The organism is Paenibacillus jepli, from assembly GCF_047238105.1.
Classification (GTDB): Bacteria; Bacillota; Bacilli; order Paenibacillales; family Paenibacillaceae; genus Paenibacillus_D.
Genome location: NZ_JBDFMD010000001.1, coordinates 6,745,230 through 6,802,373, shown reverse-complemented (window position 1 = coordinate 6,802,373; position 57,144 = coordinate 6,745,230). Strand labels below are relative to the sequence as shown.

The window sequence follows — 57,144 nt, the reverse complement described above, 5'->3', positions numbered from 1 at the left end:
CACTGCATCCGGATAACACTGGACATTGCTGTGATCGGTCACAGCGATCGCCGGATGACCCCAGCGTGCTGCCGTCTTGACATACGCATCGATCGGCGCGACGGCGTCCATCGTACTCATGGTCGTATGCAGATGGAACTCGACACGTTTATGCTCCGACTTTTCCATCCGCTCCGGCGGCGCCTTGACCTCATGGAGATCGTTGGGCATCATGACGAGCTCCGGCTCCTGCATGAACCGGTCATATTCTACCCGGCCCCTCGCCTTGATCCACTTGCCGTTGGCCAGCTGACTCAACACTTTGACGTCTTCCTTCGTCTTGGCGAACATCTTCATTGCGATCGAATCGGAGAAATCCGTCAGGTTGAAGGTGAACAAGGTGCTGCCATTGCGGAGCTCTTTGCGGTCCAAGCCGAATATCGTTCCTTGCACGGTCACCTTCTTCTCTTCTTCAATGATCTGCATGATCGGTACCGGCTGCTCTTTGATATCATAGCCGACAACCAGCCGGACATCGCCCTCTTCTTCCGGCGGCGCTTCGCTCGCCGAGGTGGCCATCATCTGCTCGATGATGTCTCGCTCCTCCTGCTCCAGCCGCTGCCGGAACAGCTCCTGTTCCTCCGCCCGACGCTCGCCTGCAAGCAGCTTCAGCCGCCCCGTCCGGCTAAAATGCCGTTCGTAGAAGCGTACGGCTTCCTCATCCAGCCTCTTCTTGCGAGCCATCTCCAGCTCCGTGTCGTTCTGAAGCGTCACCGTCAGCAGATCGCCCTCGGCATGAGCGGCCGCTTTGCCCAGCCAGCCGTTTACCGACGGCAGCTCCTGCTGCGCCCAACGGACGAAGAACGGCCAATATTCCAGCATCATCTCACCGGTTCCTACTGCATCGTCATAGGCCATGACGAAACGGATCTCGGCAATGTGGCTGAAGGCGTCCTTGATCTTCTGGGTAAATCCGGCCCAGGCCTCCGAAGGCACCAAGGACGTTTTGCTCAGGCAAAACGTCCACTGGCGGTTATTGGGACTGACCAGTACTTGCTCAATCTGGCCGTCCCGAAAATAGGTGTCGATGAACGCCTCCGTAAGCCCGGCCTGTTGCATAAACAACACAAACCGACTTCGCTTTTCTTGTGAAATGTTCATTCCCCCCTTAACTCGTTTATAGTAAGGACTCTATCCATAATCAGCACTTGGCACAAATCGCGATGGGGCGCTGCGAGAAAAAGGGAGCTTCCGATCGCTGTTGTTCCCAGATTTCTTTGATTCATTCACCCAACAGGTGAAATCCGGGAAAGCGTAAGCTTCCGATGCTAGCTTTTCTGCGAAAAGCTTTTAGGCGAACGCTCCACTTCTCCAGCCGCCCTTTTCCTCTCCGCTCGTGCGTGGTTGGGTCGCCCAGCACAGATTATAAAATTAAGTCCTAATATGCTCTCGCAAATACGACGGTATCGGTCGCTGCTTCGCCACAAACCAGACATGTCTGCTTGCGTTCACGTGGCTCGAATGGGATATTGCGGCTGGTCGCTCCCGTCTCTTCCTTGACTTGGTGTTCACAGGCTTCCGAACCGCACCAGCCTGCCTCGACGAAGCCGCGTTTGGCTTCCATGAAAGCCTTCATTTCGTCCAGCGTATCGACCGCCTTGAAGTTCTCCTCACGGAAGTTAAGTGCCCGCTCGTACATCTCCTGGTGGATCTGCTCCAGCATCCGTCCCACTTCATCTACGAGCTGATCTTGCGCAATGATTCGTTTCTCACCGCTGATGCGGGAGACGAGTACGATCTGACCATTCTCCATATCACGTGGCCCGAGCTCGATCCGCAGCGGGATGCCGCGCATCTCGTATTCGTTGAACTTCCAACCCGGCGATACATCCGACCGGTCGTCGACGCGTACACGGACACCGGCTTTTTTGAGCTCGGCATAGAGCTCGTCCACCCTCGCAATGACGGCATCTCTCGTCTTGGCCGGTCCGATCGGGATCATCACAGCTTGTGTTGGAGCAACTTTGGGCGGCAGCGCCAATCCGCGGTCATCGCCATGGACCATGATCATCGCACCGATCAGTCTGGTACTAACCCCCCAAGAGGTGGTATGTGCGTGCTGGAGGTTGTTCTCGCGATCGAGGAACTTGATATCAAAAGCGACGGCGAACTTGGTGCCGAGATAGTGCGACGTCCCTGCCTGGACCGCTCGTCCGTCCTTCATCATAGCTTCGATGGAGAAGGTATCGACAGCGCCGGCGAACCTCTCCGAAGGCGTCTTCTGCCCTACGACAACGGGGATCGCCAGGAATGATTCAACGAAGTCCCGATAGATTTCCAGCATCTGCATCGTCTCCGCACGCGCTTCTTCTTCATTCTCATGCGCCGTATGGCCTTCCTGCCAGAGGAACTCACTCGTGCGCAGGAAAGGGAGCGTCCGTTTCTCCCAACGCACAACATTGGCCCATTGGTTGATCAGAAGCGGGAGATCGCGGTAAGACTGGATCCATTTGGCGTACATATGACCGAACATCGTCTCGGAGGTCGGACGAATGGCCAGCCGTTCCTCCAGCTTCTCGCCGGCTGCTTCGGTCACCCATGGCAGCTCAGGATTGAAGCCTTCCACATGCTCCTTCTCCTTTTGGAAAAAGCTCTCGGGGATGAAGATCGGAAAGTACGCATTGCGGTGCCCTGTCGCTTTGAAGCGGCTGTCCAGCTCACGCTGGATATTCTCCCATAGCTCATAACCCTCAGGACGAAACACGATGCAGCCGCGGACCGGAGAGTAATCCATAAGCTCCGCTTTTTTGATAACGTCGATATACCATCTGGAAAAATCCTCGCTCTGCGGGGTGATTTCCGTCACAAACTGTTTGTCTTTTGCCATAAGGACCTCCACCAGCGTAGTAAGAGTGTGCGTTCAAAAAGCAGCCCGCGGGCAGGCACGCTGAACCACCTCCAGAAAGACAGGGGAAGCCGGAGCTATCCCCTGACCAATCTCAATATGTCATTATAGGTCACTGCCAGCATCAGCAGCATCAGCATCGCAAATCCGATGAAATGTACCATGCTCTCCCGGTTGGGGTCGACCGGACGGCCGCGTACCGCTTCGAACCCGATAAAAATCAAGCGGCTGCCGTCAAGTGCCGGGAAGGGCAGCAGATTGAATATGCCGAGATACAAACTCAAAATCGCTGTCCATGAGGTGAGCTGCGCGATCCCCTGCTGTGCAATCTGTCCCGTCACCTCAGCCGTACGCACGGGTCCGCCGAGGTCATCCAGCACAAAATCTCCGAGCACCAGCTTCTTGAGTCCATCAAAAATAACTACCGTCATATTTTTCATTGCCGTGCCAGCATAAGTCACGGTCTCAATCGCTGATGCCGAACGCATCGGGAATGTCGGCGCGATCCCGACCTTGCCTTCGCCGGCTTCGGGATCCAGCATCGGTGTGATCTCGATCTCGATCGGTTGGCCGTCGCGGATCACGGTCCATCGCATCGGCTGGTCTGCCGATTCGCCGATCATGTCGATCATGCTTTCGTAATTGCCGCCAATCGTTACACCGTTGATGCTCTGGATTTCGTCGCCGACTTGAAGATTGGCTCTCGATGCCGGCCGATCCTCGATAATCTGTCCGATCAGCACTTTGTCCGGATTTTCCACGGGAATGCCGACCATCTGGATGTAGACCATAAACAGTCCAAAAGCCAGCACGAAGTTCATAAACGGACCGGCGAAAATCGCAAGCGCCCGCTGACCGACAGTTTTGCTGCCAAACTGGCGATCCAGAGGCGCAATCTGCGTGTCTCTGCCTTTGCTGATCATAAAAGCTTGAGGATGAACCTTGAAGGTCTCGCTCTCGCCTTCTACATCCAGCACAATCTCAAGCGTTTTCTCCAGATCGATCGATACGACCTCGCCGCGAATGACATTGGTGCGCTCATCCAACCGGTCCAGATAGATTCTGGATACCTGATCGGCATCCAGCCGCACGGCGATGGTCTGGCCCGGCTGCACTTCCACAATCTCCGGATCTTCCCCAGCCATCCGCACGAAACCGCCTGCTGGGATCAAACGCAGGGTATAGCGTGTCTCGCCCTTTTTCACTGAGAACAGCTTCGGGCCGAAACCGATCGCGAACTCGCGCACCAAGATGCCGGCGCGCTTGGCGAAATAGAAGTGTCCCCATTCGTGAATGGATACGATAACAAAAAACACGAGCACAACCAATAGGACGGTCTGCACCATTTCCACCTTGTAAAGCCTCCTGTTCGTAATGGCCTGTACCTAGATTATCATTATTCTCCGGGCGGAGACAAGAGAACCATTAGATGCAGCAGGCCGCTTCGCTTCTTGCCCAACGATCGATCTCCTCGATCGTCTCGAGCTCCGGCAGCTGTTCCGGCTTGTGGCGGCTCAGCACGGCCTCGATCGTTCGCTCGATATCCAAAAACGCGATCTGGCCGTCCAAAAACCTGGCTACCGCCACTTCATTGGCGGCATTGAATACCGTAGGCAGAGAACCGCCGATCCGGCCGCATTCAAAAGCCATCCGCAAGCACGGGAACCGCTCATAATCCATCTCGCGAAAATGCAGCTTGCCCAGTTCGGCCAAATGAAACGGCTTCGTCGGTGTCGGCAGCCGGTCGGGATACGTAAGCGCGTACTGGATCGGCACCCGCATATCAGGCCACCCCAGCTGTGCGATAATGCTGTAATCGGCGAACTCAACGTAAGAATGTATAATGCTCTCCGGATGAATGATCACATCGATCTGGTCGTAAGGCATATCAAACAGCCAGTGGGCTTCGATGACCTCCAGCCCTTTGTTGACCATCGTCGCCGAATCGATCGTGATCTTGGCCCCCATCGACCAATTCGGGTGGCTGAGCGCCTGCTGCACGGTGACGCCCTCCAGCTCAGCCCGGGTACGATCGCGGAAGGAACCGCCAGAGGCTGTAATGACCAGCTTTTTGACCGTACTGTGCCGCTCGCCGTTCAGACACTGGAAGATAGCTGAGTGCTCGCTGTCAACAGGCAGGATAGCAACGCCACGCTCGGAAGCCCGTTTCATGACCAGATGACCTGCGGTTACGAGTGTTTCCTTGTTGGCCAGTCCGATCGTTTTGCCGGCTTCGATCGCCGCCAGGGTCGACCTCAGTCCCCGACTGCCGACCATAGCAGTCACGATATAGTCCGAGGAAGGATCGGCAGCCAGTTCGATCAGCGACTGCTCTCCGTAGAGCACTTTGGTGCCTGCCGGCAGCAACGGTGCCGCCTGCTCAGCCGCTTCCTTGGTGGCGAGCGAAACCATCCGCGGACGATGCCGCCTGGCCTGATCGACCAACAGCTGGACATTGGCCCCGGCAGCCAGCGCCTCGACCTCGAAGAGGTCCGGATGGCTGGCGATGATCTCCAGAGTCTGCGTGCCGATGGATCCCGTGGATCCCAAGATCGTAATTTTCTTCATAGTGCCCCCTCTGTATAAGCTCACCTTCTTGGCTTACGCTACAGCAACCCTGTCAGCGTCAGAATCGGGAATACTATCAACCAGCTATCGCAGCGGTCAAGCACTCCGCCATGCCCCGGCAGCAGGTTGCCCGTATCCTTGATTCCCTTCACTCGCTTGTATGCCGACTGTATCAGGTCCCCCAATTGCCCTGCGACGGCAGCGACAAGTCCGATCAATAGCGCTTGACCCGGGGCGATCCACTGGGGCGCCAGAAGCGCACATACCAGCGCGACAACCACGGCCAGCAGGATGCCTCCTGCCGCGCCTTCGATCGTCTTATTGGGGCTGATGGCAGGCCACAGCTTATGTCTGCCGAATGCACGACCGCAAAAATAGGCGCCGATATCCGATGCCCATATGCATCCGAATGCAAGAGCGGTATAGAACAATCCATGCGGTTCAATCAAGCGTACTGCAATCATGGCCGAGAAACCAAATCCTATGTACAAGCTGCCCAAAAGCAGCATGGCCGCCTGATCGACAGCGATCCGATTGCGGGTGATGACAGTGACGCTCAGCAGCACAAACATCAGCAGCCAGAGCGTGAGGGCAGGATCGGGACCCTGCCAGCCAGCAGCCGACCACGGAAACACCAGGAGCAGCATACCGAAACTGCCGATCAGCGATACCGGATGATGCCACGGATAACCGATCATGCGGCTGAATTCGGCATATCCGATCGCAGCCAGCAGCAGGATCATCGCCGTATACGCCCATCCGCCGATCAGGGCAAGACCGACAAACAAGGCGCCTGCGAATACCCCCGTCACGATTCGTTGTCTCAACGTTCAGTTCACTCCAATAAGGCTATACGCCCCCATATCGGCGAGCGCGCCGCTGGTATTCTCGGATCGCATCGTAGAAATGCTCGTCCGTAAATTCTGGCCAGTAAACGTCGGTAAACCACAGTTCACTGTAAGCAAGCTGCCATAGCATAAAGTTGCTGATTCTCAGTTCTCCGCTAGTCCGGATCAGCAGGTCGGGATCCGGAAGTTCGCTGGAGAGCAAATGCTTGCCGAAGTCCGACTCTTCGATCGCTTCCGCTGCAAGTCGCCCGTCCCGGACATCTGCGGCTATGCGCTTGACAGCATCAACCATCTCTTTGCGGCTTCCATAATTAAGAGCAAAATTAAGGACAAGTCCGTTATTATTCGCCGTCTTGGTAATTGCTTCCTCCACTGCCTCAAGGGTGTAGTCAGGCAAACTATCCCGATACCCCATCATTTTAACTTGAACATTGTTCTTGATCAGATCGTCCAGCTCGATCGAGAGGAACTCCTGCGGCAGCTTCATTAAAAAATCAACCTCCGCCTTGGGACGCTTCCAATTCTCGGTCGAAAAAGCATACAAGGTCAGATACCGGATTCCCAACCGGTCAGCAGCCATAGTGATTCGCTTTACCGCCTTCATGCCTGAATGATGCCCGGCCATCCGAGGGAGTCCGCGCTCCTTGGCCCAACGACCGTTGCCGTCCATAATAATGGCGACATGCTGCGGTATATTGTCCGCTTTGAGAGCAGCCTCTACAGGCTTGGTAGGTTTAACGAACCAGCTCTTCACTCGTTCCATCATGATTCTTTCCTCCCTACTGGGACCTGAGACCACCAAGCGGATGCGGCCAGGCGCCGTCTAAACGCTTGGAATTACAACAAACCCCACCTGTCGGAGGGGCGGGCAGAGCATACTATTACACTTCCATAATTTCTTTCTCTTTGGCAGCCAGCAATTTATCCACTTCAGCCACAAAATGATCTGTCGATTTCTGGATGTCCGCCTGATGTCCGCGCGACTCATCCTCCGAAATCTCTGATTTCTCAAGTTTTTTGATATCGTCATTGGCATCACGGCGTACGTTGCGGATGGCGACCTTTGCTTCCTCGCCGATTTTTTTCATCGTCTTGACGAGCTCAGCACGGCGCTCCTCAGTAAGCATCGGGATACTGATCCGAATGATGCTCCCGTCATTGGATGGCGTCAAACCAAGATCAGATTTTTGAATGGCCTTCTCGATCGCAGAGAGAGAGGTTTTGTCCCACGGCTGGATCAAGAGTGTCCGGGCGTCGGGCGTATTAATATTGGCCAGCTGGTTCACAGGTGTCATCGTGCCGTAGTATTCAACTTGCACGCGATCGAGCAGTGCGGGAGCAGCCCGCCCGGCACGAAGTGTGGTCAATTCGCGTTTCAGTGCGGCAATAGCCTTGTCCATTCGATCTTCGGCATTCTTCTTAATCGTCTGTGGCATATTAACTCACGCTTCCTTTCACTATCGTACCGATTTTCTCGCCGAGCACGACACGCTTGATATTGCCGCTCTCGGTAATCGAAAAGACAACGAGTGGAATATTATTATCCATACAAAGAGAGGTGGACGTGGAATCCATCACTCCCAGATTGCGGTTCAAAACATCGAGATATGTCAATTGTTCAAACAGCTCGGCCGTTTCATCTTTGAACGGATCTGCCGAGTAGACGCCATTGACTTTGTTCTTCGCCATCAAGATGACCTCGGCTTCGATCTCTGCCGCACGCAGCGCCGCAGTCGTATCGGTGGAGAAGAAGGGATTGCCGGTACCTGCTGCAAAGATGACAACCCGGCCTTTCTCAAGGTGACGAATGGCACGTCTTCTGATATAAGGCTCAGCGATCTGCTGCATCGCGATCGAAGTCTGAACGCGGGTAGGCACTTCGATCTGCTCCAGCGCGTCCTGCAGCGCCAGGGAGTTCATCACTGTCGCAAGCATGCCCATATAATCGGCAGTAGCACGGTCGATCCCTTTCGCCGTACCGGCAATGCCTCGCCAAATGTTGCCGCCTCCGACGACGATAGCCACTTCTACATGCATGTCCACAACTTCCTTGACTTGCTCTGCAATAGAAGCGATCATGGCCGCATCGATACCATACCCATTCTGACCGGACAACGATTCACCGCTTACTTTTAACACAATACGTTTATATACGGGCTGTTCCACGCTATTACCTCCATCTTGCACCTTGCTCAGCGCATAATAAGTTGGCGGGGCGGACGAGCCGCCCCGCCAATTGCGTTCGGTTTACAGTTTTGCTTGTGACATAACTTCTTCAACGAAGTTATCTTGTTTTTTCTCCAGTCCTTCGCCCAGCTCGAAACGAGCGAAGCGCCGGATCGAGATGTTCTCGCCGATTGTGCTGATTTTTTCATTTAGCAGCGTGGAGATCGTTTTGTCCGGGTCTTTGATGAAGGACTGCTCCATCAGACAATGCTCTTCATAATACTTGCTAATGCGGCCGTCGACCATCTTGTCTACGATGTGCGCCGGTTTGCCCTCATTAAGCGCTTGTGCCTTGAGGATGTCGCGTTCCTTCTCCAGCTCGTCTCCCGGAACCTCCTCACGACGTACATATTTGGGATTAGCCGCTGCGATCTGCATCGCGATATCTTTTACGAATGCACGGAACTGGTCCGTCTTGGCAACGAAATCCGTCTCGCAGTTAACTTCCACCAGGACGCCTACCCGGCCGCCGCCATGGATGTAGGACTCAACCAAGCCTTCAGTTGCAACACGGCCCGCTTTGTTAGCGGCCGCGGAAAGACCTTTTTCTCTCAGCAGCTCCGCTGCTTTTTGGATATCGCCGCCCGCTTCGTCGAGCGCTTTTTTGCAATCCAGCATTCCTGCGCCTGTTCTTTCACGCAATTCTTTTACCGCACTAGCACTAACAGCCATTGAAAAAACCTCCTGTAGAAAGTTGGAATATGTAGCAGTTTATAAACGGGCTCATTTCAAAAAAAGGATGGTGAGAGGCTACGCACCTTCTGACCACCCTTCTCATACGTTCTATTTCGAACAACCAATTTTAATTATATTATGCAGTCGTTTGCTCACCTTGGTTGGCTTCCACGATTGCATCTGCCATCTTCGATGTCAGCAACTTGACTGCACGGATGGCATCGTCATTGCCGGGGATGACATAATCGATCTCGTCCGGATCGCAGTTCGTATCAACGATACCTACGATAGGGATACCCAATTTGCGAGCTTCCGCTACAGCGATGCGCTCCTTGCGCGGATCGATGATGAACAGCGCGCTCGGCAAGCCTCTCATACCTTTAATACCGCCCAGGAATTTGTCGAGACGCTCTTTTTCCTTGCGGAGAATGATAACTTCTTTCTTCGGCAGCACTTCGAAAGTACCGTCCTCTTCCCACTTCTCCAGCTGTTTCAGACGGTCGATCCGTTTTTGGATCGTCTGATAGTTGGTCAGCGTACCGCCGAGCCAACGCTGGTTGATGTAGAAATTGCCGCAGCGCTCGGCTTCTTCCTTAACCGAATCCTGTGCCTGCTTCTTCGTGCCGACGAACAGGATACTGCCGCCTTCCTCTGCGATCGAGCGGACAAAATTGTACGCTTCCTCGACTTTTTTGACCGTCTTCTGCAGGTCAATGATGTAGATCCCGTTTCTTTCTGTGAAAATATAACGATCCATTTTAGGGTTCCAGCGACGCGTTTGATGACCAAAGTGAACCCCAGCCTCAAGCAGCTGTTTCATGGAGATAACCGCCATTTTCACAACACCTCCTGTACATGGTTTTATTTAGATCCTCCGCCTGTCGCATCTTTTGACAAGACTTGCCGTCATGCGGCAAGCACCCTTGGCAAAATTGACAAGCGTGTGTTTTTAACACCGTCAATTACTATACCATATCTCATAATCGCATGCAACCACAGAACGGCTTCTATTCCAGTGTAATCGGCGGTCCCGTGATGATGCGCAGAACTTCGTCTTCATCCGGCCGCCCTTCGAAATAAAACGTTCCACGTCGGATTTTACCGCCTTGTTCTTTCATTCTTGCAATAAACTGCAGCCGATTGTCGATTAGTCCGTAATCCTCCAGGATACCGGCTGCCGTCTGCAGAGTCGTCCCGCTCTTGATCCGGACTACGCGGTGCAGCGGCTTCTCCTCCTGCACCTCATCCACAGCTGGCGCTTCCTGTTCCGCGGACAACTGTTCAGCGAGCTCGCTTCTCACACGCTCGGCTTCGGCAGCCAGCAGTGTCAGTAATTCTTCTTCCGTGTAGCTGGTTCCATCTGCGGGTGACTCCGTTGCATGGCCCGAATCAAAATCAAGCAGCCTCGCTTCGCTCTCTTCCGCCGTCTGCATGAGCACCAGCAGCAAGCAGCCGGCGATAATGCCCGTACCTAATCCCAACATGAAGGACCGGTTCCTAAACACGATGACGCTCCTCCTGTCTGGAGAGCTGCAAGATCAGCTGCACTTCCCCTTTATTCAGACCCGCTTTGCGGGCGATCGACTCGATCGACTTGCCCTGCTCGTGCATCTGGAACAGCTCCGCATACCTTGCCCTGATATTCAATTCCGGTGCCGCGACTACTTGGGGCCCGGTCCCTGGCTGCGTTTGGGAAGCCGCAGATACGGCTGCTGCCTGCAGCTTTTCCAGCCGATCGTCAAACCGCAGCTGCTGTTCCGCAAGCTGCTGTTCCAGCGATCCGCAACGGCGCTCCAGCTCGGCGATCCGATGATCCCTGGCAGCAGCAGCCTGCTGCCACTCCTTTTGTGCCTTGCTCACGACCGCCACCAACTCCTGGTGATCCGTCTCTGATGACGCCATGAACTGATCCAGCGCCTGTTCGACCAATTGGGCGTTGTCTGGCGCCGGATCCGATTTTTTACGGGGGATCATCAGTCCCAGCACCAACGCAAACGCGCCGAGCAGCACGACGTACTGCCAGATATCAAGGTCCATCGCTCTCACCTGCCATTCATTAGCTATATAACTGCTTTTTAAAGTTCGTGATCAAAAGCGAGCTTTTTGAACTACATCTACAGAGATATATCGATATGTTTGCCTTTGTAGGGGTGGGGCGCCGGAGACTCTTTAGGAGGATGATTCTCCTCTGTCTCCCCCTGGGCATGTCTCTGCTGGCCGCTGCCCCCGCGTCCCTTCTCGTCATCCCTGATGGCCGGCTCGGCCGACGCTTCGACTTCACTGCTCTTGCGGCGCAGCTCCTCCTCCGTCTTAAGCGACTCCTCGGCAAGCTTCTCTTGTTCCATGATCGGCCGGTTCATCATCTGGCTCTGGAGTCCTCCGGCGTCGGGCGTGCGGGGGACAGAGATCTGCAAATCCAGCGATCGATAAGTCATGAGCGTGACCTCCGTTCGTCATAGTAATAGAGGCAGTACAATAGGAAGCTTATTGATACGGCAACATGACGATATCCCCGTCGGCGTACCGGAAGGTGACGCGCTGCGAGGGATCCTTGACAAACCGGGTATAATGACCGATGACAATTTTGGTGCCGCCGTAGACGATGTTAATTGCATCGACACGAGCCTTGTCTGTTTCTTCCAGTGTTTTTTCGAGCTCAAGGACTTGCTCCTTCAGCTCATTTTGTTCTTCCAGCGTCTGCCGTTTGGTTGCCGTCAGTTTGATCCGCATCGCCAGCTTCTCCGGCGACAGCTTGCCCAGCGCGGCAAGCTGGTCCAACATAACCAGCGCTTTGTCCGACTTATCCAGATTGACTGAACAAATACGCAGCTGCTGCCTTAGCTCGGTCAGCTGCTGCCTTAGCTCGGGTCGCACGCCTACCTCGATGACCGTAGCGGTAGACATCGTATTGCCGATTGTCCTGGCGCTCACACGCTCGCCTGCCTGCGCGAGCCCGCCCACCAGAAGCGCTTTTGCCCCGGAGCAGATGATGTGTCGTCCTGCCCGGATCTGAGAGTGCATGATGCTTTGCGAGACCAGTACATCCTCTCCGGCAATAACATTGCCATCCTGGACAAACGCCATTTTCACATTGCGCCCGGCTCTGACACTGCCTTTGTTGCCAGCGAGGATGCCCCCGGTAATCTCGATGGAGCCTTCCGATTCCAGATCCGCCCCTTCGACCCCGCCGATTACCCGGATGTCGCCGGACGCCCTGACGCGGAACCCGCTCAGTACATTGCCGCGGATGACGACCGTGCCGACAAAATCGATATTGCCGATTTTGTAATCAACATCGCCGTTTACTTCATAGACAGGAAATACGTTGATCTTGTCCCGCTCTGTACGCGTTACCATGCCTTCGATCGCGGCATACAGCGACATCTCATCGGGGCCAAGGACGACATTCTTGCCGATTTTGAAACGGGCTGCCTTGCCGTCACGGCCGAACAGCATCTCCCCAGTCACTGCCTTGCCGGGTGACGCGGCAGTGGCTGGCGTTTTGCGGGCGATCAGCTGACCTCGGTTCACATTGCGGAGCTGGTTGACCTCGCGGAAGTCGACCTTCCCGTCCTCCTGCTCCTTGGGCTTGGCATGCTGATGCTCCATATCGTATGTGAACTGGATGAGCCCGTCCTCACCGTCCCGGGGCGGTTCCCCCGCAGCCACCAGACACTTCCTGCCCTGAAAGTCTGCTGGACTCTTCGCGATCTGAGCAATCATCGTCACATCAATCCCATGCACGATGTGATGCGACTTAAGCCATTGCTCCAACTCCTGGAAGGTGCATACAAACCCATCGTCCAAACGATGAATATGAAGAAAAGCGGACAGTTTGTCTTGGGAGACCTCGACTGCCATGAATGACTCCAAGCTATTTTCACCCGCCATTGCCATCGGCTCAATCCCTCCTAATGCTCCATCAATTGATTTTTGATCTTGCCCATTGCCCCGCGCAAGCGGAGAATCGCCTTGGAATGAAGTTGTGAGATTCTAGAGGGAGAGAGCGACATGACCTCGGCAATTTCGCTTAAAGACAACTCCTCGTAATAAAATAATGAAATAACGATCCGTTCTTTTTCAGTTAGTCTCTCGATCCCCTTTATAATGGAATCCTTCATATACTGTTCGTGTACTTTATAATCTGGATTTTTGGCCTTCTCGTCCACCAGCAGGGACAGCCGAGTCTCCGCATCCTCCTCGCGGATCGGGTCCTCAAGCGAGCAGACCGTCGTAACTGCAATTTCCTGAAGCATGTGGACAAATTCTTTTTCGCTTACCTGCAGATAATCGCTGATCTCTGCATCACTGACTGAACGGAGGTACTGCTGCTCCAGATGCTGATAAGCCTCTTCTATTTTTTTCGCTTTCTCGCGAACCGAACGCGGAACCCAGTCCCCTTGTCTCAGACCGTCGATCATCGCGCCTCTTATTCGCCAGGATGCGTAAGTTTCGAATTGTAAGCCCCGCTCGTAATCGAACTTTTCGATAGCGTCGATCAAGCCCATGACGCCATTGCTGGCGAGGTCGTCTTTGGATACGTTTTTAGGCAAGCCGATGGCCATCCGATTCGTGACATAATCAACCAAGGGAAGATATTGCTCAATCAACTGCTTTTTGGCTTCCAGATCTTTTTCCTTCTTGAATCTCTGCCACACTTCGATATTGGATAGATGCGGCGGTTTCGGTTTCGGTTCATTCATCGTCTCACCCTCCTGAAGCCTTCCGGGGATAAGCTTATCCTTGTATGGACGATACCCGTAATTCCGGTTTGCGCATGTCGTCATCATTCTTGCCCCTCTTGGTCCTTGAGCTGGCGCAGCGCCTGAGCCAGCTGCTCAGGCTCCTGCTGCTTGGTTGCAAGCTTGGGAGGCGTCAGCGGGCGGAACGGCTCAAGATCTTGTTGTTGTTCTTCATGCTGTGATGTAGGTGTGCCGTTCTCATCCAGCTGGGACCGCAGCAGTCGGTTCATATCCTCCGAATCATCCGGTGTCGCCAGGTCCAGCACGGTTCCCCGGCTTTCTTCGGATTCATCATCCGTACCGCTATCGGCGGGGGGGCCGATGATCAGACCCAATACAAGCCGCAACACAAACGCCAGGATAAAAAATGCAAATGCAGCATACAGTCCCCGCAGCATGGTTACACCAAGATTGTTAACGCCGCTGGAGAACAGGATAGTAAGCAGGGCACCAGCCACTGCAAAAACGATATTCCATCGAATCGAGCCTACCACACACTTACAACTCCTTTGAGCCGAATTGAACACTGCGGATTGCCAGAATCCCGCTGCGGCAGTCCAATTCGATGGTCCTGCCATAATTGCCGCCGGTATCTTCGGCAATCACAGGAATGCCAAACGACAATAGTGCCAGCTTGCAGGACTCCACATTGCGCGGACCGATCCGCATCGTGTCCGACTGGCCGGCAAAAACGAACATCTGCGCTCCGCCGGCCATCTTAGCTACCAGACGATCCGTCGCCGCGCCTGAAGCGATTAGACGCCGGATCAGTTCAGGTATGGCCGTATCGGCGTACTTGGCGAGGTTAATCGCAGACTCCCGGGCGATCGACGAGGTGGGCAGCATCACATGAGCAAGACCGGCCAGCCGGGTCTTGGGATCATACAAGGTAAGACCGACACAAGACCCCAAGCCTGTCGTTCGGATCACTTCACCCTCCGAGGCGGTGCCGAGGTCGGCCATACCTACTTTCACAAGCTTTTGTTCCACGGTCATTCGAATGGCACGCCCAATGCTTGGAAAATTTTCTTGAATGATTCTGGATCGGGGATGAGGAAGAAATGGCCTTCCATTGATTCTTCCCCCTCCAGAAAGGCGGTATCGATCAACAATGCGCTGTCGCCCATCTGACCATACTGCAGCAGCCCGTAGCTGAGAATGGCGCCAGCCATATCCACGGCGATGGACGGCACCGTAGGGATCATCGACAGCTTGGTAAAATCAGCAAGCGACGAAAGATAGGACCCGGCCAAAATATTGCCGATTTCCGAAAGCGCCGAATATTCCATCTCCGAATATTGGTCGTCACCGGCAACCCTGATCGACAGCAGATTGTTCAACATCGTCTTGGCAGACTTTTGTTCGATGATGAAGAACAGATTGCCCGGCGCATCGCCTTCCACGCGCAAGAAGACAGCTACTACGACTTGTTCGGAACCGCCAACCCGCTCGGCAATCTGGTCAAATTGGATTAAGGTGACTCTGGGCACAGTCATATCGATCGGTTTGTCGAGCAGGCGCGACAGCGCGGTAGCAGCATTGCCAGCGCCGATGTTCCCCACTTCCTTGAGCACATCCATCTTGAAGTCGGCAAACTCTTGAAAGAGATTCACCGCTTAGTCCTCAAGATGCTCAAGCTGGATAATCTCGCTCTTGTTAAGCACCTCTGACAAATTGAGCATGACCAGCAGCCTGCCGTCTCCCAGTTTGGCCACCCCGCGCAAATACTTGGCTTTGATGCCGCCGACGACTTCCGGCGGCGAATCGATTGTATCGCTATCGATATCGATAACATCGTTAGCCGCATCGACGATGAAGCCTACCTCCAGCTCATTGACAGCGACGATGATGATCCGAGAATTCTCGGTTGGCTCCGTCTCGCTTAGTCCAAAACGGCCGCGCATGTCGATAACCGGAATGACAACACCTCTCAAATTAATGACGCCCTTGATAAAATCCAATGTCTTGGGTACGCGTGTAATCGGCATCATCCGCTCGATCGTCCGTACTTTATCCACCTCGATGCCATACTCTTCGCTCGCCAGTGCAAATACAATGACTTTCAGTTCCTCGGCCATGTGTTGTCCCTCCTATTTGATAAGTGCGTTCGGATCAATAATGAGTGCAACCTGACCGTCGCCAAGTATCGTCGCTCCGGATACGGCTTCGATCCCGGTCAGGTAATTGCCAAGCGATTTCAACACGATCTCGCTTTGTCCGATAAAATCATCCACGATCACTGCTGCCCATTTGTCGCCCTTCCGGATAATGACGATCTCAGATTCAACTTCCTGGTCCTCGGAATAATCCGGCGATTCCAGAATCCGGCTCAAGGACAGGATCGGGATGATGGCTCCCCTGAACTCAATCATCCGATTGCCGTGGATATTGCGGATCGTCTCACGCTTGATGATCGCCGTCTCGACGATGGACGTAAGGGGGATGGCATACTTCTCCGATCCCAACTTGATCAGCATGGCTGAGATGATCGAGAGCGTGAGCGGCAGCTGGATGGAGAACGTCGTGCCTTTGCCCAGCGTCGAATCGACGCTTACATGCCCACCTAACGAAGTGATTTTGGATTTGACGACGTCCAGACCGACACCACGGCCCGAGATATCAGAGATCTTGTCCGCCGTACTGAACCCTGGCGCAAACAGCAGCATGTAGACTTCCTCATTGCTCATGCCTTCTGCCTGTTCCGGCGCGATAACACCGTTTTTGATAGCAATCTTCAAGACGGTCTCGCGATTGATGCCTTTGCCGTCATCTTCGATCTCGATAAATACATGATTGCCGCTGTGATATGCACGCAAGTGCACGGTGCCAACCTCCGGCTTGCCGACTGCAAGACGATCGGACACTTGCTCGATGCCATGATCCAAAGAGTTGCGGATCAGATGGACAAGCGGATCGCCGATCTCGTCGATCACTGTCCGGTCCAGCTCGGTCTCAGCACCTGCAATAACCAGATCGATTTTTTTGTCGAGCGACTTGGCCAGATCGCGCACCATCCGCGGGAACCGATTGAAGACCGAATCGACGGGAACCATCCGAAGCTTCAAGACGATACTCTGCAGGTCGCCGCTGACCCGCGCCATATGCTCGACCGTCTCGATCAGATCATTGCGCCGGATCTCCCCGGCCAGTTGCTCCAGACGCACCCGGTCGATCAACAGCTCGCTGAACAGGTTCATCAGCGTATCCAATCTCTCGATATCGACGCGGATCGTACGGTTCACGGCTGCAGGGGCAGCTGAGGCGGCGCTTTGGGAACGGGTAGCAGCAACCTCTTTTGTCGCCTCCGTGGTCGACGCAGCTTCATGTACAGCTGCTTGTCGCTCAACCACTGCCGGTTTGGCCAGCATCGATAGCGACTCGGCATCGAGCAGTGTCACTGCGGCGGAGTCGATCTCCGAGACGGCCTCGATCTGCTTTTTGAGCGTTTCTGCCGGCAGTTGAGAGATGTAAAAAACGATAAATTCGCGGTCAAATTTCTCCTGTTCCAGCTGCTCGACAGAAGGATCGGATTTGATCACCTCGCCGTTCTGCTCCAACACGTCGAAGACCATATAGGCGCGTGCGGCCTTGAGAACACAGTCCTCGCGAACCGTAACCTGGATATGGTACACGTTGTGTCCGCTATCCATGGACTGCTGCATGATCGACGTCTGGAATTCATCCAGCGCCATGCCGCCGCCAGTCGACGAAGCTGCGACAGCACTGCCGCCGCCCTGCGTCTCCGGTTTGCTGTAATCGCCTTTCACGATGGATTGCAGGGAGGCTACGATGGTGCTCACATCGGCTTTACCCGAACCGCCGCCGATGATGTCCTGCACCATCGCCTCCACGCGTCCAGGCTTTTAAATAACGTATCAAAAATAAAGCTGTCCATTTTGAGCTTGCCGTTGCGGACCAGATCGAGCACATTTTCCATCTCGTGCGTCAGCGACGCCAGATCCTCAAAGCCCATCGTAGCCGACATGCCTTTGAGGGTATGCGCCGAGCGGAAGATAACTTGCACGATACTCAGATCCTCCGGCTCGTTCTCGAGGCGGAGCAGATTCTCGTTGAGCGATTGCAGATGATCGTTAGACTCGTCGATAAACATCGACAGGTACGCGTTCATATCCATTCCTGTGCACCTCCTGCGTGGGATGATAATGCTACTTGCGTGATTCGCAGCCGATTCTAGGTGATGACCCGAGTCAGATGCCCTGCAATCCGGTGGAGAGGGAGGACGGCGGTGACGCCGCCTTTCTCGACCGCCGTACGGGGCATGCCATAGACGACACAGGTTTCTTCCGACTCGGCGACCGTGCTGGCAGCGCCGCTGTCCAACAATTGCTTCATCCCGATCGCTCCGTCGCTGCCCATGCCTGTCATTAATACGGCGTGGCGGGTCAGCTCGGTACGGTGGGCGAGCGATTCGAACAGGATATCCACCGATGGCCGGTGGCCATGTCGTGGCGCCTCTTCATGCAGATGTATGTAATAACCGTTGCGGTCGCGGGCGAGCTCCATGTGGAAGCCTCCAGGAGCGATGTAAACCGTCCCGCCCCGCACTCTGACGCCCTGTTCCGCTTCCACCACCTGCACTTCGCTGAACGAATCGAGACGTTCGGCCAGGGAGCGGGTGAAGCGGGGCGGCATATGCTGAACGACCAATACCGGAGCTGTAAAGCCTGCGGGCAGAGCGGCGATCACTTCATGCAGCGCCCGCGGCCCTCCAGTGGAAGTCCCGATCGCAACGATATGTTGAAAAGTGGCAAACGTCGGTTTGGCACCGGCCCGCTTGTCCTCCTGCCTGGTAGATGTATCCGGCGGCAAGGCAGGTGCCGGAGACACCGCGGGCTCCACGGGTTTGGAGAGCGGCGGACGGACTTTCGATTCTGGCGGGTTGGGCTTTGGAAGCTCCGTACGCTTGACGGATACGGAAGGCATCCGGCTATCCCTGGATTTCGCGGAGACAGCGGCCCTTAGTTTGTCTTGCAGCTGCTGAGCCACCTTCTCGATGCTCATCGAGCCGTCGCCGGAAGGCTTGCGGATGAAGTCAAAGGCACCCAATTGCAAAGCCTTGATGGTCTCTGTCGTGTTGTCCTCGCTGATTCCGGCCAGCATAATAATCGGAGTCGGCTGGATGGCCATGATCCGTCTCAAAGCATCGAGACCGTTCATCTCCGGCATCTCCAGATCCATCGTGATGACATCCGGCTTCCACAGCCTCGCAGCATCGATGGCTTCCGAGCCCGTCTTCGCGGTGGCCACCACCGCAAAGTCCCGGTTGCGGACAATCAAGTCCGTTATAATCTTGCGCATAAAAGGCGAGTCGTCGACGACTAGCACGCGATAAGGAGTCACTGTGGGCTCCCTCCATTCTTTGCAAAGGATCAGGTTTTACGACTGAACATGCGATGTAGAAATCCTTTGATCCCTCCGCCAGCCGCTGGTTCGGCTGTAGAGTCGCCTGACCCGTGGATAAAACGGCGGGCGATCTCGGCAACCGCTCTGGAGGCTATTCCCTCCGGATAAGCGATGGAGAAGGGCACTTGCCGTTTGACTGCCTTCGGCACATGCGGATCGTCCAGCACGATACCGAGCATCGGAATCTCGGTATCCAGAAATTGGCGCGCCACGAGTGCGATTTTGTCGGCGGTCTGCTTTCCTTCTCTACGGTCGGCAGCCCGGTTGATGACCAGCTGGAACCCGGCCGTCTCTCCCATCGCGTGAACCATCTTGATCAGCGCGTACGCGTCGGTGATCGAAGTCGGCTCAGGCGTCGTGACGACGATCGTTTCCTGAGCCGCGGCAATGAATCGTGCCGTCTCTTTGGAGAGACCCGCTCCGGTATCGAACAGGATGACGTCATAATGACCGTGCAGCTTGCCGATCTGTTCACTGAAATAATCCAGCTCGTCTGCGGCAAGATCGAGCAAGTCGCGGAAGCCCGACCCGCCGGCGATGTAATGCAGGCCTTGCGGCCCCTCCTGGACAATCTCCCAGATCGTCTTCTCCCGTTTCAACAGATGATAGAGGCTGTAAGCAGATCTGCGGCCCATCAGCACATCAATGTTCGCCATTCCGATGTCGGCATCAAACACCAGGACGCGCTGGCCAAGCTGCTGCAGAGCCAGCGCAAAATTGAGACTAAAGTTCGACTTGCCGACACCGCCTTTACCGCTGGTAACCGTAACGATCCGGGTCGGCCGCTGCTCTGAAGATTCGCCCTGCACAAGTACCATATTGCGCAGCGCCTGTGCCTGGTCATTCATCGACGATCTCCCCCAACAGTTGTTCCGCAAAGCGGTCTATGCGGAAAGGCTCGATGTCGTCTGGCACGGTTTGCCCATGGGCAATGTATGCCGGCTTGTAGCGATGAGCCAGCATGACGTTCAGAATCGCTCCGATCGTGTCTGTCTCATCCCGCTTGGTGAAGATGACCTGATCTACGCCAAATGTGGCAAACTGCTCAGCAATAGCAATCATGTCGCGTGATTTGCCCGTCAGGCTCAGTACCAGATAAGTCATACAGCCTTCGCCTGCCTGGAGCAGACTGTTGACCTCCGAGACGTACAAGCTGTTGCGAAAGTTCCGCCCGGCGGTATCGACCATGATCAGATCCCGGTCAGCCAGCTGCGCAAAAGCTTTGCTCAGCTCAGACGGCGAGAACACCACCTCCATCGGGACATTCAAAATGTTGGCGTATGTCCGCAACTGATCCACCGCTGCAATCCGGTACGTATCGGACGTAATGAAGCCTGCCTTGCGCTTGTTTCTTAACGCCTGATCCGCAGCGAGCTTGGCAATCGTTGTTGTCTTCCCTACACCGGTAGGACCAACGAACTGGATGACCCGCACGCTGTCATCAATCCCATGGTCGGCCAGCGGTGTCAGCCACTCCTTGAGCCTCCGGGATGCGATCGGCCAGATCTCGCTGGCAGCTGCTTCGGGATGATAGGCTTCATCCGCCTGTACCTCAGCGACCAGTTTGTCAACCCATTCTCCCGCCACCTCCTGCTCCAGCAGCCGGGATTGCAGCTGTCGAAGCGGCTGCGGGAGCGTTTCGGCTGTCTGCTGCTTGGACCACCTGCTGACCATCTGCTTCATTTCCCGGATTTCTTCCATTAGCACTTGCTGCCCGGGCGATTCGGCGACGGCGGCAGCCGGAGGCTGTGGAGCCTGAGGCATGGCGCGATGGACCGGCGGATCGGGGTCGGACTGCTTGAGCTCCCGGTCGGCGGGAGGCTTGACAGGTGCCTTGACCGCTTCCAATGCTTGCTTGGCCGGTGGAGGGGCAGCACGGCCACCGTACGCCGCCGCAACGGTTCCCCTTGCCGCCGGTTGGCGCTGCGGCGATGACGGCGCCGAGGAGCCTTCGCTTTCTACTGCGGCGATGACTTCCATCTTTTTCTTGCGGAACATGCCCATAAATCCGCCCACATAGATCTCTTTTGTACCGAGGATGACCGCATCCTTGCCCAGCTCGCTGCGGATCGCCGGCAGTGCCTCGGGCACCGTATTGACGACATAACGCTTCACTCTCATAGATTCACCACCCCGACGCTCTGCACTTCAACGCTCGGCTCCAGCTCGCTATATGACAAGACCGGTATGTCTTGCATCGTCCGTTCGACGATCTGACGGAGATACATCCGGATCGTCGGCGAGGCGAGCACGATCGGCTGCTGACCCGACTGGATCTGACGGCTCACCTGTTCATTGAGCTTCGTGTAGATCTGCTGCGAGGATACCGGGTCCAGCGCCAGATAGCTTCCTTGCTCCGATTGCTGGACAGAATCGGCGATTTTCTTCTCCAGCGATGGCCCGACTGTAATGACGCGCAGCGTGTCGCCTACCGCCGAGTACTGATTGGTAATCTGACGGGACAGCGCTTGTCTCGCATATTCGGTCAGAATATCCGGATCCTTGGTGAAATTGCCATGATCGGCAAGAGCCTCGAAGATCGTCACGAGATCTCTGATCGAGATTTTCTCCTTCAGCAGCTTGACCAACACCTTCTGGATATCGCCGATCGTCAGGATCGATGGGATGAGCTCTTCGACCAGGGCCGGATAGGCCTCACGCAGATTTTCCACCAATGCTTTGGTCTCTTGACGACCGACCAGCTCATGAGCATGCTTCTTGATCACTTCCGTCAAGTGTGTGGCAACTACCGACGGAGGATCTACGACGGTATACCCGGATAGCTCTGCCCGCTCCTTGGTTTCTTCGTCGATCCACAGCGCCGGCAAGCCAAATGCCGGCTCTTTCGTCTCGATACCGACGATCGAATCATCATCGAACCCCGGGCTCATCGCCAGGTAATGGCCCAGCAGCAGCTCTCCCTTGGCGACTGTGTTGCCTTTAACCTTGATGACATATTCATTGGGCCTGAGCTGGATGTTGTCCCGGATCCGGATGACCGGCACCACGATTCCGAGCTCCAGAGCGCACTGTCTGCGGATCATGATGATCCGATCGAGCAAGTCGCCTCCCTGCTGCGTATCCGCCAAAGGGATCAGACCGTAGCCGAATTCGAATTCGATCGGGTCGACCTGCAGCAAGCTGATGACGCTCTCCGGACTCCGAACCTCTTCGATCTGCTGCTCCTCCTCCATCAGCTCTTCCTCCTGCTGGCGTTTGTTCAGATTGCCGGACATCTTCCAGCCGGCAAAGGTCAGAATCGCCGCTAGCGGCAAGGTCGCGAGCGGACCGATCGGCGTCATGATGCCGAGTGTTGCGATCGTTCCTGCAACGATATAGAGCAGCTTCGGATAACGAGTGACCTGATTGGTCAGATCATATGCGAGGTTTCCTTCCGACGCGGCGCGGGTGACGATCAGACCTGCGGCTGTGGAGATCAGCAGCGCAGGGATCTGGCTGACGAGTCCATCGCCGATCGTCATGATCGAATATTTCTCCAGCGATTCGCCAAACGGCATGCCATGGATCATCATGCCGATTACAAATCCGCCAAGCAGGTTGATAAACATAATGACGATGGAAGCGATCGCGTCGCCTTTGACGAATTTGGAGGCGCCGTCCATCGCACCATAAAAATCCGCTTCGCGTTCGATCTTCTGACGACGCTCCCTAGCCTGCGACTCATTGATCATCCCGGCGTTCAGATCCGCATCAATACTCATCTGTTTGCCCGGCATCGCGTCGAGCGTAAACCTCGCGGCGACCTCGGCCACCCGCTCCGAGCCTTTTGTAATAACGATAAACTGAACGACTACGAGGATTAGGAAGACGATGAAACCAACTGCAACCTGACCGCCAGCGACGAAATTGCCAAAGGTCTCGACAACTCTGCCTCCATTTGCCTCGCCGAGTATATTGCGTGTGGTGGATACGGTGAGAGCCAGTCGAAACAGAGTCGTAATCAGCAGGATCGCCGGGAAGATCGAGAACTCCAGAGCGCTCTGCGTATTCATCGCGATCAGCAGGATCATCAAAGCAGCCGAAATGTTAATGATGAGCAGTACATCCAACACGTTCACATGAACTGGGATAACCATCATCAGGACGATGCCGATGATGCCGATCAGGATGGCCAGATCTTTGATCTTCATCTCCTTGTCCTCCTCCCCTTGTATGATTCTGCCTTACTTGATCTTGCGTTTGAGCTTGTATACATAAGCGAGCACCTCGGCTACAGCCTGGAACAGATCAGCAGGGACGGCGTCCCCGATCTCGGTGCGATCATACAGTGCACGGGCCAGCGGCTTGTTCTCCATCGTGACGATGCCGTGTTCGCGGGCGACCTCCTTGATGCGCTGGGCTACAAAATCCATCCCTTTGGCCAATACAATCGGCGCTTCCATATCGCCCGAGTCGTATTTGAGCGCGATCGCGAAGTGGGTCGGATTAGTAATAATGACGTCGGCCTTGGGAACTTCCTGCATCATCCGCTGCATGGCCATCCGCCGTTGCTTCTCCCGGATCCGTCCTTTGATGATGGGATTGCCCTCGGTTTTTTTATATTCGTCTTTGATATCCTGCTTGGACATCCGGAGATTTTTCTCATAGTCGTATCTTTGATAGAGATAGTCCAATACAGCCAGACCGAGTAGCATGCCGCCGATCTTTAGTCCCAATGAAAGGGTAAGCGATGCGGCGAAAGCGAAGATCGCATCTACCGATACCTGTGATAATCGCAGTATATTTTCCAGTTCACCCCATAGGGTCATGTACACCAGAATGCCGATGATTGTCATCTTCAGTACGCTTTTCAAAAATTCGACGACCGAACGCATGGAAAATATTTTTTTGAACCCTTCAATCGGATTGATCTTGGAAAACTTCATCTTGAGCGGGTCGCCTGTAAGCAAAAACCCGATCTGGGCCAGGTTGCCCGCCAGCGCAATCACAAGCACAATTAAGAATAAAGGCGCCAGCAGGATCAGTCCATTCAGGATAATTCCCGAGAACAGGGGCATCACATTCTGCGGCGTAACTTGCATGGTCAGCTGATTCTCCAACACATTGCCGATCATGCCAAGCAATCGTACTTTATAATAACCTCCTAACATGACGAAGCTGAGGACGGTTAGCAGTAGGATCAGGGCAGTCGGAATTTCCATGCTTTTGGCGACCTGGCCTTTTTTGCGCGATTCCTGTTTCTTCTTGGGGGTTGCTTTTTCTGTTTTTTCCTGCGAGAACAGCTGTAGATCCAGCTGTAAGCGGTAGGCTCTCATGGTGTTCCCCCTAGACCTCGGGAGCGGTACTCAGCAGATTGAGCAGCTGCTCCATCGCTTTGAACATCTCCTCGAAAATGTAACCGAACAAGGTGACGATCCCCGGCATCAACATAGCCAGTATCAGAAATCCGACCAAAATCTTGAGCGGAATGCCGATCACGAACACGTTGAACTGCGGCGCCGTCCTGGCGAGAAAGCCCAGTCCCACATCGGTAAGAAACATCGCGACAACAAGCGGTGCGGACATCTGCAGAGACAATATAAACGTATAGGCGAACGTTTCGACCAGAAACGTACTCACATTGCCCTGGCTGATGCGCATGAACAATTCGTTGCCGAGTGGAATCCATTCATAGCTCTGCATGATCGCCATCAGCAGATGATGATGACCATTCATCGATAGAAAGACCAGAATTAAGAGCATAAATTTGAAATTACCCAGCATCGGCGTCGAAACGCCGGTCATCGGGTCGATCACATTGGCCATGCCAAAGCCCATCTGCAAATCGATAAAGCTGCCGGCGGTCTGGATAATCGTAAAAAACAGATAAGCGACAAAGCCGAGTAAAAGTCCAATAAGAATCTCTCTTATAACCGTCAGTACATAGCCGGCATCAAGAACAGGCGTCTGATCCAGCCCAACAGCCAGAAAAACCATCAATGAGACGAAAAAACCTAAACCGATCTTGGCGGCAGCCGGCACCCCGCGGGTGGAAAAGATCGGCGCCACGACGAAAAATGAGGTAATTCGACAAAAAATAAGTAAAAAAATAGGAAACACCTGTAGGAAGAGATCCATCGATCCACAGCCTATCCAATATAATTGTGCAGGTTATTGAGCAGATTGAACGTAAAATCCACCAGCACATTGAGAATCCATGGTCCAAACAACAGGACAGCCAACAGGACGGCTACAATCTTCGGAATAAAAGCCAATGTCTGCTCCTGAATCTGGGTGGTTGCTTGGAAGACACTGACGATCAAGCCGACTGCCAATCCAAGTACGAGCATCGGCGCTGATGCTTTGAGTACGGTGTAAACAGCTTGGCCCGCGAGACCGACGATAAAATCCGGACTCATGACGCGCTCCCTCCTGAAGTGACTGAATTATGAGCTGTAACTGAGCAGTAAAGACCTGACGATCAGATACCAGCCATCGACTAGGACGAACAGCAAAATCTTAAACGGCAGCGATATCATGATCGGCGGCAGCATCATCATCCCCATCGCCATCAGAACGCTGGCCACGACCATGTCAATGATCAAAAACGGGATAAAGATCATAAAGCCCATTTGAAAGGCAGTCTTCAATTCGCTAAGCACGTATGCGGGTATCAGCACCGTAATGGGAATGTCCTCGAAGCTGGACGGTCTCTCGGTTCCGGTGTAGTTCATAAAAAGCAACAAATCTTTCTCGCGTGTGTGCGTGACCATGAATTGCTTCATGGGTACGGCCGCTTGCTCCAAGGCTTCCGTCTGCGTGACCTCGCCATTCAGATAAGGCTGCAGCGCAACCTCGTTCACCTGCGACAGTGTCGGCGCCATGATGAACAGCGTCAGGAACATCGCAAGCCCGATCAGCACCTGGTTCGGCGGCATCTGCTGGGTACCCAGCGACGTCCGGACAAAGCCCAGAACGATGACGACCCTGGTGAAGCTGGTCATCATGAGCAGGATCGCCGGCGCGACACTGAGGACCGTCAACAGCAGCAGGATGGACAATGCCGATGTTCCCGGCTGCCCTTCGCCGTCCCCGATCTGGATGCTTATGTCAGGAAGCGGCTCGGCATAGATTAATGCCGGGTAAACCAGTGCCAGCAACATCAGAGCGACAGTCGTGTATAGCAGCTTTATTTTCATTCATCCAACCGATCCCTTTGCTTAGAGTCATCCAGCAGCGTCCGGACTTGTTGTTTGCGCTCTGCTTGACGCTGCAGCTTCTCATCCAGTACGTCCTGGAATGAAGCTGGCGTCTGCCACAGATCTTCGCCGGGCTGCGGCTGCTCTGCGCGTCCGCGCAGGCGGCCCAGCAGGCCGCTCAACGTGCCCACGCCAAGCGTCGAGGGTTGCTCCAAAGACGCGAGCAACGCTTCGACCTCCTCGGGATTCTTCACCGTATCGAGCAGCGTGATATCATCCCCGACGCCAAGTATGTACACCTTACCGCCAAGCTCGACAACCTGCAGGGACTTGTTCGGTCCCAGCCCCACGCCGCCAAGCGTTCGCATGGCGCGGTTGATGCCGAAGCTGCGGCTTCGCTGGGATAAAAACTTCACAAACAGAATAATCAAACCGATAACTAATATCAGGGATACAATCACCCATATCAGACTGCCCATCATGCTGGTGTCCGAGATGAGTTCGGCGGGCAACTCTTCCCCGCCTGCGCCCTCCGTACCGGAGGCTGCAGCTAAGTCCGGCTGCAAGACGGTCCAGGCTCCGCCCATCCATAGTCCGGTCCGAAGCACTGGTGCGCGCATCACGTTCGTCCTAAGCCCCGAGCGTCTTCTTGATGGCTTCAATAACCCGGTCCGCCTGGAACGGCTTGACGATAAAATCCTTGGCACCCGCCTGGATGGCATCGATGACCATGGCTTGCTGGCCCATCGCGGAGCACATGATGACTTTTGCATTGCCGTCCATCTTTTTGATCTCTTTTAGCGCCGAGATCCCGTCCATCTCCGGCATTGTGATATCCATCGTGATCAGATCAGGCTTGAGTTCCTTGTATTTTTCCACCGCCTGTGCGCCGTCTTGAGCCTCACCGACGACCTCGTAGCCGTTTTTCGATAGAATGTCCCGGATCATCATTCTCATAAAAGCAGCGTCGTCTACGATCAAAATGCGGTTTGCCATCGTTCTTCTTCCTCCCAGATGTTATTGTAATTTTTGAATGCGATCCCACTGGCTGACAATATCCGTAACCCGGACACCAAAATTCTCATCGATAACAACGACCTCCCCTTTGGCAATCAGCTTGTTATTGACCAGAATATCAACCGGCTCACCGGCCAGCTTGTCCAGCTCAATGATGGACCCTTGAGACAACTCAAGAATATCCTTGATTTGCTTTTGTGTCCTTCCTAATTCTACCGTTACTTTAAGAGGAATGTCGAGCAATAAATTTAGGTTGGTGTCGTCTGCTTGCGTGTACGACGGACCTTGGAAATTGGCAAATTGCACCGGTTGAACATTAGTGTTGCGGCCGTAGCCTGCGCCATACGTCTGCGGGGCATGCGGCGGCGTCATCGGCGCTCCGTATGCCGGCTGCGAATCCGGATAAAAAGGCGGCGTCTGTTCCTGCTGCGGCGAAGGCGCATGATGCGCAGCGGCTGCGGGAGGCGCTGCAGGCGCTGGCGGGGCATACGCCGGCTCGGTTGGCGCTGCGGCTGCCGGCTCGCTGGTTGCTGTCGCTGCCGTTTCTTCCTCTGCTCCGCCGCCCATCAGCGTGGACACCATCTCCTTGGCAAACGAGACTGGAAGCAGCTGCATGATCGTCGAATCGATCAGATCGCCGATCTTGAGCGAGAAAGAAATTTTGACAAATACGTCTACCGGCGGCAGATTATTGACGCCTTCACCGCTGTTGACATCCAGGATATCGATGCCCGGCGGTGATATATTGACGAATCGGTTGAAAATGGTCGACATCGACGTAGCCGACGAGCCCATCATCTGATTCATCGCTTCCTGCACGGCGCTGATATGGATTTCATTGAGCTCCTGGGCCGTTACCTCCCCTTCTCCGCCCAGCATCAGGTCTGCGATGACCTGGGCGTCGCGCGTCTTGATCACCAGCGAGTTGATGCCCTGAAAACCGTCCACATAGTGAACGTGAACTGCTACATGCGGCTTTGGAAACTCCGTATCGAGATCCTCCCGCTTAATAATAGAAACTTTAGGCGTCGTAATATCTACTTTTTTGCCCAGTAAGGTTGAAAGAGCCGTCGCAGCGCTGCCGAACGTGATGTTACCGATCTCCCCAAGCGCGTCCTGCTCGATCTCGCTAATGTAGGCTTCCGTCTCCGACGAGGCTTCTGCTGCCGGAATTTCTTCGGACTCGCCTGCGGATTGGCGCAGCAACGCGTCGATCTCTTCCTGAGACAGATAATCCTTACTCGTCATAGTCTTCTTCCGCTCCTTCGCTGACAATTTCGTCAATCTGCACAGCCAGTCTGTCCTTGACAGAGCCCGGACTGCCGATAAACTTCAGTTTTTCGCCGACCTTGATATGCAGCCCTTCATCCGTATGCTTCTTCAGCGAGATCACATCCCCCACTGCAAGTCCGAGGAACTCCTGGACCGAGAGCGACGAAGTGCCGAGCTCCGCCACCACTGGCAGCTTAGCTTTGTTGACTCTGGCCTCCAGCATTTCCACTTCTTCTGGCGCTCTCGCTTTTTTCTGCGAGACAAACCAGTGGTGGACCGACAGTCTGGACATGATCGGCTCGATGACCACGTGCGGAATACAGAGGTTGATCATTCCCGTCGTCTCGCCAATCTTCGTACTGAGCGAGATCAGCGCGATCGTCTCATTGGGCGAGACAATCTGCATGAATTGCGGATTGGTTTCCAGCGCCTCCAGACGAGGCGACAGATCGATGATCGTCCGCCATGCCTCCTGCAGACTTTCGAAAGCCCGACTGAAGATCCGCTCCATTACCATCGTCTCGATCTCAGTCAGCGCCGTGATCTTCGAAGGCGCGGAGCCTTGCCCCCCAAGCAGCCGGTCCAGCATCGCGAAAGCGACATTGGGGTGCACTTCCAGCACCATCCGTCCTTCGAGCGGCTCCGCTTCGAATATATTCAGTATCGTCATCTTCGGTATCGAGCGGATGAACTCGTCATAAGGCAGCTGCTCCACCTGCACGACATTGATCTGGACAAAGGTCCGCAGCTGGGCAGAGAAGTAGGTAGTCAGGAAGCGGGCGTAGTTCTCATGGATCCGGGTCAAGCTGCGGATATGATCCTTCGAGAATCGGACTGCCCGCTTGAAGTCATAGGCCCTGATCTTCTTCTGCGTTTCCTCTTTTTTGAGCTCCTCGGCATCCATCTCGCCGGAAGAGAGAGCCGCCAGCAGCGCATCTATTTCATTCTGCGATAAGACATCAACCATTTTCTCTCCTCCTCTCCGTTAGAAGATGGCCTTCCCTGTTGTTAGAGACGCTGTATAATAAATTCTGTGATGTCAACCTTCGTTACTTTGCCGCCCTCGGGGAGGATGGGGTTGATCCTGTTGAGCAGACGGGCCGACAACTCGTCCTTGCCTTTGGATCCCTGCATCTCTTCTGCCGTAGCATCGGCAAGCGTGCGCACGATGATCGGCTTGATCTCGATTTCTTTGATCTTCTCAAAGTCCTCTTTGGTCGATTTGGAATCCAGTTGAAAGGCAAAGCTCATCACGACAATAAAGTCGAGATCTGACAAATTCGTCTTGACGCCGGTCACTTCCGAGGTTAGTTCGACCCGTTTATCGGCTGTCAGCTGATTGGGCTTAATATCCTGCACACTGCTCAGCGCCTGCTCAGTAGGGTTGGCTGATGTCGGGTTAAGGAACTGGTTGTACAAAAATACAGCAACTATGGCAATGAGCGTGATAGACAGCAAGATGGTAATTAACCACGGCAACATTCTTTTCATCGCGTCGACTCCTCCGTTGGATTGCTCTTTATTGAAGCTGCAGCTACGCCTATTCCCCGGAGGTAGCTCTGGATCTGCTCGACGACTTGCTCGGCACTCTCGAGCACAACAAATTTCTTGCCGGTCGTTAATGTGATGAGCGTATCCGGCATTTCTTCGACCAGCTCGACCAGCAGCGCATTGACGGTCACTTTGGAGTGGTTCAGACGCGTTACAGTAATCATGATCTTCCCCCTCTAGGTTCAGAAGAGGCGGCGGGGCCGCCTCATCCCAGACGTAGTACTGAAGAGTGAACTCTTCTATTATCGTTTCAGATTGACGACTTCCTGCAGCACTTCATCGGAAGTGGTAATGATCCGCGAGTTGGCCTGGAAACCGCGCTGCGCGACGATCATCTCGGTGAATTCGCTGGTCAGGTCGACATTGGACATCTCCAGTTGGCCGGCGACGATCGAGCCCGAGCCCACCTCGGCATTACCGGCTTCCCCCATCTCCAACTCACCATCCAGTATCGCGTTCGGCGTCACGCGATACAGGTTGCCGCCGATCTTCTCCAGACCGCCCGGATTGGTTACGATGGCGATGCCGATCATGATGCCCGTCGGCTCCGTCGTGCCGTCTGCGTTGACGGCAATAATCTCACCGTTGCTGGCGATCGAGAAGCTGGTCACTTCTTCATCCAAAATAATAGGTTCACCTTCAGAGCTCATGACAAACATCCCGTCGCCATTAACCAGTTGTCTCGCTGCGTCGAGTCTAAAATCGCCCGCCCGCGTCAGGAAAGGAAACTCCTGATCTTCACTCAGCTTGACGCCGAAAAATCCGTCGCCATCGATACGCAAATCGGTTGGCACATTGGTCGTCATGGCACTGCCTGGTGTATGAATCGTATCGATCGCGGAGATGGTCACGCCCAGACCGACCTGCTTGGCGTTGACGCCCCCGGTCTCGCCTTCGATCGGCGCGGTCACGCCGGCCACCGTCTGACTCAGAATATCCTTGAACATGACCCGCCCGGCCTTGAAGCCGACGGTGTTGACGTTGGCGATGTTGTTGCCGATCACATCCAGCTTGGTTTGGAAGCCGCGCATACCGGACACGCCGGAGTACATAGATCTCAACATTGTAGAATCTTCCTCCCGTAAATGAAATGATGTACAGCGTTATCGGACTGCTTCAATCGGTCCACAGTCCCGGGCCTCCTCTGCTAGGTCCAGCCCTGTGTACTAAGAAATGACGACTGCGCTATCAATCTGGGTAAACACATTCTGCAGCATCGATTGGCCGGTCATCGCGGTCACTACAGTTCGGCTCGGCACGTTGACGATCATCGCCACGCCCTGCATCAGCACCAGCGAATCCTTGGCTCCTTTGGCTTCCGCCTGATCGATCGCCGAGATGATGCTCTGCAATTGGTCAGGCTGCAGCGAAATGCCTCGCTGCTTCATCCTGAGCTCGGCATGCTGACTGAACCGGAGCTCCGTATCATCCAGCAGCTTCTTGAAATCCGCTGGCGGCGCGCCTGTGCGAGAGGCGGGCTTGACGCCTACTGGCGTAGGCTGGGCCGGGAATAGCTGACCGATCCGGATCGGATCATTCATCCTGTTCTTCCCCCTCGCCGGCGCCTGCCACAGTGATCGCCACGATGTTGTCCACCGGCACGAACCAATCACCTACCTGGGCGTACTGAACGCCATCCTTCATGACGATGGCATTGACTTCTCCGCTATAGCGGAGGAATTGCCCGTTATGGTCCATCTCGCTCCATTCGATCGTCTTGCCGATCATATTGGAGGCCGTCCCCATATTCTGCCGAAGCTGCGTCATCTCCTTGGCCATGTTCATCATCTGTTCCACCGAAGAGAACTGGGCCATCTGGGCGATAAAGTCGCGATCCTGCATCGGCTGCATCGGATCCTGATATTTCAACTGGGTAATCAGGATTTTGAGAAAATCGTCTTTGCCCAATGTATCGTCCTTCGGCTTGGTCAAAGTGATGTTGTTTTTGCTGTAGTTCGGCCATATGTTTTTGGTCGAGATTATATTTGACATCGCTTATTTCACCCCCGCTCTTACGCCGTAACGTTGATGGCATTGCCATAGCCCAGCTCCTGGACGACCGTCTCTTCGATCAGCTCCTCTTCGAAGCTGTCTTCCGCTGCGCTTGCACGGGGAGACTTCTGCTGCTGGGAAGTATGCTGTTCACCGGAGCCAGGCTGTCTCTGCTCTTGGAACATCTGCTGTGCCTGATCGCTTTGCGTTACCTGGAGACGCTCGACCTGAAGACCTTGCTGCTGCAAGGCGCTGCGCAGCTGATTCATCCCATTCTCAAGCAATTCCCTGGCCAATCCGTTCTCTGCCATGAACATCGCAGTCAACTGACCGCCGACGATCGTAATCTTCACATCGACCTGACCCAGATGCTCAGGGAACAAGGAGATTCGCGCTTCCGACATGCCGTTAACTGTCGTCACGTCAAACTGCTTCATGACCATCCCGCTGACAGTATCCGGGAAGCTCTGCACAGGTACGGGCTGAGGCACGAGCGGCTTCAGCTGATGCGGCTGCCATCGGCTGCCGTCCTGCATGATCGGTAGAGGTGCCGGTTCAGGCGCTGCACCTTTGACCGCTGGTTCAGGCTGCTCTCCCTCCGCCGCCGCCGCTGCCTGATCGCTGATCAGCGCCGCAGGCGGGTTCGCAAGCTGGCTCAACCGCTGCAAGTGCGAGCCGGCATGGACGACTGAAGTCGGCTGCGGCTTTGGCTGATCAAGCTCAGCAACAACCTGAGCTGGTAACGTAATCTGCTGCGTGCCAGGGATGTCGCTTTTCGCGAGAAGCTGTGTCAGTGCGGCAAGCTGCGGCTCCACCGCAGTGCGGAACCATTGGCGTGTTGCCTGATCGCCTTGCTCGAGCCGGGCGGTTATCGCGGTCAATACCGACTGCAGACGCTCCTGATTCCTTACTGGGGGCAAGACCACGCCTTCAGCGATATGCTCCTGTGCCGTAGCGACTGGAGCCAAGTCGCCAACTGTTGGAATCGGCGCCGTCTGCACCTCGCTCTGGATGGGAGTCATGCGTGCCACTGTCTGGCCCGGAACTGTCGGTTCATCGGCTTGAACGGGTGTTAGCATACTCATCGCGATCAGCAATGCGCTAAGCTCGGCCAGAACAGCTTCGAACTGCTGCTGATCCTCAGGGGACAGTTGGGCGCTATCTTCATCACTGCTCTCAAGCAGCTGTTCGATTACCCGGAGCAGTTCTCCCGCCTCACCGTCAGCCAGCGTCATCTCCCATTGTCCCGTCCCCAGGACAGCTGCGATCGCTTGATTGGCCACTGGCGTTGCAACGGACCCCGACGGGGTTTGGTCGCCGACGATATGTACGAGCACTGTGGCAAATCCGTCGCCGGCTGCTGTGTTCTGCCCAGCTGCTGTGTTCTGTCCAGCTGCTGTTGCTGGCGTCGCCCCTGTATCACCCAGGTTTGCAGTCATCTGCGGGATCATTCCCATGTTCATTCGTTTCACCTCCCTTCATACTCTGAAATCTTCTCTAACCCGGCATCAGCTTGGCGACCAATTGAGCGGTGATCTCCTTGTTCTGCGATGACATCTCCGCGACGATCGCCGACCTGGCGCCGCTATTCACAGCGTTAAGAATGCGGAGCACTTTACTTGGACTGAGATCGGCCATCTTCAGCAAGAGCTCGGCAGCTCTGGCCGGATCCATCGTCGAGAACGTCGCACTGAGCTGAGCCTCGTCCAGTTGGGTAGCAGGAAGTGCTGTTTCCGATTGCTGCTTCTCCAGTCTCGCCTGCAATGCTGCGATCTGCTGGTCCTTCGCAGGGACAGCATCCTTCATCATCGCCGTCGCGTCGGCTGCGGCCCGTGGTGTCATGCGCTCCATGATGCGCACCCGATCCTCCGGCCGCATCGCGCCGAGGATCAGCACCGTCTCTTCCATCGTCATACTCTCCAGGATCGGCGCCGCTTTGTTTGGCGCCATCTGGGCATACATGCCGGCCAGACTTTTGATGTTGCTGTTATACGCTTCATCATCCAGCTGCTGTTCCTCGTTCACCCGTTTCAGCTGATCGATCTCGCGCTGGAGATTGCCGGCCAGCTCTTCGGCACGCGCTGCCGAAGCCGCGGTTTCCGTCAGCTCAGCCTCCTTGGACAGGAGGAGTGCTTCCAGCTCGCTTACCCGATCCACGGTCTCATCCTCCGCCTGGGCCGTCTCGGCGGCTGCCTTCTCCTTATCCGCTTCGGACAGCGGCGGGCTAGGCAGCAGCGAACCGACCAGCGGAATATCGTTGCCCATGGCAAGCATCTTGTTGCGGAGATCATCATTGAATACAATTACCAATGCGCCAAGGAGCAGTACAGTAAACAGGATCGGAACAACAAAAAACAAAAATCGTTCCCACCCGCTGTAGCCCTTCTCAGCTTCCAATTCCGTCACTCTAACCCCTCCTCGGCAATTCCGGGACGTCCGCGGGTGCGGCCATCTTAGGAATGGGCCGGTGCTGCGTACCGGACCGAAGCCATTTCGTCCAGTTCGTTCTGCTCCCGAAGCAGCAGCTCCTGCCTAAATCGAAAGGTCGACTTTTCCTTAGCCTTCAGCCACACTTTCTCGTCCATCATCTTGTCGGTCAGCTTGCTCTGGCTTATTTCCACATCTCGCTTTGCACTGCTTACATCTTCAAGCTTGCGCTCGATGCATTCATCCAGGAAACGGATATAATCCTGGCTGATGCGGAGCTCCGAGAGCGAGACGACCTGGGCCGCCGAGTGGAGCATTTCCTCCTGGCGAAGCGCCTTTTCTCTTCTCAGTCCATGCAGCGTCTGTTCTTCGTCCTGCAGCTTGCCCAGTGCGGTTGATAAAATCCACTCGGCCTGCGTTTTCTCGCTCGTCTTAAGATCGACTATTTTTTGATAGGGATAATGATACTTGGCCATCTATTCTCAGCTCCTGTAAAAGTCGTTGATCAATCGCTGGATGGTGTCCTCAAGACCGGCTTTCTCGGTTGTCTTCTGGCGCGTGAAGCGGTTGATGTCATCGATCTGCTGGATCGCTTTGTCGATCTCCTCATTGGAGCCGGACTGATAAGCGCCGATATTGATGAGATCTTCCGAATCCCGGTAGACGGCAAGCAGCCGCTTGAGTTCATAGGCCGCATCCTGATGCTCCTCTGCGACGATCTCCTTCATCACCCGGCTGACGGATTGCAGCACATCGATCGCCGGGTAATGACCTTTGTGAGCCAGCGCCCGGCTCAGGACAATATGGCCATCGAGGATGCCGCGTACTGCGTCAGCGATCGGTTCATTCATATCGTCGCCGTCGACCAGTACCGTATAGAATGCGGTGATCGAGCCGCTGGGGCCTGTGCCTGCGCGCTCCAGCAGCTTCGGCAGCGCCGCAAATACGGAAGGCGTGTAGCCTCTGGTCGCCGGCGGCTCGCCAATCGCGAGCCCGACTTCCCGGAGCGCCATCGCATACCGTGTGACCGAATCCATCATGAGCATGACGTTCAGCCCGCGGTCTCTGAAATACTCGGCGATCGATGTCGCAATCAGCGCCCCCTTCATTCGGATGAGCGCCGGCTGGTCCGAGGTGGCGACGATGACGACTGATCGTGCCAGCCCTTCCGGACCAAGGTCCTTCTCGATAAACTCCAGCACTTCGCGGCCGCGTTCTCCGATCAGCGCGATCACGTTGACATCGGCTGAGGTATTGCGGGCGATCATGCCAAGCAAGGTACTCTTGCCTACACCGGATCCGGCAAATATACCTACACGCTGTCCTCTGCCTACAGTAAGCAGTCCATCGATCGCCCGGACGCCGATGCTCAGCGGCTCCTGGACACGAGGGCGTGCCAGCGGGTTGCCCGGCAGATTGTTCGTCGAGTAGTGCGGCATCCGCTTGGGGATCAACGAACCGTCAAGCGGCTGCCCGAGCCCGTCCAACACTTTGCCCAGCAGCTCTGAGCCGACCTGGACGGTGAGCGGCTTGCCGGTGCCGACTACGTCGCAGCCGGGTCCTATCGACTGCAGGTCGCCTAGCGGCATCAGGATGACCTTGTTATCCCGGAAGCCGACGACCTCGGCTTTGATCGGCTTTGCCGATTTGGCCGGGTAGATGAGACAGACATCGCCGACACTGGCATCGGGTCCTTCGGACTCAACAGTCAGTCCGATGACCTGTGTTACCTTGCCGTTCACCCTGACCGGATCGATAGAACGCAGCTGCTCTGTATACCGTGAGATATCAAACGCCTGACGCATCGTCGCCCTCACTCTCTTCGCTCTGCAGAGCCAGTTGGGTCAGCTCCCGCTTGATCTCCTCGAGCTGAGTGTCGATTCTGGCATCGATACTGCCGAAGGACGAGCGGATGACACAGCCGTGATCCTTGACCGATGCATCAGGAAGGATCCTCAGCTCCGCCTGTGAATCGATGACGAGCGCCAGTTCTTCTCTTGCCGCTTGTACGAAGGCTAGCTGCCCCGGCGCCACGCACAGCGTAATCACCCCTTGCTCGCGCCTTCTGGAGAGTGACCTGCGGATCAGCTCCAGGGCAAGCTCCGGTGTCCCTTCCATATGACGGGCGATCACCTTCTCGGCGATCGCGCAGCTGAGCTCCACGACGAACGGCTCCGCTTCCTGGATGATCGTCTCCCGCATTTTGTAAGCATGCTCCAGCATCTGCTGCGCCTCGGCCATGAGACCTTGCCACTGCTGCTCGATATCTGCCTTCGCCTGCTCATAGCCCTCGCGATACCCTTGCTCGGCGCCGGACTGCCGCGCCTCTTCGATGACCTGGGCGTCGGAGCTCCTTCTGCCCTCCCACCACTGCTCGATGGTCTCTTGGGCTTCTGCCAGCTGCCGCTCGGCCGTCTGGGCACTTTCGCGGATCCGTTCCTCTGCGAAGGCTTCCGCATCACTGATAATTTGATCCCGGAGCGAGATGGTCTCTGGATCCGGCCCCGCCGGAATGTCTGTCTCCTGAACAGGAGGCTGGTACAGCGCTGCATAGCGGTCTTCCCATTGCAGCCGTTTCAACTCTTCCACCGGGATGACGTGCGAGGATTTAATCAAATTAGACAATGATATCATCTCCTCCGCCGCGAGCGATAATGATCTCGCCGGATTCCTCAAGTCTGCGGATCGTAGCTACGATGCGAGTCTGCGCCTCTTCCACGTCACGCAGCCTGACCGGTCCCATAAACTCCATTTCCTCCTTGAAGGTCTCCGACATCCGCTTCGACATATTGCGGAAGATCGCGTCCCGTACTTCCTCGCTGGCCACCTTAAGCGCCAGCTGCAGGTCCGCGTTTTCGATATCGCGGATAATCCGCTGGATCGAACGATTGTCGATGTTGACGATATCCTCGAATACGAACATCCGCTTCTTGATTTCCTCTGCCAGCTCGGGGTCCTGGATCTCCAGAGAATCGAGGATCGTGCGCTCCGTTCCCCGGTCGACGCCATTTAATATTTGGACAATTGATTCAATACCCCCCGCAATGGTGTAATCTTGAGTAACGGTTGCGGAAAGCTTCTGTTCGAGAATGCGTTCGACCTGCGAGATTACCTCTGGCGAGGTGCTGTCCATCAGCGCGATTCGGCGTGCCACGTCCGCCTGCTTGTCTTGCGGGAGCGATGACAGAATCGCCGAGGACTGCTCGGACTGCAGGTACGAGAGCACCAGCGCGATCGTCTGCGAATTCTCGTTCTGGATGAAGTTCAGGATCTGGCTCGGATCCGCCTTGCGTGCAAAGTCGAACGGTCTCACCTGCAACGTCGCGGTCAGGCGGTTGATGACATCAAGCGCCTTTTGCTCGCCGAGCGCTTTCTCGAGTATCGTCTTCGCGTAAGCAATACCGCCTTGCGAGATATATTCTTGCGCCATACATATTTGATGAAATTCGCCGAGAATCGTTTCTTTGTCGAGACTGTCGACCTTGCGGACATTCGCAATCTCCAGTGTCAGCTGTTCGATCTCATCTTCACGCAGATGCTTGAAGATCTGAGCTGACACTTCCGGCCCAAGCGTGATCAGCAGGATGGCTGCCTTTTGGCGCCCGCTCAATCCCTGCATTGTTTTGGCCATTATACCCACCTCTATTCATCAACAAGCCAGGTGCGGAGCAGATTGACGAACTCATCCGGTTTGCGCTTGGCCAGTTGTTCGAGTTGTTTGCGGACTTGACTGTCGTTGCCGACATTATCCAGATCGATTGTTGGATACTCGACCTTGGCCGACTCCAACAATTCTTCTTGTTCCAGTTCTTCTGCTTCTGCAAGGGCGCGGTTGCGTCTGCGTGCCGCGATCATATAGGCCGCTCCGCCTACCAGAGCCAAAGCCAGGACACCAAGACCAATCATCCAGGCAGTAGATAGGCCTGACGATCCACCTTCATCTTCCAGACCTGCGAAAGGCTGGGCGAACACCGATACCTTCTGGCCCATCAGATTCATATCGTCCACGTTCTGCCCGGAGTCACGAAGCTGCGCAACGACGATTGACGTCAGATAGCGGTTCAGCTCGGTGCGGCTTTCTTCAGAGATTGTATCGGTCGCGAGTCCGACACTAATCGACAAATCCTTGACCTGATAAGGAGCAGATACGATCTGATTCGTAACCCGGCTAACCTCGTAATTGGTTGTTCTGGAGGAGTCCTCCGAGCTCATCGTTCCTGCACCGTCTGCCGCCTGATATCCGGGGACATCGGTTTCTCCCGTTCCTACTACGCCGCCCGACGCCCCGTTCGTACCGGTCGCAGATGAGTTGGTCTCGGCCTGGGAGATAATGATGCCGTTGTTGTTATTGTCTGGCAAAGGCACCACGAGCGACTCGGTGGAGCTCTTCTGATCAAAGTTGAGGCTGCTGACGATGCTTACGTTGACTCGGTCGCCGCCATAGATTCTGCTCAGATAAGTCTGAATGGTCTTCCTAAGCTCGCCTTCAAACTTGCGCTGGATCTGGAACTGCGCATCGACAGGCTGTGTGTTCAGTCCGTTGCCGGCGGACAATTCGCTTGGAAACAGCTCGCCCTCGGGACTTGTAATTGTGATATCTTCAACGCTAAGGTTGCGCACGGCCGTTCGGACGAGATTGAAGTAACCGTCGATCTCGGCTTGGGTCGGCGTATAACCAAGCTTAAATTGCATATTGATTGATGCCGATGCCCGCTCAGGCTCGCCGGGCGTCATGAACACCGTTTCCTCCGGCAGATTGACGAGCACGTGGGAGCTCTGGACCCCTCTCATGCCGTTGAGTAGTCGCTGGATCTCGCCATTGAGCGCGTTCCGGTACATCACATTGAATTCATTGTCGGTCCGGCCAAAGGTGGAGGAGCTGTTGCCAAAGGATTCGAAACCGATCGATCCATTCTGGATCATTCCTCTCGAACCTACATCTACTCTTACTTGAGAGGCAACCGCGCTAGGCACCAGGATGCTGGAGCCGTCGGTCCCGAGCTGATACAGGATGTTATTGCCTTCGAGATACTCGGTTATGGCTGCTGTATCTGCTGCATCGAGGTCCCGGAAGACGACTTCGTACTCCGTACGGGAGAACAGATAGGTCAGCACGATGACCGACAAGATCAAAAGCGCGACAGCCACGCCCAACATGATTTTTTGCTTTCCAGTAAAATTCATCCAATACCCAGCTACGCGCTCTCGATATTGGGCGATCCTCTCGTTCACGATTTCACCTCTCTTTACATCGACTTCGGGCTACAACTGCATCCTCATCATTTCCTGATACGCTTCGATAACTTTATTTCGCACTTGCGAAGTCAGCTGCAGCGTAAGGTGGGCCTGATTGGCCGCGACCATGACATCCGACACATCGGCCTGGCCGATGATGAATTGGTCAGTTATGGTATGTACTCCTTTTTCCTGTGCTGCTGCGCCGTCAAGCGCTTGCTTCAGGTACTGACCAAAGTCCTGGGTCGCTTCTGCGGGCGTCGCCTTGGATTGCAGGGGCTGTGTCTGCACCGTTCCGGCATGCAGCGGGTGAAGCAGAAGATTGCCTATCATTTTGATGAACCTCCCTTGATGTTATTGTCCTCTACCGATTTCGAGCGCTTTTGTGAACATCGCTTTGGTCGCATTCAATGCTGTGACGTTCGCCTCGTAGGAGCGGGTCGCCGAGATCATATCAACCATTTCTTTTAGGACGTCAACATTAGGTAATTTGACATATCCTTGCTCATCTGCATCGGGATGGCTGGGATTATAGACCAGTTTAGGCGGTGTGCGGTCCTCCATGACTCTGGTCACTTTTACTCCTCCGGACTCATTGGCCCCGGAGAGCTGCTTGCCGAGCACATCGGCAAACTTGGGCTGGAGCGGCTCCATGACGGCCATCTTCCGGGTGTATGGCTCGAATTGTCCGTTCACCAGACGCCCGCGGGTCGTCTCGGCATTGGCGATGTTGGAGGAGATGATATCCATCCGGAAGCGCTGGGCGGTCAATGCCGAGCTGCTTGCGTCAAATCCGTTGTTCAGCTTCATCCGTTACACCCTCCCTTCGATCGCGGTTCGCATCATTTTCACATCATGATTCATTTGGCTGATCAGCAGGTTGTAGCGCAGCTGATTTTTGGCAAGCAGCGACATCTCGCGGTCTATGTCAACATTGTTGACATTATTGTTCATTGCAGTTGAATTGTCCGTTACAACTCGTGTTTGCACCGGAATTGCGGCTTGTCCGGGACTCAGATGCTTCGCATGAGTCTTTTTAACCGGCAATCCGTTAGCTTGCGGTTCACTCATCACCCGCTCCAGATAATCCTCGAATATGACTTCCGACCTTTTGAAAAAAGGCGTGTCGGCATTTGCGACATTATTCGATATGACGCCTTGCCTGAGTTCGGCCGCTTTGATTGCTTGTTGCAATCTGTCGAATGATGCGCCGTTCAACACTTCCACTGTCGAACCCTCCCACTTTTGAACTTGCAGTACCTTAAGTATTCAACGCCTGCTACTTCTTTCCTCTTTCATCGACAAATCTTTATTAAAATAATGAGAAATCTTTGTCGATACTTGCCACATAGATAATATTCCATAATTCCCATTTATATAACAATGAGAAAAAAGCCCTATCTTTTGTCCAAGATAGGGCGTTCAAGGGTACATATACCTGTTTTTTTATGACAATTTGCATAATCACCAAAAAAATAATGATGATTATCGCAAAAGAAGCATCATCTGTACTCACGTTTTCTTTCGGGCTATATTCCTAAAAAGCGTTCCCGCTTCCAATCTGCCGATTGCTTAAGACAGATCTCCAGGATGAGAGCAGAATGAGAGCACTCTCATATTTTTACTTTATTTAATTCCTGGATCAGCTGTTCATTGAGGATCTTAATGTAGGTCCCTTTCATCCCCAGCGATCGACTCTCGATGACGCCTGCGCTCTCCAGCTTGCGCAAGGCATTGACGATAACCGATCGCGTGATGCCGACCCGATCCGCCACTTTGGAAGCGACCAGCAGCCCCTCGCGGCTACCCAGCTCCTCAAAAATATGCTCGACTGCTTCGAGCTCGCTGAAGGACAATGAATTGACCGCAACCGATACAACCGCCCGACTCCGCGCTTCCAGCTCGACCTCTTCCGCGCGCTCCCGCAATATCTCCATGCCAATAATGGTTGAACCATACTCAGCCAGGATCAGATCGTCATCGTCAAACTCACCGGTCGGTCGGGCCAGTACGACGGTCCCCAGACGGTCTCCGCCCCCCTGGATGGGGATGATCGTCAGCATCCCTTTTAGATAAACATCAGGAATGGACAGACTCAACCTTTCATCAGGGGCAATATTGGTCACGGTCTCCTGTACCAGAAGCAGCTGTTCATTGCTCTTATCGGGAAAGCGGAGAGCAGCGGCAGACGCCCGCAGCTTCTCGTGCTCCCAGACGTCTACCGCCGCGCTGCCGAGCACTTTGCCGCGCCGGCTGACGACGAAGACATCAGCTTGGATCGTAGAGCAAAGCACTTCCGCCATTTCCCTAAAATTAAGCGCCTTGCCGGCCGCCTTTTGCAGCAGCCGGTTCAGCGTTCTAGTCTTTGCAAGTAACGTCATGCCTGGACCTCCCAATATCTTTACAACTTTCGCTTTTGATCACGATGCAAAATTCACAGAAGCGGATTCGACATCGAATCTTGAAGGCAGTCGGAGGGCCTTCTCGGTGCTGAAAACCGAACTATTCCGAACTATAATATATATTGACTCAAGTCGCGATTTTGTGCAATATCTCCGACCTTGTCGCGCACGTATTCAGGGGTAATCACCATCTGCTCCAGATTTAAATCCGGCGCCTCGAACGAGAGATCCTCAAGCAGCTTCTCAAGAATGGTATGGAGGCGGCGGGCGCCGATATTCTCGGTGTTGCGGTTGACGTCCGCCGCGATCGACGCAATCTCCCGGATCGCTTCCTCCGAGAAATCGACCGTGATGCCCTCTGTCTCCAGCAGAGCCGTGTATTGCTTCGTCAGGGCGTTCTTCGGTTCAGTCAGGATGCTCACAAAGTCTTCCAGCGACAAGCTGCTTAGCTCTACCCGGATCGGGAAGCGACCCTGCAGCTCGGGGATCAAGTCGGCCGGCTTGGCGACATGGAAGGCACCGGCGGCGACAAACAGCACATAATCGGTACGCACCGGGCCATACTTAGTCATCACGGTCGACCCTTCGACGATCGGCAGGATATCCCTTTGCACGCCTTCACGCGAGACATCCGGACCTGATCCGCGAGAAGGGGCTGCGATTTTGTCGATCTCATCGATGAAGATTATGCCCGATTGTTCGGCCTTGATGATCGACTCCTGGATCACATCGTCCATATCGATCAACTTGTTCGCTTCCTGTTGGGTCAGGACAATTCGGGCATCTTTAACCGCCAGTTTGCGCTTCTTCATCCGTTTGGGCATAAACTGGCCGAACATCTCCTGCATGTTCATCCCCATGCCTTCATTGCCTTGTCCGGCAAGCATATCGAGCATATTAGGAGCATTGTCCTCCACTTCGATCTCGACGATCTCTTGCTCCATCTCGCCTGCCGCCAATCGCTCCTTGACTTTCTTGCGGCGTTCCAAAACCGAGGTGTCCGTTTCCTCCGCCTCTTCCTGCTCCTGTGACTGCTGGTTGCCGAAGATCATCTCGAAAGGATTGCGCTGCGGCTTGGACTTCGTGGCAGACGGTACGAGCAGCCCGGCCAGACGTTCATTCGCCTGCTGTTCGGCTTTCTCCTTCACCTGCTCCGTCTTCTCGATCTTGACCATCCGGATCGCCGTTTCCACCAGATCGCGGACCATCGATTCGACGTCGCGGCCGACATAACCGACCTCCGTAAATTTGGTTGCTTCCACCTTGACGAACGGGGCATGCACCAGCTTCGCCAGACGGCGGGCGATCTCAGTCTTGCCGACACCGGTCGGTCCGATCATCAGAATATTTTTGGGTACGATCTCATCACGGATCGCTTCATCGAGCCGGCTCCGCCTGTAACGGTTGCGCAAAGCGATGGCGACTGAACGCTTCGCCTGTTTCTGGCCGACAATGTACTTATCCAGCTCCGCGACGATCTGCCGCGGTGTCAATGAACCGTTACTCATCTCGTGATCCCTCCATCTTCCATATCAGAGCTCTTCGACGATAATGTTGCGATTGGTAAAAACACAGATGTCGGCAGCGATCTCAAGCGCAGAACGTGCCATTTCCGCCGCATCCAGCTGCGTGGCATGCCGTTTCAGCGCCCTTGCCGCAGACATCGCAAAGCTGCCGCCGGACCCGATTGCCAACACATCGTCATCCGGTTCGATGATCTCGCCGTTGCCGGAGACCAGCAGCAGACCTGTGGCGTCCATCACGATCATCATCGCTTCCAGCTTGCGCAGCACCCGGTCCGAACGCCACTCTTTGGCAAGCTCCACAGCAGCCCGCTGCAGATTGCCATGATGTTCTTCCAGCTTGGCCTCGAATTTCTCGAATAGCGTGATCGCATCCGCAACCGATCCGGCGAACCCTGCCACAACCTGCCCCCGATAGAGACGGCGCACCTTTTTTGCGGTGCCTTTCATGACCATGCTGTTGCCAAATGTCACCTGGCCGTCGCCAGCTATTGCGCCTTTTCCGCCATGCCTGACCGCACATATCGTCGTTGCGTGAAACTGCATCTCCACCCGGTTAACCCCCTTCAAGATTGGCTTCCTTATACCGCGCCAAGGCGTCAAGCGCGCGATTTGCGATCTGCTCGTTTTTCTCCTTTTTGTTGCGGATCTTCTTGCCCAGCGGCGGGAACAGGCCAAAGTTGGCGTTCATCGGCTGGAAATGCTTGAAGTCTGCGGTCGTGATATAATCCGCCATGCTGCCCAGCGCCGTCTCCTCAGGCAGGACCAGGGGCTCCAGCCCGCGCGCCAGTCTCCCTGCATTGATGCCGGCCAGAAGACCGGATGCTGCAGATTCGACATACCCTTCCACCCCGGTCATCTGACCGGCAAAAAACAAGGTGTCTCTTTCCTTGAACTGGTAGGTTGATTTCAGCAGTCGGGGAGAATTGATAAACGTATTACGGTGCATAACCCCGTAACGCACAAATTCAGCCTGCTCCAATCCCGGAATCATCGATAGCACCCGCTTCTGTTCTCCCCACTTCAAATGAGTCTGGAAGCCGACAAGATTGTATAAGGTGCCAGCCGCATTGTCCTGGCGCAGCTGGACAACCGCGTGAGGCAGCTTGCCGGTATGCGGGTTCATCAGCCCGACGGGCTTCATCGGTCCGAAGAGCAGCGTCTGCTTGCCGCGTCCCGCGATCACCTCGATCGGCATGCAGCCTTCGAAATAGATCTCTTTTTCGAACTCTTTGAGCTCTGCAGTCTCCGCCTCTACGAGCGCCTCGTAGAAGCGTTCGAACTCCGCTTCGGTCATCGGGCAGTTCAAATAAGCGGCCTCGCCTTTGTCGTAACGGGATGCGAGATAGACTTTGCTCATATCCAAGGAGTCTTTCTCGACGATCGGCGCCGCTGCATCGTAGAAGTAAAAATACTCCTCGCCCATCAGCTGCTTGATCTGCTCCGAGAGCTGCGGCGACGTCAGCGGACCTGTAGCGATCACGACGATGCCCTCAGCAGGAATCTCCGTCAGCTCTTCAGTCCGCACCTCGATCAGCGGATGCTCGCGCAGTGCGCTTGTCACGGCCTCAGAGAACCCTTCGCGGTCGACGGCAAGGGCCCCGCCGGCCGGCACGGCATGACGGTCCGCACTGCTCAGGATGAGCGAATCCAGGCGTCTCATCTCCTCCTTCAATACACCGACGGCATTGGCAAGGCCATTGGCGCGCAAGCTGTTGCTGCATACCAGCTCGGCAAATTTATCCGTGTGATGGGCAGGCGTCCGCTTTACTGGACGCATCTCATACAAGACAACGGGGACGCCCTGCGAGGCTATCTGCCATGCGGCCTCGCTGCCTGCAAGCCCGGCGCCCACAACGGTCACATGCTTCCTGTCTGTCAATACATTTCCCTGCTTTCATTTATAATCATCCGCTCTTGCGGGCTAGGCCTGTTCCTGATCCTCCGGCAATTCCTCCGTATGGTCGCATGAGGTGCATTTGAGCTTGCCGCCGCTGCGGTTGCGCTTCTCGACCATCGGCGACGCACATTCCGGACAGGGCTTGCTGCTTGGTTTGTCCCAGGATACATAATCGCACTCTGGATAACGGTCACAGCCATAAAAAATCCGGCCTTTCTTGCTGCGCCGCTCAATGACTTTGCCCTCTTTGCACTGCGGGCAGGGCACGCCGATTTCTTTGATGATAGGCTTGGTGTTGCGGCACTCAGGGAACCCTGAGCAAGCGAGGAATTTGCCGAATCGGCCCATCTTGTACACCAGGTGGCGGCCGCATTTCTCGCAGATTTCATCGGAGACCTCATCCTGGATCTCGATCTCCTTCATCTCCTCCTCCGCAACCTCCAGACGCTTCTCGAAAGGTCCATAGAAGGTACTCAACACCTTTACCCAATCCTCGCTGCCTTCCTCGACGTGGTCGAGATCCCCTTCCATATGGGCAGTGAACTCGGCGTCCAGAATCTCGGGGAAAAACTCTTCCATGAGCTGGATGACCAGGTCCCCCAGCTCCGTCGGTACAAACTTCTTCTCCTCGATCGCTACATATCCGCGCTTCTGGATCGTTTCCAATGTTGGCGCGTAGGTACTCGGGCGTCCGATGCCCAGCTCTTCGAGCGTTCGCACCAGCCTTGCCTCCGTGTACCGGGGAGGAGGTTGGGTAAAATGCTGCTTGGGCTCAAGCTCTTCTTGCTCAACCTTATCGCCCGCTGCAAGCGGAGGCAGAAATTTGTCCTCCTCGGTCGTGCCGTCGTCATTGCCCTCCACATACACTTTCATGAAACCGGGAAACTTCAGCTTGGATCCGGTGGCGCGATATACGACCGACCCGCTCATCAAATCAACAGTCATCGTATCGAGTACGGCGGAAGACATCTGACTGGCCAGGAATCTCTCCCAGACGAGCTTATATAATCGGAACTGGTCCCGGGACAAATGCGGCTTCATCTCATCCGGATCTCGCAGCGGCGTGGTCGGGCGGATTGCTTCATGCGCGTCCTGGGCACTGGCATTTTTCTTCGTATACACACGCGGCTGTTCCGGCACATAGTCTGTGCCGTACTTCTCCGTGATGTAGGATTTGGCCTCTTCCTGGGCCAGGGGAGACAGTCTCGTCGAATCCGTACGCATATATGTGATCAGACCGACTGTACCTTCCTTGCCCAGATCTACGCCTTCATAGAGCTGCTGGGCGACCGACATCGTCTTGGCGGCCCGGAACCCTAGTTTGCGAGCGGCTTCCTGCTGCAGAGAACTCGTGATGAAGGGCGGAGCAGGGTTGCGCTGACGTTCCTTTTCCTTGACTTCCTTGACCTCATAGGGGCCGCTGCCCATGGCTTTCAGTACTTCCTGCATCTCGGACTCGCTGCCGAGCTCTCGCTTCTCGCCGTCAATGGAGTAATACTTGGCTTCGAATGCCGCCTTGCCATGCTTCAGCTTGGCGGTGATCGACCAATACTCTTCCGGCACGAATGCGTCGATTTCATTTTCCCTGTCGATAATCAGCTTCACCGATACCGATTGAACCCGACCTGCTGACAAGCCTTTCTTGACTTTCTTCCATAATAGAGGACTGATCTTGTAGCCGACAAGCCGGTCGAGGATCCGCCGGGCTTGCTGAGCGTTGACAAGGTCCATATTGATCTTGCGAGGTGTCTTAAAGGCGTCTTTGACCGCCTGCTTCGTGATCTCATTGAAGACGACCCGACAATCCTCCGTCTCGTCTAATTCCAGATAGTGCGCCAGATGCCAGGCGATGGCTTCACCCTCACGATCCGGGTCAGCCGCCAGATAGACGCGCTTGACTTTTTTGCTGGCATCCTTCAGTTCTTTGAGGATGCTGCCTTTGCCGCGAATCGTTATATATTTGGGATGAAATGAATTTTCGACCTCGACGCCAATCTGGCTTTTCGGCAAATCGCGAATATGGCCCATAGAAGCTTTGACAATATATTTGCTGCCGAGATATTTACCGATCGTTTTTGCTTTTGCCGGTGATTCGACAATGACTAATGAATCCGCCATCAAGCGTCCTCCTCTCTCCTATTTGCCTTCTACAAGGCACAGTAAATGGAACCGGGATGTTGCTCAATCTTACGTTTTATAGTTAAATTTATCAGAACTGCGTGCAAAAGTCCAAAAGGCATTCCGGACTTGGCATGCAGCGAGTCTGCTGTTGCCGGTTCATCCTGCAGCATCCGATAGATCCTGTCCTCATCCTCTGTGAGCCGCTGTGACTCCGTGGCGGAGACAGGAGCTGCCGCAGCCTCACGGGTCTCGAGGAGCCGCACGGCAAGCTCAGAGAGGATATCGTCCACACTAAGCGTCAGCTTAGCCTTCAGATCGCGGATATATTCATTGGTACCTGCGCTTTTGGGGGAATGCGCTGGTCCGGGAAGCGCAAACACCTCTCTTCCCATATCAAGAGCCTGATCTGCCGTGATGAGCGAGCCGCTGCGGGAAGCCGCCTCTACGACCAGCGTGCCCAATGACAAACCGGCGATGATGCGGTTGCGTACTGGAAACAGCCCCGGATGACATGCGGTGCCGAGCGGGTACTCCGAGAGCACAAGACCTTCCTGGGCAATCCGGCGCTGCAGGGCGGAATGCTCTCGCGGATATGCGGTATCCAGCGGCGTGCCCAGCACAGCTATCGTACTGCCAGGCTCGCTGAGCGCTGCCTCATGGGCAAAGCGGTCGATCCCGCGCGCCAGTCCGCTGACGATCGCAAGACCTCTGGCAGCGAGCTGACCCGCCAGCTCCCTCGTCATATGTCTGCCGTAAGCGGTCGGAGACCGCGTGCCAACTATCGCCAGCATCGGCCCTTCCAGCAGCTCTGTCCGCCCCAGCGCATAGAGTACCCAGGGCGGCTGCGGGATCTGGCTCAGCCACTGTGGATAATCAGGATCGAGACGAGTAAGGATCTTCGCGCCTAGCCGCCGGTATAGCTCCGCCCGCTCAGTTGCAAAGTCCGGACGCAGCATACGGACTAAGGCTCGCGCCTGCGCTGTCCGGACACCCAGCCGCCGCCAGTCCGCCTCATCATGCCGGGTGCAATCCATGATCGAGCCTTGCATGGCCTTATCGATCGTATGCCAACCTATACCCTGGATTTCGTGCATAGCAAACAATACTTGTCTTTCATTCCAGCCGGAAACGTTCATTCGGACACAACCTCTCCGTCTGCCTGCATCCTTTTCCTATTTTGCTTGACAATGTAACAGAATGCAAGCGACCTGTTAAGTTATTATTGAAAGAAACAAGCAAAAACGACTTCGTCGCCCTTCCAGGACGTGCGGAGAGCTTTGTCGGAGAAATACAAGCCAAGTAGTTAGGTGAAACATATACCTTCTTGTATTTGAAAAAAAGCAGCCTTCCAAACCCCGTGCGGGGTATTGAAAGGCTGCTTGCCTTTTAAATGAAGCTATGAAGCTGGGTCCGGTTTGATTAAGCTTGACGGGTGATGCACTTTTCGAGCAGACCGCGCTCTTCGAGCACGCTGACCAGCGTCGAACCCATCTCGGATGGTGTCGGCGAAACCTTGATGCCGCAAGCCTCAAGGGTGGCAATCTTCTCGGCTGCCGTACCCTTGCCGCCGGAGATGATCGCACCGGCATGTCCCATCCGCTTGCCCGGAGGCGCTGTGGCGCCGCCGATGAAGCCGACTACCGGTTTGGTCATGTTGGCTTTAACCCACTCGGCTGCTTCTTCCTCAGCCGTACCGCCGATCTCGCCGATCATGATAACCGCGTAGGTGTCCGGGTCATCGTTGAAACGGCTCAGAATGTCGATAAATTCGGCGCCTTTGACCGGGTCGCCGCCAATTCCGACAGCAGAGGACTGACCAATGCCGCGTGTGCTCAGTTGATGAACCGCTTCGTAGGTCAAGGTACCGCTGCGCGATACGACGCCGACATGACCCTTGACATGGATATAACCCGGCATGATACCGATCTTGCACTCATCCGGCGTGATGACGCCTGGACAGTTCGGTCCGATCAGGATGGTGTCGCGACCTTCCATATAACGCTTTACCTTCACCATATCCAGCACCGGGATGCCCTCGGTGATGCAGATCGCCAGCTCCATGCCAGCGTCCACCGCTTCCATGATCGCATCCGCTGCGAACGGAGGCGGGACGTAGATAACCGATGCCGTGGCACCGGTAGCTGCTTTGGCTTCAGCTACGGTATTGAAGACCGGCAGCGAGACAACCTCGCCATTCTCCAGCGTAATCTCGACATTGGTGCCGCCTTTGCCCGGCGTTACGCCGCCGACCATCTGTGTGCCATATTCAAGTGCACCCTTGGCATGGAACAATCCGGTTGCACCGGTAATGCCTTGCGTTATGACTTTTGTATTCTTATCTACCAAAATGCTCATCGAAGGCTCACATCCCCTAAATGAATTCGTATGCTGACGTGCAATTTACTTAACGAGGGCTACAATTTTTTGAGCGCCGTCCGCCATCGAATCGGCCGCTACGATATTGAGTCCCGATTCATTCAGAATTTTCTTGCCAAGCTCCACGTTCGTACCTTCCAGGCGAACGACGAGCGGCCGGTCAAGCTCGATCTGCTTGGCCGCTTCTATAACGCCATTGGCGATGACGTCGCAACGCATAATGCCGCCGAAGATATTAACGAAGATGCCTTTTACTTTCTCATCCGACAGGATAATTTTGAAGGCTTCCGTTACTTTCTCGGTGGTAGCGCCGCCCCCTACATCGAGGAAGTTGGCCGGGTCGCCGCCGTAATATTTGATAATGTCCATCGTCGCCATTGCCAGACCTGCGCCGTTGACCATACAACCGATGTTGCCTTCAAGCGCAATGTAGCTAAGATCGAACTTGGACGCTTCGATTTCTTTCTCGTCTTCTTCCTCAAGGTCGCGCAGTTCAACGATATCCTTGTGGCGGTAGAGCGCGTTGGAATCAAAATTAAGCTTGGCATCCAGCGCCATGACATTGCCGTCGCCAGTTACTACAAGCGGATTGATCTCAGCGATCGAGCAGTCCTTCTCCACGAATGCGGTGTACAACGCAATCATGAACTTGACCGCTTTATTCACGAGCTCTGTAGGAATGTTAATCGAATAAGCCAGCTTGCGCGCTTGATACGGCTGCAAGCCTACTGCAGGATCGACGATCTCCTTGAAGATCTTCTCCGGGCTGTGTTCAGCAACCTCTTCGATCTCGGTGCCGCCTTCTTCGGAAGCCATCATGACGACAGCGCCGCTAGCGCGGTCAACCACCACGCCGACATAATATTCTTTCTTGATGTCGCAGCCTTCCTCAATTAGCAAGCGCTTGACTTCTTTGCCTTCCGGACCCGTCTGATGCGTCACCAGAACCTTGCCCAGAATCTCGCTTGCATAAGCGCGTACCTCTTCCAGACATTTGGCTACCTTGACGCCGCCGGCCTTTCCGCGTCCGCCTGCATGAATTTGCGCCTTAACCACAACAACCGGTGTTCCCAGTGCTTCAGCAGCCTCTACCGCTTCATCGACGGTGAAAGCCACTTTGCCACTCGGTACCACGACACCGTATTGCTTCAGGACTTCTTTGCCTTGATACTCATGGATATTCATTGACGAAATCCTCCTATCCGAAGCTGGATCCTTGATATGTACACAAACCTTATTTATTGTATCACTTTTCGTTTCAGCTTTCCTTAGTTTTCAACAAGAAAGGTCAGTTTTTTTTGATATCGAATTCATATCGTTTTGAGAACGATTGCAGAAAACGCGTTCATATTGGATGGCCATCTATGTCTTTTTTCCTATTGTGCGCCTCCTCCCGCCATCTTAAACTGGGAGTGATTTTGATACTGGATAAGGCAGGGTGAAGGAAGTTGAACAGGTTGATTTGGGGCGCTGTGCTGCGGCGCTGCGTCATTTGCATCACGCTGGCTTCCACTGCGTTCGCCGGCTTTGTGGAAGTACGTGATGTGAACAGCTCTGTGGCTGAGGCCGCGATTCACAATGGATCGCTCAAGCAGCGACTGTTTGCCTTACCCGCAGGAGCATACGACGCTGCGCTTGCAGACCAGATGACTGAGCGGGTCCTGCGCATCCCTCCCGCAATGCTCGAGTTGCTGGTCGAGCGCGGCGTGCAGATCCGGCTGATCAGCGGGCTGCTCACGGACGAGCCGGAAATGCAAGGGCTTCGCGGACACACGCCGCGCGGCTGGGAGCGGAGCGGCCTCACCTGGGATGACATCCCCGGAGTCGGCGGCAAGCCCGTTATCGTGCGGATCGGATTCAGCCACAGCGGGATGGGCCACAGTTCCGCCAATCTGGAGCTGCACGAGACGTTTCACGCCATCGATACGCATGTGCTGGGAGGCATTTCGTCCTCACGACCATTTATGGCTCTGTTTCGGGCAGAAGCGCATCTCTTGTTCGGCGGCAAGCATTATGAGGAGCGCTATCCCGAAGAATACTTCGCCGAAGCGTCCACGCTCATGTTTGTCTCGCCGGAGAGCCGAGCACTCGTAGCGGCCAAAGCGCCAAAAACATACCGATACTTAAACTTGCTCTACCGCGGATATGCGTATCTGTCGAAGTTAAGCTAGTACCCGCTGAGTCATGGCGACAGATCTCCTGTTGACAGGCCGGACCGGCTTGCGATACGATGACTGATATACAAATGGGAACGTAAGGAAGCACCTTCATCCGATATCTGATGGAGGTGCTTTGTCTATGTATACGAAGCTTTGCAGCGCCAGCGTACTGGGTGTCGAAGGCATGCTGATCGAGGTCGAGGTGGACATCGCCAGCGGCCTGCCGCAGGTGGCGCTGGTCGGTCTGCCGGACCCGGCGGTGCGCGAGTCCGTGGAGCGCGTGCGGGCAGCGATCAAAAACTGCGGCTGCCGCTTCCCGCTCGAGCGCATCACGATCAATCTGGCGCCTGCCGATCTACGCAAGATGGGCACGGCCTACGATCTGGCGATCGCGCTCGGTATCTTGGCTGCCAGCAGCCAGCTGCCGGCCGCACGGTTCGATAACCTGCTCATCGTCGGCGAACTGTCGCTCAGCGGCGAGATCCGACCGGTGCCGGGGGTGCTGCCGATCATCGAGGAAGCCCGGCGGCGCGGGATCTCGCGGGTGCTCCTGCCAGCAGGCAATGCGGCGGAGGCTGCGCTGCTCAGCGGCATGACGCTGCATCCAGTATCGCATCTGCGCGAGCTGCTGCAGGTGATACACGGAGCTGATCTGTCCGTCTATGAGGCCGCGCTCCATGACGAAGGAGCCCCGCCGGATCACGATAGCCGGTCCCTCTCTGCTCATGGCGATTACAGTGAGGTCTTCGGTCAGCATCATGCCAAACGAGCCTTGATGACAGCCGCTGCTGGACGCCACAACATCCTGCTGCTCGGTCCGCCAGGCACCGGCAAGACGATGCTGGCGCGGCGGCTGCCGGGGATCCTGCCGCCGCTCGATGAACAGGAAGCGCTTGAGGTGACCAAAATTCGCAGCGTCACTGGCCAACTGTCCTCTGCCCCTGCCGGACTGATCCGGGAGCGGCCGTTCCGCGCTCCGCATCACACGATATCCGCGGGAGGCCTGATCGGCGGAGGTTCAATCCCGAAGCCCGGTGAGGTGACGATGGCCCATCACGGGGTGCTGTTCCTCGACGAGCTGCCCGAGTTCTCGCGCGGCGTGCTCGAAGTGCTGCGGCAGCCGCTGGAGGAGCGCAGCGTGACGATCGCCCGGACCCGCGCCGTGCTCCGCTTCCCGGCCCATCTCATGCTGGCCGCCTCGATGAATCCGTGTCACTGCGGCTATCACGGCGATATCCTGCATCCGGAGCGGTGCATCTGCTCGCCGCAGAAGATCGCTGCCTACCGCGCCAAGATCTCAGGACCGCTGCTGGACCGCATCGATCTCCAGATCGAGGTGCCGCGTCCGGCCGAGGTCGGCGCGCAGCAGCCGGGACTCAGCACCGCCCAGATGCAAGAGCGGGTAATGGTTGCGCGGGAACGTCAAGACGCCCGCTCCGACCGGACGGGCGTCAACTGGAACTGTGAGCTTGAGGGCCAGGCCCTAAAGGAAGCCGCTGCGCTGGACGGCGGAGCTGCCGAGCTGCTCGCAGAGGCGTATCAGGCGCTGGGGCTGAGCCTGCGGTCACATGACCGCGTCCTGAAGCTCGCCCGGACGATCGCCGATCTGCAGGATACAGAGAAGATCGGGATAGAGCATATTGCAGAAGCCATCCAATACCGCTGCCTGGACCGGGAGATGGCCTGACCGCTTGCAGGAGCCGCACAGCTCCTGCGGCTTCAGCTCGCCAGTCTGCCGTTGCCGGCATAGTCCAGACTGCGCCGCTGTTTGGCTACACTTAGCACCAGCCCGAATGCGAGCATATGCAGCAGCAGCGAGCTGCCGCCATAGCTCACAAACGGCATCGCGATGCCGATGAACGGCAGCCAGCCTAGCGTCATCAGCATCGACCAGACGAATTGAATGGCGGTCACTAATATGCGCACGGGCAGCCAAAAATAATGCAATCGGAATAAGAAGCCTCAATCCAATCTGGAGCACGGTCTGCCCGACCGTCCACTCCCGGGCCGGCTGCATGCCCGCATTAGCAATAATAAACAGAAACATCGCTACCAGCATCACATTGACCGTCCCGAACGGCAATAATACGTATAGCTTTGCTCCGTTGACGGGACTCGTCGATTGCAGCATAAAGAGAGCCAATATAACTGCCGCCCCGTACAATATCCACCCTTTGTCCCGCAGCTTGCGATAATCAAAAAACCAGCACGCGCCCGCCAATAGGCAACCAATAGCAGCGAACACTGCCATATTTCCGAACATCACTGTATTGCTGTAGCTGATGCCCGCCCGAAATTCAAGCACATACATAAAATATAATCCGACCCCGAGCATCACCGCCAGCAGGCCAGACCAATCATTCCCCATTCGATGACCGGCTTATGTACCTGGTTCAGCTGCCTGCCGATATCGCGGGGATCACCCATGCGCTCGACAGCGATCCGCTCCGCTTCCTCCGGACTCATCCCTTCCGAGGTCAGCTCTTCGATTACATCTTGGATATGTCCCTCCAATTCCCTTCTTACTTGACGATGAGCCGTTTTGGCACGGATCTGCACGCATACGGTCTGCAAAAAATCATCTGTAGACTGTTGTTCATGCTGCTGACTTGCTTCCCCGCCCCTACTGCTTACCCGATTCATGCCATGCCCTCCCCCACGACACGTTCTACCGCCACACGGAAGGTTTGCCACTCTTTTTTCTTCTCCTGCAGCCCTTTTAAACCGCGTTCGGTAATGCGGTAATATTTGCGCTTGCGGCCGTGCGTCTCCGACCAATACGACTCCACCCATGCCTCCGATTCCAGAGCATGCAGCAGCGGGTACAGCGTCCCTTCCTTTAGCTCAAACACCCCCTCAGAGCGTTTCTCGATCTCTTTAACCAGCTCATACCCGTACATCTCGCTTCGCTCCAGCTGCGATAAGATGAGGATCGCGGTGCTGCCCTTCAGCAATTCTTTGCTAATCTTCATCGGTCCCTTCCTTTCCGTTGGAATGTTGCTTCTTTTACATCGAATATCTATGCATCGTAAATCTATGTATTAGAATATCAGATGTCTTATTCCTTTACAAGAAGAACCTGCCTTCCGGGAACACGAAAAACCGAGTTCATTCGGCTATGTTAAGAGGAAATGGTGCGAATGAGTTCGAAATATCGCGTTCGTTTGGAGGAATAGCTGCGGTGGGTTGAAATAAATTCGAAAATTCGAGTTCGATGAGATGAGAAGGTGCAATAGGTTCAAATGAGCTTGAAAATTCAAGCTCATTTGGTAGAAGGCCTCAATGTGCCATTCATAGACACTCAAAATGCTTCCTCATAATGCCGGATATCGATGACCTGACAGTCACGATCCATCAATACGGTGATGACGTCGAAGCGTACCCGGCGCTCTTGCAGCCGTTTGCCGTATAAATACACTTGAGCGGTGCTGCGGAGCTGCAGCTGCTTGCGGGCATCCACCGATTCTGCCGCCGTGCCGAAGCGACTGCCTTCCCGCCGGGAGCGCACCTCGATGAAGACGAGGGGCGAGCCTTCCTCCGGCGGCTCCGCGACGATGTCCAACTCACCTGAACGGCACCGCCAATTCAGATCGCGGATCCGCCAAGCGAGTGACTCGATGTGCACTCTCGCTGCCGCTTCCCCCAGTTTGCCGACTGCGACACGGGACAGAGCGGCGGCTCGCTTATTCTGCAAACCAATCCCCCGCTTTCTGATCCGAACGGTAGATAAAACTGAGCACCTCGGCCACCAGCGTATATAGCTCGGGCGGAATCTCCTGGTCGATATCGAGCTGCGACAACACTTCAACGAGCGACGCATCCTCCTGGATCGGCACGCCATGCTCGCTCGCTTTGGCGACGATCTTATCGGCGAGCTGCCCCCGTCCTTTGGCGACCAGGACCGGTGTGGCCTGCTGCTCAGGATCGTACTTCAGCGCCACGGCCTGTTTGCGCTCTGCGGCATTCTTCTCGCTTGGCTGCTTCATGCGCGCAGGTCCACCCCCCGGTACGGCTTGCCCGCAAAACCGGCGTGATCCGGCAGCAGCTCGCTGCCGGCCAATGCGCCCTTCCTGGTCGCCGCCGCTTCCCTGTCAACCGTAGTCGGGAGTGGCGTGCTGCGCAGAGTCAGCAGTTGGTAACCGCTGCGCCCCATTGCCTCGGCCACTTCGCCTCGGGATGTCTCAAGCAGCGGACCGATGGCGGGATGATCGTTCCAGATGGTCAGGCTGACGATCTTGTCGACAACTTGCACATCGACGAGCGTGTCGCCCAGCTGCTTCATCTGCAGGTCGAACAAGAGGCGGCAGTTGGCTGCGTCGATCTCTCCCTTGCGCCCCCTCCGGGTCTGGACATGTACGGATGCCGTCTGGCTGCCGTCCTGTCCATGCAGCGGGATGAAGATCGACAGATGGGACATCATCGCGCTGCCGCGCTCCGCCGAGAGCAGCAGCTGCTGCCCGGTGATCTGCTGCAGCAGTTGCTGCGCCGCCTCGCGCAGCGCCGGCGGCGCATCCTCCCGGGCCGCGAGCTGCAGCAGCGCGCCCTTGAGCGACTCCTGCGCCGCAGCCGGCCGTCCGGCCTCGGCTGCAGGCGCATCTGCGCCTGCCGGGCCGCCCAGCGGCAAGCCCGGCGCGCGCTCCGCGAGCGGCTGCGGCGGCGCCTC

62 protein-coding genes and 1 pseudogene (2 of these 63 running past the window's edge) are annotated in these 57,144 nt (G+C 55.3%); 2 read left to right on the top strand and 61 right to left on the bottom strand.

Annotation, left to right across the window (positions count from 1 at the left end):
• The 55 genes and pseudogenes from ABC336_RS29090 to sucC all read right to left on the bottom strand — a co-directional run.
• A protein-coding gene (locus tag ABC336_RS29090; protein ID WP_413241988.1) for a PolC-type DNA polymerase III crosses the window boundary here: on the bottom strand, positions 1-1,140 show its beginning. The gene continues 3,168 nt to the left of window position 1, outside the view; only the first 1,140 of its 4,308 coding nucleotides appear in the window; the start codon lies at positions 1,138-1,140; its stop codon lies beyond the left edge, outside the window.
• A 277-nt stretch (positions 1,141-1,417) separates the two neighbouring features.
• Positions 1,418-2,866, bottom strand: coding sequence for a proline--tRNA ligase (proS, locus tag ABC336_RS29085; protein WP_413241987.1), 1,449 nt, complete (start codon positions 2,864-2,866; stop codon positions 1,418-1,420).
• A gap of 95 nt (positions 2,867-2,961) precedes the next feature.
• On the bottom strand, positions 2,962-4,236 hold the full coding sequence (gene rseP, locus ABC336_RS29080; protein WP_413241986.1) for an RIP metalloprotease RseP: 1,275 nt from the start codon (positions 4,234-4,236) through the stop codon (positions 2,962-2,964).
• Positions 4,237-4,309: 73 nt separating this feature from the next.
• Complete coding sequence (locus ABC336_RS29075) at positions 4,310-5,452, bottom strand: 1-deoxy-D-xylulose-5-phosphate reductoisomerase (RefSeq protein WP_413241985.1); 1,143 nt, start codon at positions 5,450-5,452, stop codon at positions 4,310-4,312.
• Between the two features lie 38 nt (positions 5,453-5,490).
• The gene (locus tag ABC336_RS29070) at positions 5,491-6,279 is read right to left on the bottom strand and encodes a phosphatidate cytidylyltransferase (protein WP_413241984.1); all 789 of its coding nucleotides are present in this window, start codon (positions 6,277-6,279) and stop codon (positions 5,491-5,493) included.
• Positions 6,280-6,301: 22 nt separating this feature from the next.
• Positions 6,302-7,066, bottom strand: a complete 765-nt coding sequence (uppS, locus tag ABC336_RS29065; RefSeq protein WP_413241983.1) for an undecaprenyl pyrophosphate synthase — start codon at positions 7,064-7,066, stop codon at positions 6,302-6,304.
• 115 nt (positions 7,067-7,181) lie between these two features.
• Positions 7,182-7,736 (bottom strand): ribosome recycling factor, encoded by a 555-nt coding sequence (frr, locus tag ABC336_RS29060; protein WP_413241982.1) that lies wholly within the window; start codon positions 7,734-7,736, stop codon positions 7,182-7,184.
• A 1-nt stretch (position 7,737) separates the two neighbouring features.
• Positions 7,738-8,466, bottom strand: coding sequence for a UMP kinase (gene pyrH, locus ABC336_RS29055; protein ID WP_413241981.1), 729 nt, complete (start codon positions 8,464-8,466; stop codon positions 7,738-7,740).
• Positions 8,467-8,547: 81 nt separating this feature from the next.
• The gene (tsf, locus tag ABC336_RS29050) at positions 8,548-9,198 is read right to left on the bottom strand and encodes a translation elongation factor Ts (protein ID WP_413241980.1); all 651 of its coding nucleotides are present in this window, start codon (positions 9,196-9,198) and stop codon (positions 8,548-8,550) included.
• A 139-nt stretch (positions 9,199-9,337) separates the two neighbouring features.
• Entirely contained in the window at positions 9,338-10,036 is a 699-nt protein-coding gene (gene rpsB / locus ABC336_RS29045) for a 30S ribosomal protein S2 (protein WP_020615255.1), read from the bottom strand.
• Between the two features lie 172 nt (positions 10,037-10,208).
• The gene (locus ABC336_RS29040) at positions 10,209-10,706 is read right to left on the bottom strand and encodes a hypothetical protein (RefSeq protein WP_413241979.1); all 498 of its coding nucleotides are present in this window, start codon (positions 10,704-10,706) and stop codon (positions 10,209-10,211) included.
• Entirely contained in the window at positions 10,699-11,238 is a 540-nt protein-coding gene (locus ABC336_RS29035; RefSeq protein ID WP_413241978.1) for a hypothetical protein, read from the bottom strand. The genes ABC336_RS29040 and ABC336_RS29035 overlap by 8 nt, the downstream gene beginning before the upstream one ends.
• 77 nt (positions 11,239-11,315) lie before the next feature.
• Positions 11,316-11,636: a hypothetical protein gene (locus tag ABC336_RS29030; protein WP_413241977.1), complete on the bottom strand. Its 321-nt coding sequence runs from the start codon at positions 11,634-11,636 to the stop codon at positions 11,316-11,318.
• Between the two features lie 49 nt (positions 11,637-11,685).
• Positions 11,686-13,092: a flagellar assembly protein A gene (locus ABC336_RS29025; RefSeq protein ID WP_413242635.1), complete on the bottom strand. Its 1,407-nt coding sequence runs from the start codon at positions 13,090-13,092 to the stop codon at positions 11,686-11,688.
• Positions 13,093-13,112: 20 nt separating this feature from the next.
• Positions 13,113-13,904, bottom strand: a complete 792-nt coding sequence (locus tag ABC336_RS29020; protein ID WP_413241976.1) for a FliA/WhiG family RNA polymerase sigma factor — start codon at positions 13,902-13,904, stop codon at positions 13,113-13,115.
• Between the two features lie 83 nt (positions 13,905-13,987).
• Positions 13,988-14,437: a hypothetical protein gene (locus ABC336_RS29015; RefSeq protein ID WP_413241975.1), complete on the bottom strand. Its 450-nt coding sequence runs from the start codon at positions 14,435-14,437 to the stop codon at positions 13,988-13,990.
• Positions 14,438-14,441: 4 nt separating this feature from the next.
• Positions 14,442-14,939, bottom strand: coding sequence for a chemotaxis protein CheD (locus tag ABC336_RS29010; protein ID WP_413241974.1), 498 nt, complete (start codon positions 14,937-14,939; stop codon positions 14,442-14,444).
• Positions 14,936-15,556, bottom strand: a complete 621-nt coding sequence (locus ABC336_RS29005) for a chemotaxis protein CheC (protein ID WP_413241973.1) — start codon at positions 15,554-15,556, stop codon at positions 14,936-14,938. Before ABC336_RS29005 ends, ABC336_RS29010 begins: the two co-directional genes overlap by 4 nt.
• Before the next feature lie 3 nt (positions 15,557-15,559).
• Positions 15,560-16,021 (bottom strand): chemotaxis protein CheW, encoded by a 462-nt coding sequence (locus ABC336_RS29000; RefSeq protein WP_413241972.1) that lies wholly within the window; start codon positions 16,019-16,021, stop codon positions 15,560-15,562.
• 12 nt (positions 16,022-16,033) lie between these two features.
• A pseudogene (locus ABC336_RS28995) lies at positions 16,034-18,078 on the bottom strand (chemotaxis protein CheW).
• Positions 18,079-18,134: 56 nt separating this feature from the next.
• Complete coding sequence (locus tag ABC336_RS28990) at positions 18,135-19,304, bottom strand: protein-glutamate methylesterase/protein-glutamine glutaminase (RefSeq protein WP_413241971.1); 1,170 nt, start codon at positions 19,302-19,304, stop codon at positions 18,135-18,137.
• Positions 19,305-19,333: 29 nt separating this feature from the next.
• Positions 19,334-20,215, bottom strand: a complete 882-nt coding sequence (locus ABC336_RS28985) for a MinD/ParA family protein (protein ID WP_413241970.1) — start codon at positions 20,213-20,215, stop codon at positions 19,334-19,336.
• A complete protein-coding gene (gene flhF / locus ABC336_RS28980; RefSeq protein WP_413241969.1) occupies positions 20,208-21,488 on the bottom strand; it encodes a flagellar biosynthesis GTPase FlhF in 1,281 nt (426 codons plus the stop codon). Before flhF ends, ABC336_RS28985 begins: the two co-directional genes overlap by 8 nt.
• Positions 21,485-23,518: a flagellar biosynthesis protein FlhA gene (gene flhA / locus ABC336_RS28975; RefSeq protein ID WP_413241968.1), complete on the bottom strand. Its 2,034-nt coding sequence runs from the start codon at positions 23,516-23,518 to the stop codon at positions 21,485-21,487. The genes flhF and flhA overlap by 4 nt, the downstream gene beginning before the upstream one ends.
• 33 nt (positions 23,519-23,551) lie before the next feature.
• Positions 23,552-24,643 carry a flagellar biosynthesis protein FlhB gene (gene flhB / locus ABC336_RS28970; protein ID WP_413241967.1) on the bottom strand — a complete coding sequence of 364 codons (1,092 nt, stop codon included), beginning with the start codon at positions 24,641-24,643 and terminating at the stop codon, positions 23,552-23,554.
• A 10-nt stretch (positions 24,644-24,653) separates the two neighbouring features.
• Complete coding sequence (fliR, locus tag ABC336_RS28965; RefSeq protein WP_413241966.1) at positions 24,654-25,445, bottom strand: flagellar biosynthetic protein FliR; 792 nt, start codon at positions 25,443-25,445, stop codon at positions 24,654-24,656.
• Between the two features lie 11 nt (positions 25,446-25,456).
• Positions 25,457-25,726 carry a flagellar biosynthesis protein FliQ gene (gene fliQ, locus ABC336_RS28960; protein WP_413241965.1) on the bottom strand — a complete coding sequence of 90 codons (270 nt, stop codon included), beginning with the start codon at positions 25,724-25,726 and terminating at the stop codon, positions 25,457-25,459.
• Between the two features lie 27 nt (positions 25,727-25,753).
• Positions 25,754-26,506 (bottom strand): flagellar type III secretion system pore protein FliP, encoded by a 753-nt coding sequence (fliP, locus tag ABC336_RS28955; RefSeq protein WP_413241964.1) that lies wholly within the window; start codon positions 26,504-26,506, stop codon positions 25,754-25,756.
• Positions 26,503-27,126 carry a flagellar biosynthetic protein FliO gene (locus tag ABC336_RS28950; RefSeq protein WP_413241963.1) on the bottom strand — a complete coding sequence of 208 codons (624 nt, stop codon included), beginning with the start codon at positions 27,124-27,126 and terminating at the stop codon, positions 26,503-26,505. Before ABC336_RS28950 ends, fliP begins: the two co-directional genes overlap by 4 nt.
• Before the next feature lie 10 nt (positions 27,127-27,136).
• Positions 27,137-27,502: a response regulator gene (locus ABC336_RS28945; protein WP_413241962.1), complete on the bottom strand. Its 366-nt coding sequence runs from the start codon at positions 27,500-27,502 to the stop codon at positions 27,137-27,139.
• Between the two features lie 21 nt (positions 27,503-27,523).
• Positions 27,524-28,771: a flagellar motor switch phosphatase FliY gene (fliY, locus tag ABC336_RS28940; RefSeq protein ID WP_413241961.1), complete on the bottom strand. Its 1,248-nt coding sequence runs from the start codon at positions 28,769-28,771 to the stop codon at positions 27,524-27,526.
• Complete coding sequence (gene fliM, locus ABC336_RS28935; RefSeq protein ID WP_413241960.1) at positions 28,761-29,762, bottom strand: flagellar motor switch protein FliM; 1,002 nt, start codon at positions 29,760-29,762, stop codon at positions 28,761-28,763. Before fliM ends, fliY begins: the two co-directional genes overlap by 11 nt.
• A gap of 41 nt (positions 29,763-29,803) precedes the next feature.
• Positions 29,804-30,286 carry a flagellar basal body-associated FliL family protein gene (locus ABC336_RS28930; protein ID WP_413241959.1) on the bottom strand — a complete coding sequence of 161 codons (483 nt, stop codon included), beginning with the start codon at positions 30,284-30,286 and terminating at the stop codon, positions 29,804-29,806.
• On the bottom strand, positions 30,283-30,510 hold the full coding sequence (locus ABC336_RS28925; RefSeq protein ID WP_413241958.1) for a flagellar FlbD family protein: 228 nt from the start codon (positions 30,508-30,510) through the stop codon (positions 30,283-30,285). The genes ABC336_RS28930 and ABC336_RS28925 overlap by 4 nt, the downstream gene beginning before the upstream one ends.
• Before the next feature lie 78 nt (positions 30,511-30,588).
• On the bottom strand, positions 30,589-31,410 hold the full coding sequence (gene flgG, locus ABC336_RS28920; RefSeq protein ID WP_413241957.1) for a flagellar basal body rod protein FlgG: 822 nt from the start codon (positions 31,408-31,410) through the stop codon (positions 30,589-30,591).
• Positions 31,411-31,512: 102 nt separating this feature from the next.
• Positions 31,513-31,887, bottom strand: coding sequence for a TIGR02530 family flagellar biosynthesis protein (locus ABC336_RS28915; protein WP_413241956.1), 375 nt, complete (start codon positions 31,885-31,887; stop codon positions 31,513-31,515).
• Complete coding sequence (locus ABC336_RS28910; RefSeq protein WP_413241955.1) at positions 31,880-32,338, bottom strand: flagellar hook capping FlgD N-terminal domain-containing protein; 459 nt, start codon at positions 32,336-32,338, stop codon at positions 31,880-31,882. Before ABC336_RS28910 ends, ABC336_RS28915 begins: the two co-directional genes overlap by 8 nt.
• 20 nt (positions 32,339-32,358) lie before the next feature.
• Entirely contained in the window at positions 32,359-33,801 is a 1,443-nt protein-coding gene (locus ABC336_RS28905) for a flagellar hook-length control protein FliK (RefSeq protein ID WP_413241954.1), read from the bottom strand.
• 34 nt (positions 33,802-33,835) lie between these two features.
• Complete coding sequence (locus ABC336_RS28900) at positions 33,836-34,744, bottom strand: MotE family protein (RefSeq protein ID WP_413241953.1); 909 nt, start codon at positions 34,742-34,744, stop codon at positions 33,836-33,838.
• Between the two features lie 47 nt (positions 34,745-34,791).
• Entirely contained in the window at positions 34,792-35,241 is a 450-nt protein-coding gene (fliJ, locus tag ABC336_RS28895; protein WP_413241952.1) for a flagellar export protein FliJ, read from the bottom strand.
• A gap of 6 nt (positions 35,242-35,247) precedes the next feature.
• Positions 35,248-36,570, bottom strand: coding sequence for a flagellar protein export ATPase FliI (gene fliI, locus ABC336_RS28890; protein ID WP_413241951.1), 1,323 nt, complete (start codon positions 36,568-36,570; stop codon positions 35,248-35,250).
• Positions 36,554-37,390 carry a FliH/SctL family protein gene (locus ABC336_RS28885; RefSeq protein WP_413241950.1) on the bottom strand — a complete coding sequence of 279 codons (837 nt, stop codon included), beginning with the start codon at positions 37,388-37,390 and terminating at the stop codon, positions 36,554-36,556. Before ABC336_RS28885 ends, fliI begins: the two co-directional genes overlap by 17 nt.
• A complete protein-coding gene (gene fliG / locus ABC336_RS28880) occupies positions 37,383-38,396 on the bottom strand; it encodes a flagellar motor switch protein FliG (RefSeq protein WP_413241949.1) in 1,014 nt (337 codons plus the stop codon). The genes ABC336_RS28885 and fliG overlap by 8 nt, the downstream gene beginning before the upstream one ends.
• Before the next feature lie 11 nt (positions 38,397-38,407).
• On the bottom strand, positions 38,408-39,997 hold the full coding sequence (gene fliF / locus ABC336_RS28875) for a flagellar basal-body MS-ring/collar protein FliF (protein ID WP_413241948.1): 1,590 nt from the start codon (positions 39,995-39,997) through the stop codon (positions 38,408-38,410).
• 30 nt (positions 39,998-40,027) lie between these two features.
• Positions 40,028-40,333, bottom strand: coding sequence for a flagellar hook-basal body complex protein FliE (fliE, locus tag ABC336_RS28870; protein WP_413241947.1), 306 nt, complete (start codon positions 40,331-40,333; stop codon positions 40,028-40,030).
• Between the two features lie 21 nt (positions 40,334-40,354).
• Positions 40,355-40,810, bottom strand: a complete 456-nt coding sequence (flgC, locus tag ABC336_RS28865) for a flagellar basal body rod protein FlgC (RefSeq protein ID WP_413241946.1) — start codon at positions 40,808-40,810, stop codon at positions 40,355-40,357.
• Positions 40,811-40,813: 3 nt separating this feature from the next.
• Positions 40,814-41,227, bottom strand: coding sequence for a flagellar basal body rod protein FlgB (gene flgB, locus ABC336_RS28860; RefSeq protein WP_413241945.1), 414 nt, complete (start codon positions 41,225-41,227; stop codon positions 40,814-40,816).
• Positions 41,228-41,613: 386 nt separating this feature from the next.
• On the bottom strand, positions 41,614-42,381 hold the full coding sequence (gene codY / locus ABC336_RS28855; protein ID WP_413241944.1) for a GTP-sensing pleiotropic transcriptional regulator CodY: 768 nt from the start codon (positions 42,379-42,381) through the stop codon (positions 41,614-41,616).
• 131 nt (positions 42,382-42,512) lie between these two features.
• Positions 42,513-43,910 (bottom strand): ATP-dependent protease ATPase subunit HslU, encoded by a 1,398-nt coding sequence (gene hslU, locus ABC336_RS28850; protein WP_413241943.1) that lies wholly within the window; start codon positions 43,908-43,910, stop codon positions 42,513-42,515.
• 24 nt (positions 43,911-43,934) lie between these two features.
• A complete protein-coding gene (gene hslV / locus ABC336_RS28845; RefSeq protein WP_413241942.1) occupies positions 43,935-44,477 on the bottom strand; it encodes an ATP-dependent protease subunit HslV in 543 nt (180 codons plus the stop codon).
• 4 nt (positions 44,478-44,481) lie between these two features.
• The gene (gene trmFO, locus ABC336_RS28840; protein ID WP_413241941.1) at positions 44,482-45,807 is read right to left on the bottom strand and encodes an FADH(2)-oxidizing methylenetetrahydrofolate--tRNA-(uracil(54)-C(5))-methyltransferase TrmFO; all 1,326 of its coding nucleotides are present in this window, start codon (positions 45,805-45,807) and stop codon (positions 44,482-44,484) included.
• 42 nt (positions 45,808-45,849) lie between these two features.
• The gene (gene topA / locus ABC336_RS28835) at positions 45,850-47,943 is read right to left on the bottom strand and encodes a type I DNA topoisomerase (RefSeq protein ID WP_413241940.1); all 2,094 of its coding nucleotides are present in this window, start codon (positions 47,941-47,943) and stop codon (positions 45,850-45,852) included.
• 29 nt (positions 47,944-47,972) lie between these two features.
• Positions 47,973-49,082, bottom strand: coding sequence for a DNA-processing protein DprA (gene dprA, locus ABC336_RS28830; RefSeq protein ID WP_413241939.1), 1,110 nt, complete (start codon positions 49,080-49,082; stop codon positions 47,973-47,975).
• Between the two features lie 283 nt (positions 49,083-49,365).
• Positions 49,366-50,301, bottom strand: a complete 936-nt coding sequence (gene sucD, locus ABC336_RS28825; RefSeq protein WP_413241938.1) for a succinate--CoA ligase subunit alpha — start codon at positions 50,299-50,301, stop codon at positions 49,366-49,368.
• 45 nt (positions 50,302-50,346) lie between these two features.
• Positions 50,347-51,507 (bottom strand): ADP-forming succinate--CoA ligase subunit beta, encoded by a 1,161-nt coding sequence (sucC, locus tag ABC336_RS28820; protein ID WP_413241937.1) that lies wholly within the window; start codon positions 51,505-51,507, stop codon positions 50,347-50,349.
• A 263-nt stretch (positions 51,508-51,770) separates the two neighbouring features.
• Here sucC and ABC336_RS28815 point away from each other — a divergent pair, with 263 nt between their 5' ends.
• Positions 51,771-52,493, top strand: coding sequence for an anthrax toxin lethal factor-related metalloendopeptidase (locus ABC336_RS28815; RefSeq protein WP_413241936.1), 723 nt, complete (start codon positions 51,771-51,773; stop codon positions 52,491-52,493).
• Between the two features lie 127 nt (positions 52,494-52,620).
• Positions 52,621-54,168, top strand: coding sequence for a YifB family Mg chelatase-like AAA ATPase (locus ABC336_RS28810; RefSeq protein WP_413241935.1), 1,548 nt, complete (start codon positions 52,621-52,623; stop codon positions 54,166-54,168).
• Between the two features lie 32 nt (positions 54,169-54,200).
• Here ABC336_RS28810 and ABC336_RS28805 read toward each other — a convergent pair whose 3' ends face one another.
• The 6 genes from ABC336_RS28805 to ABC336_RS28780 all read right to left on the bottom strand — a co-directional run.
• The gene (locus tag ABC336_RS28805; protein ID WP_413241934.1) at positions 54,201-54,428 is read right to left on the bottom strand and encodes an FtsW/RodA/SpoVE family cell cycle protein; all 228 of its coding nucleotides are present in this window, start codon (positions 54,426-54,428) and stop codon (positions 54,201-54,203) included.
• 387 nt (positions 54,429-54,815) lie between these two features.
• Positions 54,816-55,124: a permease prefix domain 1-containing protein gene (locus ABC336_RS28800; RefSeq protein ID WP_413241933.1), complete on the bottom strand. Its 309-nt coding sequence runs from the start codon at positions 55,122-55,124 to the stop codon at positions 54,816-54,818.
• A complete protein-coding gene (locus tag ABC336_RS28795) occupies positions 55,121-55,453 on the bottom strand; it encodes a PadR family transcriptional regulator (protein ID WP_413241932.1) in 333 nt (110 codons plus the stop codon). The genes ABC336_RS28800 and ABC336_RS28795 overlap by 4 nt, the downstream gene beginning before the upstream one ends.
• Positions 55,454-55,782: 329 nt before the next feature.
• Positions 55,783-56,175, bottom strand: a complete 393-nt coding sequence (locus ABC336_RS28790) for a YraN family protein (protein WP_413241931.1) — start codon at positions 56,173-56,175, stop codon at positions 55,783-55,785.
• Entirely contained in the window at positions 56,165-56,467 is a 303-nt protein-coding gene (locus ABC336_RS28785) for an EscU/YscU/HrcU family type III secretion system export apparatus switch protein (protein WP_413241930.1), read from the bottom strand. Before ABC336_RS28785 ends, ABC336_RS28790 begins: the two co-directional genes overlap by 11 nt.
• Positions 56,464-57,144, bottom strand: partial view of a hypothetical protein gene (locus tag ABC336_RS28780; RefSeq protein ID WP_413241929.1) — the final stretch only. The gene runs 1,380 nt beyond the window's last position; the window shows 681 of its 2,061 coding nt (coding positions 1,381-2,061); the start codon falls outside the window, past its right edge — the gene reads right to left on this strand; the stop codon is at positions 56,464-56,466. Before ABC336_RS28780 ends, ABC336_RS28785 begins: the two co-directional genes overlap by 4 nt.

What these genes read in the sequence shown, in the direction of transcription:
- ABC336_RS28950 (WP_413241963.1), bottom strand. Translation starts at nt 27,126, where the DNA reads ATGCGCGCACCAGTGCTTCGGACCGGACTATGGATGGGCGGAGCCTGG.
- dprA (WP_413241939.1), bottom strand. Translation starts at nt 49,082, where the DNA reads ATGAACGTTTCCGGCTGGAATGAAAGACAAGTATTGTTTGCTATGCAC.
- fliI (WP_413241951.1), bottom strand. Translation starts at nt 36,570, where the DNA reads ATGCGTCAGGCGTTTGATATCTCACGGTATACAGAGCAGCTGCGTTCT.
- flhA (WP_413241968.1), bottom strand. Translation starts at nt 23,518, where the DNA reads ATGAAGATCAAAGATCTGGCCATCCTGATCGGCATCATCGGCATCGTC.
- fliE (WP_413241947.1), bottom strand. Translation starts at nt 40,333, where the DNA reads ATGATAGGCAATCTTCTGCTTCACCCGCTGCATGCCGGAACGGTGCAG.
- fliY (WP_413241961.1), bottom strand. Translation starts at nt 28,771, where the DNA reads ATGACGAGTAAGGATTATCTGTCTCAGGAAGAGATCGACGCGTTGCTG.
- ABC336_RS28910 (WP_413241955.1), bottom strand. Translation starts at nt 32,338, where the DNA reads ATGTCAAATATAATCTCGACCAAAAACATATGGCCGAACTACAGCAAA.
- ABC336_RS29075 (WP_413241985.1), bottom strand. Translation starts at nt 5,452, where the DNA reads ATGAAGAAAATTACGATCTTGGGATCCACGGGATCCATCGGCACGCAG.
- uppS (WP_413241983.1), bottom strand. Translation starts at nt 7,066, where the DNA reads ATGATGGAACGAGTGAAGAGCTGGTTCGTTAAACCTACCAAGCCTGTA.
- flgC (WP_413241946.1), bottom strand. Translation starts at nt 40,810, where the DNA reads ATGAAGCTGAACAACGGATTTGACGCAAGCAGCTCGGCATTGACCGCC.
- rpsB (WP_020615255.1), bottom strand. Translation starts at nt 10,036, where the DNA reads ATGGCGGTTATCTCCATGAAACAGCTGCTTGAGGCTGGGGTTCACTTT.
- ABC336_RS28905 (WP_413241954.1), bottom strand. Translation starts at nt 33,801, where the DNA reads ATGAACATGGGAATGATCCCGCAGATGACTGCAAACCTGGGTGATACA.
- flgG (WP_413241957.1), bottom strand. Translation starts at nt 31,410, where the DNA reads ATGTTGAGATCTATGTACTCCGGCGTGTCCGGTATGCGCGGCTTCCAA.
- fliM (WP_413241960.1), bottom strand. Translation starts at nt 29,762, where the DNA reads ATGGTTGATGTCTTATCGCAGAATGAAATAGATGCGCTGCTGGCGGCT.
- fliR (WP_413241966.1), bottom strand. Translation starts at nt 25,445, where the DNA reads ATGGATCTCTTCCTACAGGTGTTTCCTATTTTTTTACTTATTTTTTGT.
- ABC336_RS28810 (WP_413241935.1), top strand. Translation starts at nt 52,621, where the DNA reads ATGTATACGAAGCTTTGCAGCGCCAGCGTACTGGGTGTCGAAGGCATG.
- ABC336_RS28785 (WP_413241930.1), bottom strand. Translation starts at nt 56,467, where the DNA reads ATGAAGCAGCCAAGCGAGAAGAATGCCGCAGAGCGCAAACAGGCCGTG.
- ABC336_RS29010 (WP_413241974.1), bottom strand. Translation starts at nt 14,939, where the DNA reads ATGACCGTGGAACAAAAGCTTGTGAAAGTAGGTATGGCCGACCTCGGC.
- ABC336_RS29025 (WP_413242635.1), bottom strand. Translation starts at nt 13,092, where the DNA reads ATGGCGGGTGAAAATAGCTTGGAGTCATTCATGGCAGTCGAGGTCTCC.
- ABC336_RS29020 (WP_413241976.1), bottom strand. Translation starts at nt 13,904, where the DNA reads ATGAATGAACCGAAACCGAAACCGCCGCATCTATCCAATATCGAAGTG.
- ABC336_RS28930 (WP_413241959.1), bottom strand. Translation starts at nt 30,286, where the DNA reads ATGAAAAGAATGTTGCCGTGGTTAATTACCATCTTGCTGTCTATCACG.
- flhF (WP_413241969.1), bottom strand. Translation starts at nt 21,488, where the DNA reads ATGAGAGTGAAGCGTTATGTCGTCAATACGGTGCCCGAGGCACTGCCG.
- ABC336_RS28800 (WP_413241933.1), bottom strand. Translation starts at nt 55,124, where the DNA reads ATGAATCGGGTAAGCAGTAGGGGCGGGGAAGCAAGTCAGCAGCATGAA.
- ABC336_RS28795 (WP_413241932.1), bottom strand. Translation starts at nt 55,453, where the DNA reads ATGAAGATTAGCAAAGAATTGCTGAAGGGCAGCACCGCGATCCTCATC.
- ABC336_RS29035 (WP_413241978.1), bottom strand. Translation starts at nt 11,238, where the DNA reads ATGGACCTTGATATCTGGCAGTACGTCGTGCTGCTCGGCGCGTTTGCG.
- ABC336_RS29000 (WP_413241972.1), bottom strand. Translation starts at nt 16,021, where the DNA reads ATGGCCGAGGAACTGAAAGTCATTGTATTTGCACTGGCGAGCGAAGAG.
- sucD (WP_413241938.1), bottom strand. Translation starts at nt 50,301, where the DNA reads ATGAGCATTTTGGTAGATAAGAATACAAAAGTCATAACGCAAGGCATT.
- ABC336_RS29030 (WP_413241977.1), bottom strand. Translation starts at nt 11,636, where the DNA reads ATGACTTATCGATCGCTGGATTTGCAGATCTCTGTCCCCCGCACGCCC.
- fliG (WP_413241949.1), bottom strand. Translation starts at nt 38,396, where the DNA reads ATGGCCAAAACAATGCAGGGATTGAGCGGGCGCCAAAAGGCAGCCATC.
- tsf (WP_413241980.1), bottom strand. Translation starts at nt 9,198, where the DNA reads ATGGCTGTTAGTGCTAGTGCGGTAAAAGAATTGCGTGAAAGAACAGGC.
- codY (WP_413241944.1), bottom strand. Translation starts at nt 42,381, where the DNA reads ATGACGTTACTTGCAAAGACTAGAACGCTGAACCGGCTGCTGCAAAAG.
- frr (WP_413241982.1), bottom strand. Translation starts at nt 7,736, where the DNA reads ATGCCACAGACGATTAAGAAGAATGCCGAAGATCGAATGGACAAGGCT.
- topA (WP_413241940.1), bottom strand. Translation starts at nt 47,943, where the DNA reads ATGGCGGATTCATTAGTCATTGTCGAATCACCGGCAAAAGCAAAAACG.
- proS (WP_413241987.1), bottom strand. Translation starts at nt 2,866, where the DNA reads ATGGCAAAAGACAAACAGTTTGTGACGGAAATCACCCCGCAGAGCGAG.
- ABC336_RS28985 (WP_413241970.1), bottom strand. Translation starts at nt 20,215, where the DNA reads ATGAATGACCAGGCACAGGCGCTGCGCAATATGGTACTTGTGCAGGGC.
- fliJ (WP_413241952.1), bottom strand. Translation starts at nt 35,241, where the DNA reads ATGGCCAAGTATCATTATCCCTATCAAAAAATAGTCGATCTTAAGACG.
- ABC336_RS28915 (WP_413241956.1), bottom strand. Translation starts at nt 31,887, where the DNA reads ATGAATGATCCGATCCGGATCGGTCAGCTATTCCCGGCCCAGCCTACG.
- hslU (WP_413241943.1), bottom strand. Translation starts at nt 43,910, where the DNA reads ATGAGTAACGGTTCATTGACACCGCGGCAGATCGTCGCGGAGCTGGAT.
- ABC336_RS28925 (WP_413241958.1), bottom strand. Translation starts at nt 30,510, where the DNA reads ATGATTACTGTAACGCGTCTGAACCACTCCAAAGTGACCGTCAATGCG.
- ABC336_RS28945 (WP_413241962.1), bottom strand. Translation starts at nt 27,502, where the DNA reads ATGGCAAACCGCATTTTGATCGTAGACGACGCTGCTTTTATGAGAATG.
- fliP (WP_413241964.1), bottom strand. Translation starts at nt 26,506, where the DNA reads ATGAAAATAAAGCTGCTATACACGACTGTCGCTCTGATGTTGCTGGCA.
- sucC (WP_413241937.1), bottom strand. Translation starts at nt 51,507, where the DNA reads ATGAATATCCATGAGTATCAAGGCAAAGAAGTCCTGAAGCAATACGGT.
- flhB (WP_413241967.1), bottom strand. Translation starts at nt 24,643, where the DNA reads ATGAGAGCCTACCGCTTACAGCTGGATCTACAGCTGTTCTCGCAGGAA.
- fliQ (WP_413241965.1), bottom strand. Translation starts at nt 25,726, where the DNA reads ATGAGTCCGGATTTTATCGTCGGTCTCGCGGGCCAAGCTGTTTACACC.